At 53.7% G+C, this 57,671-nt stretch carries 51 protein-coding genes (2 of these 51 cut by a window edge); 44 read left to right on the forward strand and 7 right to left on the reverse strand.

Annotated elements, in window-relative coordinates; all coding sequences use genetic code 11:
* The 34 genes from BMZ40_RS02665 to BMZ40_RS02830 all read left to right on the forward strand — a co-directional run.
* Positions 1–606, forward strand: the 3' portion of a protein-coding gene (locus BMZ40_RS02665) for an XrtA/PEP-CTERM system-associated ATPase (protein WP_092372589.1). 582 nt of this gene lie to the left of the window's left edge; the window shows 606 of its 1,188 coding nt (coding positions 583–1,188); its start codon lies off the left edge, out of view; the stop codon is at positions 604–606.
* Between the two features lie 64 nt (positions 607–670).
* The gene (locus tag BMZ40_RS02670) at positions 671–1,894 is read left to right on the forward strand and encodes a TIGR03016 family PEP-CTERM system-associated outer membrane protein (RefSeq protein ID WP_092372590.1); all 1,224 of its coding nucleotides are present in this window, start codon (positions 671–673) and stop codon (positions 1,892–1,894) included.
* 76 nt (positions 1,895–1,970) lie between these two features.
* Entirely contained in the window at positions 1,971–2,867 is an 897-nt protein-coding gene (locus BMZ40_RS02675; protein WP_092372591.1) for an XrtA system polysaccharide deacetylase, read from the forward strand.
* Positions 2,864–3,892, forward strand: coding sequence for a FemAB family XrtA/PEP-CTERM system-associated protein (locus BMZ40_RS02680; protein WP_092372592.1), 1,029 nt, complete (start codon positions 2,864–2,866; stop codon positions 3,890–3,892). Before BMZ40_RS02675 ends, BMZ40_RS02680 begins: the two co-directional genes overlap by 4 nt.
* Positions 3,889–5,127, forward strand: a complete 1,239-nt coding sequence (locus BMZ40_RS02685) for a DegT/DnrJ/EryC1/StrS family aminotransferase (protein ID WP_092372593.1) — start codon at positions 3,889–3,891, stop codon at positions 5,125–5,127. Before BMZ40_RS02680 ends, BMZ40_RS02685 begins: the two co-directional genes overlap by 4 nt.
* Complete coding sequence (locus BMZ40_RS02690; protein WP_092372594.1) at positions 5,124–6,242, forward strand: glycosyltransferase family 2 protein; 1,119 nt, start codon at positions 5,124–5,126, stop codon at positions 6,240–6,242. Before BMZ40_RS02685 ends, BMZ40_RS02690 begins: the two co-directional genes overlap by 4 nt.
* Positions 6,243–6,294: 52 nt before the next feature.
* Positions 6,295–6,879, forward strand: a complete 585-nt coding sequence (locus tag BMZ40_RS02695) for an acyltransferase (protein WP_092372595.1) — start codon at positions 6,295–6,297, stop codon at positions 6,877–6,879.
* Positions 6,866–7,954 carry a lipid II:glycine glycyltransferase FemX gene (locus tag BMZ40_RS02700; protein WP_092372596.1) on the forward strand — a complete coding sequence of 363 codons (1,089 nt, stop codon included), beginning with the start codon at positions 6,866–6,868 and terminating at the stop codon, positions 7,952–7,954. The genes BMZ40_RS02695 and BMZ40_RS02700 overlap by 14 nt, the downstream gene beginning before the upstream one ends.
* 16 nt (positions 7,955–7,970) lie before the next feature.
* Positions 7,971–9,302, forward strand: a complete 1,332-nt coding sequence (locus BMZ40_RS02705; protein WP_092372597.1) for a glycosyltransferase family 4 protein — start codon at positions 7,971–7,973, stop codon at positions 9,300–9,302.
* Positions 9,303–9,384: 82 nt separating this feature from the next.
* Positions 9,385–10,632: an O-antigen ligase family protein gene (locus BMZ40_RS02710; protein ID WP_177192987.1), complete on the forward strand. Its 1,248-nt coding sequence runs from the start codon at positions 9,385–9,387 to the stop codon at positions 10,630–10,632.
* Positions 10,633–10,660: 28 nt separating this feature from the next.
* Positions 10,661–11,839 (forward strand): glycosyltransferase, encoded by a 1,179-nt coding sequence (locus BMZ40_RS02715; protein WP_092372862.1) that lies wholly within the window; start codon positions 10,661–10,663, stop codon positions 11,837–11,839.
* On the forward strand, positions 11,836–12,975 hold the full coding sequence (locus BMZ40_RS02720; RefSeq protein ID WP_092372599.1) for a glycosyltransferase family 4 protein: 1,140 nt from the start codon (positions 11,836–11,838) through the stop codon (positions 12,973–12,975). The genes BMZ40_RS02715 and BMZ40_RS02720 overlap by 4 nt, the downstream gene beginning before the upstream one ends.
* Before the next feature lie 17 nt (positions 12,976–12,992).
* On the forward strand, positions 12,993–13,829 hold the full coding sequence (locus tag BMZ40_RS02725) for an acyltransferase (RefSeq protein ID WP_092372600.1): 837 nt from the start codon (positions 12,993–12,995) through the stop codon (positions 13,827–13,829).
* A gap of 8 nt (positions 13,830–13,837) precedes the next feature.
* Positions 13,838–14,398, forward strand: coding sequence for an acyltransferase (locus BMZ40_RS02730; RefSeq protein ID WP_177192988.1), 561 nt, complete (start codon positions 13,838–13,840; stop codon positions 14,396–14,398).
* 37 nt (positions 14,399–14,435) lie between these two features.
* Positions 14,436–15,548, forward strand: coding sequence for a glycosyltransferase (locus BMZ40_RS19855; protein ID WP_092372602.1), 1,113 nt, complete (start codon positions 14,436–14,438; stop codon positions 15,546–15,548).
* On the forward strand, positions 15,541–16,872 hold the full coding sequence (locus BMZ40_RS02740) for a phenylacetate--CoA ligase family protein (protein WP_092372603.1): 1,332 nt from the start codon (positions 15,541–15,543) through the stop codon (positions 16,870–16,872). Before BMZ40_RS19855 ends, BMZ40_RS02740 begins: the two co-directional genes overlap by 8 nt.
* Entirely contained in the window at positions 16,872–18,047 is a 1,176-nt protein-coding gene (locus BMZ40_RS02745) for a polysaccharide deacetylase family protein (RefSeq protein WP_092372604.1), read from the forward strand. The genes BMZ40_RS02740 and BMZ40_RS02745 overlap by 1 nt, the downstream gene beginning before the upstream one ends.
* 125 nt (positions 18,048–18,172) lie before the next feature.
* Complete coding sequence (locus BMZ40_RS19065; protein ID WP_143075516.1) at positions 18,173–20,314, forward strand: hypothetical protein; 2,142 nt, start codon at positions 18,173–18,175, stop codon at positions 20,312–20,314.
* Positions 20,315–20,331: 17 nt separating this feature from the next.
* Positions 20,332–21,795: a lipopolysaccharide biosynthesis protein gene (locus tag BMZ40_RS02755; RefSeq protein ID WP_143075517.1), complete on the forward strand. Its 1,464-nt coding sequence runs from the start codon at positions 20,332–20,334 to the stop codon at positions 21,793–21,795.
* Positions 21,796–21,830: 35 nt separating this feature from the next.
* The gene (locus BMZ40_RS02760; RefSeq protein WP_092372607.1) at positions 21,831–23,351 is read left to right on the forward strand and encodes an asparagine synthetase B family protein; all 1,521 of its coding nucleotides are present in this window, start codon (positions 21,831–21,833) and stop codon (positions 23,349–23,351) included.
* A gap of 55 nt (positions 23,352–23,406) precedes the next feature.
* Positions 23,407–25,050 (forward strand): asparagine synthetase B family protein, encoded by a 1,644-nt coding sequence (locus BMZ40_RS02765; RefSeq protein WP_177192989.1) that lies wholly within the window; start codon positions 23,407–23,409, stop codon positions 25,048–25,050.
* Between the two features lie 3 nt (positions 25,051–25,053).
* Entirely contained in the window at positions 25,054–26,208 is a 1,155-nt protein-coding gene (gene wecB, locus BMZ40_RS02770) for a non-hydrolyzing UDP-N-acetylglucosamine 2-epimerase (RefSeq protein ID WP_245751013.1), read from the forward strand.
* 184 nt (positions 26,209–26,392) lie between these two features.
* The gene (locus BMZ40_RS02775) at positions 26,393–26,863 is read left to right on the forward strand and encodes a YdcF family protein (RefSeq protein WP_281243770.1); all 471 of its coding nucleotides are present in this window, start codon (positions 26,393–26,395) and stop codon (positions 26,861–26,863) included.
* A 132-nt stretch (positions 26,864–26,995) separates the two neighbouring features.
* Positions 26,996–27,829: an exosortase A gene (gene xrtA, locus BMZ40_RS02780; RefSeq protein WP_092372610.1), complete on the forward strand. Its 834-nt coding sequence runs from the start codon at positions 26,996–26,998 to the stop codon at positions 27,827–27,829.
* Entirely contained in the window at positions 27,826–28,458 is a 633-nt protein-coding gene (locus BMZ40_RS02785) for an exosortase C-terminal domain/associated protein EpsI (RefSeq protein ID WP_092372611.1), read from the forward strand. The genes xrtA and BMZ40_RS02785 overlap by 4 nt, the downstream gene beginning before the upstream one ends.
* Positions 28,459–28,477: 19 nt before the next feature.
* Complete coding sequence (locus BMZ40_RS02790; RefSeq protein WP_092372612.1) at positions 28,478–30,577, forward strand: hypothetical protein; 2,100 nt, start codon at positions 28,478–28,480, stop codon at positions 30,575–30,577.
* A gap of 14 nt (positions 30,578–30,591) precedes the next feature.
* On the forward strand, positions 30,592–32,646 hold the full coding sequence (prsK, locus tag BMZ40_RS02795) for an XrtA/PEP-CTERM system histidine kinase PrsK (protein WP_092372613.1): 2,055 nt from the start codon (positions 30,592–30,594) through the stop codon (positions 32,644–32,646).
* 127 nt (positions 32,647–32,773) lie between these two features.
* Complete coding sequence (gene prsR / locus BMZ40_RS02800) at positions 32,774–34,144, forward strand: PEP-CTERM-box response regulator transcription factor (RefSeq protein WP_092372614.1); 1,371 nt, start codon at positions 32,774–32,776, stop codon at positions 34,142–34,144.
* Positions 34,145–34,447: 303 nt separating this feature from the next.
* Positions 34,448–36,220, forward strand: a complete 1,773-nt coding sequence (locus tag BMZ40_RS02805) for a PAS domain-containing sensor histidine kinase (protein ID WP_092372615.1) — start codon at positions 34,448–34,450, stop codon at positions 36,218–36,220.
* Positions 36,217–37,938 carry a sigma-54 dependent transcriptional regulator gene (locus BMZ40_RS02810; RefSeq protein WP_092372616.1) on the forward strand — a complete coding sequence of 574 codons (1,722 nt, stop codon included), beginning with the start codon at positions 36,217–36,219 and terminating at the stop codon, positions 37,936–37,938. The genes BMZ40_RS02805 and BMZ40_RS02810 overlap by 4 nt, the downstream gene beginning before the upstream one ends.
* Positions 37,939–38,199: 261 nt before the next feature.
* Positions 38,200–38,610, forward strand: a complete 411-nt coding sequence (locus BMZ40_RS02815; RefSeq protein ID WP_092372617.1) for a response regulator — start codon at positions 38,200–38,202, stop codon at positions 38,608–38,610.
* A gap of 440 nt (positions 38,611–39,050) precedes the next feature.
* Positions 39,051–40,862, forward strand: a complete 1,812-nt coding sequence (locus BMZ40_RS02820) for an HD-GYP domain-containing protein (protein ID WP_092372618.1) — start codon at positions 39,051–39,053, stop codon at positions 40,860–40,862.
* A gap of 58 nt (positions 40,863–40,920) precedes the next feature.
* Complete coding sequence (locus tag BMZ40_RS02825; RefSeq protein ID WP_092372619.1) at positions 40,921–41,778, forward strand: glycerophosphodiester phosphodiesterase; 858 nt, start codon at positions 40,921–40,923, stop codon at positions 41,776–41,778.
* Complete coding sequence (locus tag BMZ40_RS02830; RefSeq protein WP_092372620.1) at positions 41,778–42,437, forward strand: HAD family hydrolase; 660 nt, start codon at positions 41,778–41,780, stop codon at positions 42,435–42,437. The genes BMZ40_RS02825 and BMZ40_RS02830 overlap by 1 nt, the downstream gene beginning before the upstream one ends.
* Before the next feature lie 62 nt (positions 42,438–42,499).
* On the opposite strand, the gene BMZ40_RS02835 is transcribed toward BMZ40_RS02830, so the two are convergent.
* Entirely contained in the window at positions 42,500–44,098 is a 1,599-nt protein-coding gene (locus BMZ40_RS02835; protein WP_245751014.1) for a glycerol-3-phosphate dehydrogenase/oxidase, read from the reverse strand.
* Between the two features lie 109 nt (positions 44,099–44,207).
* Here BMZ40_RS02835 and metX point away from each other — a divergent pair, with 109 nt between their 5' ends.
* The 4 genes from metX to BMZ40_RS02855 all read left to right on the forward strand — a co-directional run bounded on the left by metX (position 44,208) and on the right by BMZ40_RS02855 (position 47,863).
* The gene (gene metX / locus BMZ40_RS02840; RefSeq protein WP_092372621.1) at positions 44,208–45,341 is read left to right on the forward strand and encodes a homoserine O-acetyltransferase MetX; all 1,134 of its coding nucleotides are present in this window, start codon (positions 44,208–44,210) and stop codon (positions 45,339–45,341) included.
* Positions 45,331–45,960, forward strand: a complete 630-nt coding sequence (gene metW, locus BMZ40_RS02845; RefSeq protein WP_177192991.1) for a methionine biosynthesis protein MetW — start codon at positions 45,331–45,333, stop codon at positions 45,958–45,960. Before metX ends, metW begins: the two co-directional genes overlap by 11 nt.
* A 37-nt stretch (positions 45,961–45,997) precedes the next feature.
* The gene (locus BMZ40_RS02850; RefSeq protein WP_092372622.1) at positions 45,998–47,266 is read left to right on the forward strand and encodes an O-acetylhomoserine aminocarboxypropyltransferase/cysteine synthase family protein; all 1,269 of its coding nucleotides are present in this window, start codon (positions 45,998–46,000) and stop codon (positions 47,264–47,266) included.
* Between the two features lie 321 nt (positions 47,267–47,587).
* On the forward strand, positions 47,588–47,863 hold the full coding sequence (locus tag BMZ40_RS02855) for a DUF4242 domain-containing protein (RefSeq protein ID WP_092188588.1): 276 nt from the start codon (positions 47,588–47,590) through the stop codon (positions 47,861–47,863).
* Positions 47,864–47,933: 70 nt separating this feature from the next.
* Here BMZ40_RS02855 and rhuM read toward each other — a convergent pair whose 3' ends face one another.
* Both rhuM and BMZ40_RS19860 read right to left on the reverse strand, forming a co-directional pair.
* The gene (gene rhuM, locus BMZ40_RS02860; protein ID WP_245751023.1) at positions 47,934–48,263 is read right to left on the reverse strand and encodes a RhuM family protein; all 330 of its coding nucleotides are present in this window, start codon (positions 48,261–48,263) and stop codon (positions 47,934–47,936) included.
* Positions 48,241–48,429 carry a hypothetical protein gene (locus BMZ40_RS19860; RefSeq protein WP_245751026.1) on the reverse strand — a complete coding sequence of 63 codons (189 nt, stop codon included), beginning with the start codon at positions 48,427–48,429 and terminating at the stop codon, positions 48,241–48,243. Before BMZ40_RS19860 ends, rhuM begins: the two co-directional genes overlap by 23 nt.
* Before the next feature lie 109 nt (positions 48,430–48,538).
* Between BMZ40_RS19860 and BMZ40_RS02865 the strand changes: the two genes are divergently transcribed.
* Positions 48,539–49,642: a 6-phosphofructokinase gene (locus tag BMZ40_RS02865; RefSeq protein ID WP_092372623.1), complete on the forward strand. Its 1,104-nt coding sequence runs from the start codon at positions 48,539–48,541 to the stop codon at positions 49,640–49,642.
* A gap of 119 nt (positions 49,643–49,761) precedes the next feature.
* On the opposite strand, the gene BMZ40_RS02870 is transcribed toward BMZ40_RS02865, so the two are convergent.
* The gene (locus tag BMZ40_RS02870; protein ID WP_092372624.1) at positions 49,762–51,045 is read right to left on the reverse strand and encodes a 4Fe-4S dicluster domain-containing protein; all 1,284 of its coding nucleotides are present in this window, start codon (positions 51,043–51,045) and stop codon (positions 49,762–49,764) included.
* A gap of 218 nt (positions 51,046–51,263) precedes the next feature.
* On the opposite strand from BMZ40_RS02870, the gene BMZ40_RS02875 reads away from it, so the two are divergent.
* The gene (locus BMZ40_RS02875; RefSeq protein ID WP_281243768.1) at positions 51,264–52,076 is read left to right on the forward strand and encodes a TIGR02285 family protein; all 813 of its coding nucleotides are present in this window, start codon (positions 51,264–51,266) and stop codon (positions 52,074–52,076) included.
* Positions 52,077–52,098: 22 nt separating this feature from the next.
* Here the strand turns inward: BMZ40_RS02875 and BMZ40_RS02880 are convergent, their stop codons facing one another.
* The 3 genes from BMZ40_RS02880 to BMZ40_RS19445 all read right to left on the reverse strand — a co-directional run bounded on the left by BMZ40_RS02880 (position 52,099) and on the right by BMZ40_RS19445 (position 54,509).
* Positions 52,099–53,064 carry a zinc metalloprotease HtpX gene (locus BMZ40_RS02880; RefSeq protein WP_092372626.1) on the reverse strand — a complete coding sequence of 322 codons (966 nt, stop codon included), beginning with the start codon at positions 53,062–53,064 and terminating at the stop codon, positions 52,099–52,101.
* Positions 53,065–53,188: 124 nt separating this feature from the next.
* Positions 53,189–54,175 carry a zinc-dependent alcohol dehydrogenase family protein gene (locus BMZ40_RS02885; RefSeq protein WP_092372865.1) on the reverse strand — a complete coding sequence of 329 codons (987 nt, stop codon included), beginning with the start codon at positions 54,173–54,175 and terminating at the stop codon, positions 53,189–53,191.
* 160 nt (positions 54,176–54,335) lie between these two features.
* Complete coding sequence (locus tag BMZ40_RS19445) at positions 54,336–54,509, reverse strand: hypothetical protein (protein WP_177192993.1); 174 nt, start codon at positions 54,507–54,509, stop codon at positions 54,336–54,338.
* Between the two features lie 102 nt (positions 54,510–54,611).
* On the opposite strand from BMZ40_RS19445, the gene BMZ40_RS02890 reads away from it, so the two are divergent.
* The 4 genes from BMZ40_RS02890 to BMZ40_RS02905 all read left to right on the forward strand — a co-directional run.
* The gene (locus tag BMZ40_RS02890) at positions 54,612–55,502 is read left to right on the forward strand and encodes a LysR family transcriptional regulator (protein ID WP_092372627.1); all 891 of its coding nucleotides are present in this window, start codon (positions 54,612–54,614) and stop codon (positions 55,500–55,502) included.
* Positions 55,503–55,684: 182 nt separating this feature from the next.
* Entirely contained in the window at positions 55,685–56,095 is a 411-nt protein-coding gene (locus BMZ40_RS02895) for a hypothetical protein (RefSeq protein WP_092372628.1), read from the forward strand.
* A 64-nt stretch (positions 56,096–56,159) separates the two neighbouring features.
* Entirely contained in the window at positions 56,160–57,230 is a 1,071-nt protein-coding gene (locus BMZ40_RS19865; RefSeq protein ID WP_143075519.1) for a site-specific integrase, read from the forward strand.
* Between the two features lie 35 nt (positions 57,231–57,265).
* Positions 57,266–57,671, forward strand: partial view of a PEP-CTERM sorting domain-containing protein gene (locus BMZ40_RS02905; RefSeq protein WP_092372630.1) — the 5' portion only. The gene runs 317 nt beyond the window's last position; the window shows 406 of its 723 coding nt (coding positions 1–406); it begins with the start codon at positions 57,266–57,268; its stop codon lies beyond the right edge, outside the window.

Genomic DNA, 57,671 nt, shown 5'->3' on the forward strand with positions numbered 1-57,671 from the left:
GAGGTCCGCGAGTACATCCTCTTCCGTCTGGAGAAGGCCGGCAACAAGACCGCCCTGGTCTTTGACGATGACGCCGTGGAGGCCATCGCGACATACAGCCGCGGTATCCCCCGGCTTGTCAACATCCTGTGCGATTACATCATGATCGACGCCTTTTCCTCCCAGACCCGGAACATCGAGGGAGGCGTGATTCACGAACTGGCAGCGGATTTGTCCTTCGAGGCTCAGTACTGGAATCCCGAGCCGCCGAAAAAAACGGAGGCCGCTGCGGCGATCGCAGCGCCCGAAGAGAAACGGGACACCTATGACGTGGCCCGGAATACGACAGCGCAGTCCAGGATATTGAGCGTCATCGGGTCCATGAACAAACGCATCGAGGAACTGGAATTCATGCCCGTCTGGGACCATGCGGCCATGCTCGACATGCAGGAACGGGTGGACAGGCTGGAAAAGTCCCTGGAGACCAAGGTCCGGGAGCTGCGGTCGATGCAGCAGCAACTGCGCAGTGAGATCGTGCAGCAGCTCGATCCCCTGCCGGCCGAGGTCGACGTGAAGAAACGCAACGGGGCCATGAGAAGCATCTGGAATTACTTGTGGGGGAACTGATTGGAACCGGCCTGGGGGACGTAACCGGCCATTTTAATTCCGAACTTCAACGTGAGACCGCACCATGAAAAATTACCTGATGGCAGCCTTTCTTCTGATGATCGCCGTGTCTCCTGCCTGGGCAGACCCCGAGTGGAAGGCATCCTTAAGCGTGAGCGAAGAGTACAACGACAACGTAAAAGAGGAGCGCCACGGCGAAGACGATTTCGTGACCTCCGTCCGGCCCGGTTTGAGCTATAGACACGAGGGCGCGCGCACGCTGCTGGAGACGAGCTACAGGGGAACGTGGAACCATTACGCTTCCGGGACCCGGGATCAGGAATTCAACCACGACGCCATGCTCCATGGCCTGCTGGATGTCTGGGAAGGATTTTTCTTTCTGGACGTCCGCGACACATACCGATTGGTCAATCAGGACCGGACGCGCGGCGAAGCCGTGGAAGAGGACTCGACCATCGACCAGCTGCAGCAGAACATCTTCACTTTTTCTCCCTACATCACCCCGCGCTTCGGAGAGCGCGGTCAGGCCAAGGTCGGGTACGCCTACAGCAACATCTGGTACGACGAGGAAGATCGGGACTCCAAGAACATTCATCGCGGATTCGTGGACGCGGAATACGAACTGACCGCGCAGACGGCCTTGCTCAGTGGCTATTCGTACACCCAGGAACTCTGGGAAGAAGAGACGCTGGACCGCAATATCATCTATCTCGGCGGCCGTTATGCGTACGCCGAAAACGGCATCGTGTACCTGAAGGCAGGGCCCCAGCATACCCGGTACCGGGACCGCGATACCAGCTCCACAAGCCTGTTCTGGGATGCGGGTCTGGATCATGATTTCGGGTCCGTGCTCCTGCATATGAACACGGGAGTGTCCTTCGAGGACGATCCGGACACGGGCGAAACCTATGAGCGCAGGTTCGGCACCGTGCGGCTGACCAAGACTTGGTCCAGAACCACGGCCAGCGTGTTCTCCACCCTGGAAGAGTACGAAGACAGGAACGATGACGGCGAGGACGGAGAGGAGGTGCGCAGGACGGTGCTGGGAATGAGCCTGGCCCATGAGCTGAGCGAGCGACTGACCGCCTCCATGGGGCTGTCCCACGATTTTCAGAATCGGTCGGATGACGACACGCGGCGATGGTACGCAAACGTGGGCCTCAAATATGCCTTGAGCGAACGGGTGGGACTCGCCTGCTGGTATCGGTTCAAGGATTCCTCCTCGGATGACGTGGAGGAAGAATACCGGGTGAACCGGGTCGGAGTGCAGCTCACGATGACATTCTAGGTCGCCGTGCGGGAAGATGCCGGGACGACGATGGCAGCGGCGGCGCGACGGACCCTGTAACGTTGGACGGGGATGTATGAAAAACGCCTTGACCATAGATGTGGAAGACTATTTTCAAGTCACGGCCTTTGAAGGCGTTGTGAAGCGGCAGGATTGGGTGGTCTATCCCTCCCGGGTCGAGAACAACACCCGGCGGGTGCTGGATTTGCTCGATGAATTCTCCCTGTCGGGCACATTCTTCGTCCTTGGCTGGGTGGCGGAACATTTTCCGGGCGTGGTGCAGGCCATCGCAAACGGCGGTCACGAAGTGGCCTGCCACGGCTATGGCCACGAACTCATCTACAATCTGGAACCTCACGCCTTCCGCGCCGATGTGCGCAGGTGCAAGGCCCTGCTCGAAGACCTGACCGGCGTTCCTGTTCTGGGTTACCGAGCCCCAAGCTATTCCATCACCAATAACTCCATGTGGGCTCTGGACATCCTCATCGAGGAAGGCTTTGCCTATGATTCGAGCATCTTCCCCATTGTCCACGACAATTACGGCATTCCGGGCTCCCGGCGATTTCCCTACGATATCGTTCGTCCTGGCGGCAGCATCCGCGAATTTCCCCTGACCACCCTGTCGGTGAACTTCGCGGGTCGCAGGATCACCCTGCCCATCGCCGGAGGCGGCTATCTGCGCCTTCTCCCTGCGGGGGTCGTGCTGTGGGGGATGCGCAGCGTCAACACTGCGGAAAAGCAGCCCGTGGTTCTCTATTTCCATCCGTGGGAGATGGACCCAGATCAGCCGCGGATCAAGGCCCGGATGAGGTCCCGTTTCCGGCATTATCTCAACCTCGACACGACGGAAGAAAAGGTCCGCAGCCTCCTTGGCGAGCTGCGTTTCGACACCATGGCCAGGGTGCTGGGGCTGGACGGGGGAAACGGCGATGAGAGCACGAGCGCGACCCGCCCGGAGGTTCCCCTGCCATGAGCGTACGCACGGAAACCTTTCAGGGCGCGGCAGCGGACTGGGATCGCTTCGTTGAATCGATGCCCTGTGCGGCAGGGTATTACAACCATGCATGGCGGGCTATTCTGGAGCGCAGTTTCGGGCATGAAACCTATTTTCTGGCTGCCAGGACAAACGGCGCCATAAGCGGTGTTTTACCGCTGGTGCACATGCGCGGCGTTTTCGGTAATTTTCTGGTTTCCCTGCCCTTTGTAACCTATGGCGGACTGCTCTGCCGGGACCAGGCTTCAAGCCAGGCCCTGCTGGAAGCCGCCGGGGAATTGCGTTCCCGGCTCAAGGCGCGTCACGTGGAGCTCAGGCACACCCAGACCGTGAACCCGGATCTGCCCGCCAGAAGGCACAAGGTGGCCATGGTGCTTGCCCTGGCCCAAAGCGAAGAGGCGATGTGGACGGGTTTCAACGCCAAGGTCCGCAATCAGATCCGCAAGGCGCAAAAAGCCGGCCTGGAGACGGTCTGGGGCGAGGAAGAACTGCTGGACGATTTTTACACCGTGTTCGTGCGCAACATGAGGGATCTGGGCACTCCCGTGTATGCGCGCTCGTTTTTTGCCAACATCCTGGCCGGTCTGCCCGGCGTGACCCGGATCGTATTGATCAGAAGGCAGGGCGAGCCCATCGCCGCCGGGCTGCTCTATTGGCACGGGGAGACTCTGGAAATTCCCTGGGCCTCGTCCATCCGGGACTACAACTCTCTTTGCCCCAACAATCTCATGTACTGGGAGGCCATTCGCCATGGCCTGCGCCTGGGGCTGCGCCGGTTTGACCTCGGCCGGTCCTCCCTTTGCTCCGGGACGTTCAAATTCAAGGAACAATGGGGGGCGCGGCCCGAAATACTGCAATGGCACTACCTCTTGTCCTCGGGGGCGAAGCTGCCGAACCTGAGCAACAGCAACCCCAGGTTTTCCATGGCCATCAGCCTGTGGCGGCGTCTGCCCCTGGCCATGACCCGCACCCTCGGTCCGTTGATCGTACGGGACATCCCATGAACGGCCCCTACTTGCGTATGCTGCCGCCCAGCGCCTCGCCGCTGCGTCCCGCCGATATCGCGGCCGGGGTCAGGGCGTGGATGACCGGCCAGGGCGCGGAATCCCTGCGGCGTGAGGTGAAACGGCGGTTCGGAGCGCGGCATGTTTTTTTTACGACCTCCGGCCGGGCCGGACTCTCGGCCTCGCTGCGTGCCATGCGCACGCTTTGCCCGCAGCGGGACGAGGTGCTGCTGCCAGCATTCACTTCCTTTTCCGTGCCCTCGGCCGTGGTCAATGCGGGGCTCAAGGTCGGCCTTTACGATCTGCACCCCTGGACCCTGGCCCCGGATATGGTCAGCCTGGAAAAAGCCTTGAACCGCAAGACATTGTGCGTCGTGGCCTGCCATCTTTTCGGATATCCGCTGGATCTTCGCCCTCTGCGTGAATTGTGTCGTGCCCATGGCGCGGTTCTTCTGGATGACGCCGCGCAGGCCATGGGCGCTCGGGTTGGAGCGGAGTTGGCCGGAACCATGGGCGACGTGGGGCTTTTCAGCCTGAGCCGGGGCAAGAACATCACCGCCGTGGACGGGGGAATCATTCTGACCGACCGCGAGGACCTGGCGGACGCTTTTGGAGCGATGCCCGCGCTTTTCGCGGCGGTCGGCAGAATTCGGACCGCCCGGAACTTGGCGCTGGCGCTGGCGCTCATGGTCATGCTCCATCCCCGGGCCTACTGGCTGCCGGCCTCCCTGCCGTTTCTGGGGATCGGACGCTCGGTTTTCGATCCTGATTTCAGCCTTGAAGGTCTGGACGCGTTTCGGATCGGCATGGCTCGCAGTGTTTTTGACCGGCTGGACGCCCTGAACGAAGGGCGCCGCAGCACTGCCGCCTCCCTGAGAGAAACCTTGCGGGAAGCGCCCGGCGTGCGTGTCATTCAGGCTGCCGATGGAACCTATCCCGTGTATCTGCGCCTGCCCGTCCTGCCTGTTTCAGGTGCCTGGCCAGGGGATTTCGCGTCTCGAGCGAAAGCCCTGGGCGTGATCCGCTCCTATCCCCTGGCCTTGCACCACATCCCGAAGCTCGCGCGTTATATAACGTCCGCCGGGGAGTATCCGACGGCCGAGATGCTGGCCGAAAACCTCCTGACCCTGCCGACCCACGGCCACGTGCGCGACAACGACATAAAGGCCATCGTGCGGATTTTCGGGGAACTGCCTCTGGAGAAGTGCGCAGGCTTCAAGGAGGTCGCGGCATGAGCACGCTGTTCTGGCTTTCCTTCGCTGCTCTTGCGTATGCGTTTGCCGGATATCCTGTTCTGGTTCGAGTTGCCGCAGCCGTGTGGGGCAAGAGAATTTTGCGTGACGAGGGCGTTGTCCCACGCATCAGCGTGCTCTTGTCCGTGTACAACGAAGAGCCGGTCATTCGGCAGAAGATAGAAAATTTCCTGGCACTGGACTACCCGGAAGACCGTATTGAACTGATCGTGATTTCCGATGGGTGTACTGATCAGACAGAGGAGATTGTTCGCTCCTTCGCAATAACTCGGGTGCGTCTTTTCATTCAAGAAGAGCGTGGCGGGAAAACCTTGGCCTTGAATCGGGGTGCTGCAGAAGCCACAGGCGAAATTCTCGTTTTTACGGACGCGAATTCCATGTTTCGTCCTGCAAGTATCCGAAAACTGGTGGCTCCCTTTGCCGACGCCACAGTCGGCTTGGTCAGTGGCCGCAGCATTTACGTGGATTCCGAAGGAAACGAAACATTGGGCGGCGTTTATCGCCGCTATGAAGAATGGATCAAGGAAGGCGAGAGCAGGCTTTTTTCCATTGTTGGAGCGGATGGAGCGATCTATGCCCTGCGTCGGGATGTTTTTGAGCCGCTTAAACCTGAATTTATCAATGATCTGCTACATCCGATCCAAGTGGTCTCAAAAGGCTTGAAGGCTGTGAGCGAACCTTTGGCTCTCGTGGTCGAGGCCTGTGAAGATGATGGAGATGCGGAATTGAAACGTCAGACCCGGATCATGGCTCAATCATGGCATGTGTGTTTGCGTCATTTAGGTGGAATAATTCGAGACGGACAATATGGTTATGCATGGCAAATGGCTTCTCATAAAATTTTACGATGGATTACTCTGCCTATGCTCGGTGCTTTGGGTCTGAGTGCCTTTTTTAATCTTTTTAATTTCTTTCCCACGCTTTCTTTTGTCAGTCTCTTCTGGCTGGTTTCTTTTGCTTGGCTGGGATCAAAAGGGAAAGATGGTATTGCAAGAGTCGCTTGGGTGTTTTTTGTTTTGCACTGGGCTGCATTGATTGGTTTGTATAAATTAATTATAGGGGAAACTTTTGTAAAATGGGAACCAAGAACAAATTAAATATTTCATTATTTATTATAAATCAATTATGTAAATAATATATTTGCTAAAAATGAAATCAAATAAAAATAAGTTAAAAATTTGGTATTATCTAAAAGAATTTTACAGGATAATTCGATGGAGTTCTCGTGCAACTTCTTTTCTGCATGTTCTTGCAATGTGGGCCCCATTCAACTCTTGGCGTATTTTTTTTCATAAATTACGTGGTACAAAGATTGGAAGAAAAGTTTATATATGCCAGGGTGCATTTTTAGAAGAGTCGAGACCATGGTTAATAAATATTAAAGATGGAGCTCGGATTGGGGTCGGTGTAATTATAGTTAGTCATGATGGTGTATATGTGCCGTACTTAGAAGGTATGCCAAATAAATATTCAAGAGTGATTATTGATAAAAAGGCATCAATTTGTCCGGGGGCGATCATATTGCCTGGTGTCCACATTGGTGAAGAAGCGGTGGTCGCTCCTGGTGCAGTTGTGCATCGTGATGTTGCTCCCAGAATTATTGTGGCTGGAATACCAGCCAAGCAAATCCTGCTGCTAGATGAAGCGCTTTTGAAGCTTGCGCCGAAAAAGCAATATTGGATAGAAATGGAGGAGAAAACTCGATATCCTTGGAAGTGTGATGATGAGTCTTAAAGTTATAATTTGCGAAGAACGCGATCAACAAAACTGGGATGAATATGTAAGTGATCATACCTATGGTCATTTTATGCAATCGTGGGCGTGGGGTGTTTTTAAGGAGCAGCAAGGTTGGCGTCCGATGCGTTTTTTTGCTCTGCGAGATGGTGCTCCATGTGGTGCGATGCAGGTTCTTACCCGTGGTGTACTTGGAAAGGAATGTCTTTTGTACGCTCCGCGTGGGCCCGTTTTAGATATGAATGATTTAGAAGTTATGGACTCTTTGCTTTGTGCTGTTAAGAGCTACTATCCGAACGGAATAACTTTACGAATGGATCCATATGTCAGGGAGGGTGAAATTGGGACCGACGTCTTTCGTGGCCTTCGTAGATTGCCTGAAGAATGGTCATTTTGGAATTGTCCTAAGTACGTTTTTTGGCTTGATACATCCGGTGGGACTGCTCAAGTATTTGATGCTTTTGGTACTAAGCAAAGGAACCAAATCAACTATCCCGCAAAGCGGGGGGTTGTTTTCGTGAAAGGCGGTATTGATGATGTTGATGATTTTTATAGGTTGATGGTTTCTATGTCACTGCAAAAAGGTATTGCATGTCACGCGAAACCTTTTTTTCAAAAGCTTTTTACAGTATTTTGTAATAATAAAATGGCAGATATTTCTTTTGCTGAAATTGATGGTGAGCGCATTGCTTGCGGTATGAGCTTGCGATTCGGTAAAAAATCATGGTTAATGTATGCTGCGACGGATGAAAATGGTTATAATTTCCGAGCAAGTCGTGCAGTACAGTGGGATATGATTACGTCAGCTTTAGAAAATGGATGTAAGAGATATGATTTTCGAGGGACGGCGACAGGTCGCAATCCGAGCTTGAATGATCCGGGTTATGGTGTTTATGAATTTAAAAAGAAATTTTGTCCCGAATTTGTAGTCCTTGATGGATATTATGACTATGTTTTACGTCCGATTTTATATAAAATTTTTCGTTTTGCGGAAGTTTTTGCTCTGCCGCTTGCTTATAATACGTATAAAAAAGTTCATTCTTTTGTGGATAGATCGCATGTTGCTAAATTGTAATTAAATAGTCTACATTATGAATAAAAACGTTGTTTTCGTATCTTATCATTTTCCTCCGGATTCTTCCGTGGGGACCTTACGCACTCAGAAGTTCGTCAAATACCTTCCAGAGCATGGCTGGAAGCCTTTTGTCCTGACAGTGAAAGAATGCCATTATCCTTCCATCGACAATGATCGTTTGAAAGATATAGAGGCGGCTGTCGTTGAGCGGACTTCTTTCTGGCGAACTCCTTTGCAGTTACTTATCGACTTGCGCGATGGGCTTCGCGCCAACAAGAAAACACCATCAGCCTCAACTTCGTCCGGTGGCAAACCAGGAATGACCACGACTTTTAGGCACTCTGGCTTGAAGCGTTGGTTGTTCTATCTCAACTGGTTTCCAGATGACAAACTCTACTGGCTTTTTCCGGCTCTTAAAAAAGGACTGGCCCTGATCAGGGCGCACGACATCCAGCGCATTGTGGTATCGGCTCCTCCGCGCAGTTCAATCTTGCTGGCCTATCTGCTGTCCCGGCTGACCGGGGCGAAGCTGGTCATCGATTTCAGGGATCCGTGGCTTCTCAGGCATGGATACAATACGGATTTCTTCAAGCCGCAGAGGTTATTGGACGTTGAGTTTAAGCTTCAGACCCGCATTTTGCGGCATGCGGCTGCAGTGGTCACTACAAACGACTTTTTTCGGTCTGCTTTGCTAAGCGAGAATAACTTTCTATCTCCTGATAGCGTCCATGTGGTTCACAATGGGTATGATTTGGCTGATTTCCCCTCAATGCGAAGAGAGGAAAGCCGCGCTTTTTCCATCTCTTACTTGGGAACCTTCTACATGCAGCGCAATCCTGAAAATTTTCTGCGCGCCCTGGCGCTGTTCATGGATGAGAAGGGGTTATCGTCCGCGGATGTGGAAGTTCATTTCGTCGGCGACACGGAGAACGCCTCTGGATCGCCTGTCCGCGCGATGATCGAGAATAACGAACTTGGGGACGTGGTTTCGATATCTGCCAAGGTCGATTATGCACGGGCTCTCCAGATTATGTGTCAGTCCAGCGTGCTCTTGCTGCTTGCTCCGGACCAGCCCTATCAAATTCCGGCCAAGACATACGAGTACATGGCTGCTGGCCGTCCTGTTTTGGCCTTGACAGAAGCTGGTGCCACGGCGGCGCTGATCGCGTCTTCGGGATGTGGGATAGCCGTGGAGCCGGGCGATATCGAAGGCATCAGACACGCTCTTGCTCGATTGTATGAAGGCTATTTGAGTAGGACTGAGTATGTCTGTGACGTTAGCATTTTTGAACGACGCAACCAGACTTCACTGCTCGCCGGCATATTGGATGGGATCAATGCAGCATAATATAATAACACAGGCCGCTCCACGGATGTCACAGCTCAGTGCGTCCGCAGGCCTCTACACTCGACAATCTCCCGGAGTGCGAATGCCTGTCCTGGCTGCCGGCCTGTTAATCTTGGTGTTTGTTGGACGCGTGCAAGAACTGTTTCCTGTATTGGCCCCTTTGCGTTTAGGGCTCGTTGCCCTGGTCATGAACGCATTGATTCTGTTGGCCACCCTCGACCTTGCTGATCTTAGATTCAAGATGCGTATCCTGCCCCAGCCAAGGCTTTTGTTCGTGATCTTGGTGTTGGCCTTGTTGACTGTGCCCTTCAGCGTCTGGCCAGGAGGAAGTTGGAATTTTATTTCAAATAGCTATTTAAATAATATATTTGCCTTTTTCGTTCTCCTGCTTGTCATGAAAGATGAACGGGACATCAGGGGAATTGTCTTTGCGGGGCTGCTTTCCGTGTTTTTGCTCGGCACTTTGGGCATGTTGGGGCATGCCGGAGGGCGCTTGCAGATTTCGAGTACATATGATCCTAACGATATCGCATACTTAATGAATTGCTTCATACCTCTCGCCTTTTATCTTTCCCGGAGCGGCGGCAAGTTTCGCATGGTCTGTTGTTACTTGATGATGGCTTTGATGATCGTCGTGGTCATAAGTACGGCCTCCCGGGGCGGTTTTGTCAGCCTTGCTTCCATATTTGTGGTTATCCTGCTCAAAGAACGGCAGAAAAAGCTGAAGATCCTCCTCCTTTCCATTTTTGTCGTGTTTACGGCCCTGAGTTTCGCAGGCCCTGAATACTGGCAGAGAATGGGAACGATTGTCGACGAGAGCGACTACAACTACCAGGCCGGGGGGGGGCGCATCGAACTATGGAAGCGAGGGCTTGGCATGATAATCGACAATCCGCTGATTGGTGCGGGAATGGGACAATATCAAGTTGCCGAAGGGCTTCTTCATAAAGGTCAAGGCGGATGGAAATGGAGCACAGCACATAATTCTTATTTGCAGATTGGGGTGGAGTTGGGATTGCCGGGCTTAATAGTATACCTGATGATGCTCGCCAAAAGCATTGTTGTAGCGCGAAAGCTTCAGATTACACCTAGTCCTTTTGAAAGATCTCCGTTCTTGCTAGCCACAGTTTCCGGGCTGGAGGTCGGTTTTTATGCGTATTGCATCTCTTCTATCTTCCTATCTCAAGCTTATTCATCGGTCTTGTTCTATTTTCTGGCGCTGATCACGGCCTTGTGCGCGTTATCATTCAGGATGCAGGCACCTGTAAACCGAGAAATTGTGGCAGACAAGAGTCGTCCTAAATTGTCGTTGCGGAAACCTTATGCGTAAAGCTTCGAAAAAAAGACTAGGTGAGGACATGGCTGCAGTCTTGAGTGGCAGGGATTTTATCGTCTTTTCCGACGACTGGGGGCGCCATCCCTTCAGCTGTCAGCACATCATGCAGCATTTTCTGCCTCAAAACAGGATCCTCTGGGTCAACACCATAGGCATGCGGTTGCCGCGCTTGACAACGTACGACGTGAAGAGAGCCGTTGAAAAGATCGTGTCCTGGACTGTGCCGGCATCGGGCAGTGAGCAGAGCTTGCCGGAAGGCTTGCGGGTGATTGCACCCGTGATGATCCCTTTCAGCACAGTTTCTGTGGCGCGGGCCTTCAACCGGTGGAGCGTGACTCGCTCGGTCCAAGCCGCCATGCGGGAATGGGGAATGCGCGATCCGGTGTTGCTCACAACGCAGCCCCTTGCGTCCGAATTTGTCGGAAGCCTCGGCGAGAGCGCCGTGGTCTACTATTGTGTAGACGACTTCGCCAATTGGCCGGACATGAACATTCCGGAGTTTGTGCAGTCCTTGGAAGAAAAACTGCTTGATCAGGCGGAGTTGGTTGTCGCGGTTTCGGATCATTTGGTGCGAACACGTCCGGCGCGTAAAGGTCAAACGCGGCTTTTAACCCATGGTGTTGATCTGGAGCATTTTCGACGGGCAAGGACGGTTGCTGTTAGGGCGGCGGTCGATGGCCCCATGACCTCTCCGGTGATCGGTTTTTTTGGCCTGCTCGATAACCGCATGGATTGGGGTCTTGTTTCGAGCCTCGTCGAGCGGCGACCAGAGTGGACTTTCGTCTTTATCGGTAATGCTCAGGTGCCCCTCGTGGAATTGACTCGGTTTGGAAATTTCCGGCACGTCCCGGCGGTTTCCTATGAAGAGCTTCCGGGTCATGCCGCCGCCTTCGATGTGGCCATTCTCCCCTATGTCGTCGACGTGAGCACGGCGGGAATCAGCCCGCTCAAGCTGAAGGAATACTTGGCTCTGGATATTCCGGTCGTGACCACCCCGCTGCCGGGAGTGATGGAGTTCAGGGAAATTTTGTACATGGCTGCGGGAGCGGAGGAATTTGACGCAGCGATCATGGGTGCTTTGCAGACAGGCAGGAAACAGCATCAGTCAGATTGGATCGAACGCGAGGCGTGGGTGATGAAGGCCGAAATTCTATCCAGATGGATCGATTCTCTCCTGCTTCAGAAAAGGAGCGTTGCATGAAACCCAGGGTTTTTATCGCGATGGCTTCAACTATACTGGGGGGACCGGGTAAGGGCCTTGTGCAGTTTTTTAGGAACGACGGGTTGGAGTTTTGTCATCCCTTATGCATTACTTATGTGGTTGGCCACAATGGCAAGACTGAGTTTACCCATGCCATCGAAAACGCGGGAGTCAGGGTCGTTCCTCTACGCCAAAAGCTCACTTTTGATCCGTGTTTGATCAGTCAATCCTTGCAGATCGTGCGCAATGAGCGATGCAACTTGCTTCAGTCGCACGGATACAAAAGTCATGTGCTGTGTGCGGCGCTGCATTGGCGTACGGGTCTCCCCTGGATAGCTTTCGTACATGGTTGGACCTCTGAAAACATGAAGATGCGAATGTACCACTGCCTCGAAAAGACACTGGTGCCTTTTGCCACGAGGATAGTGGCAGTTTCTGATTCTATCAGTCGAAGGCTGGCTTTCGTGTCTGCGGATAAGATCCGGGTGATTCCCAACGCTGTCGATCCCGCTGAAATAAATATCGAAAATTCGGGGCGTAACGTGAGGGCCGCCCTCGACATCCCTCCGCAGGCCCTTGTGGCGGGGGTGGTCGGAAGGTTTAGTCCGGAAAAAGGGCAGACGTATTTTTTGCAGGCCCTGGCGTTGGCCCGTGCGCGTTTTCCACAGTTGGTTGGAATCCTGGTTGGTGACGGGCAGGACCGTCAAGCTCTCGAGGCAGAGGGGGCTGCCCTCGGGCTGGCCGGAGCCATTCATTTTACTGGGCACGTCAAGGATGTGGCGGAGTACTACCGTGCCATGGATCTGGTGGTAATGCCATCCTTGAGCGAGGGTATGCCTAACGTGGCCCTTGAGGCCATGCTTTTCGGAAAAGCACTGGTGGCAACGCGCGTGGGAGGGATTCCCGAAGTTGTCATGGACGGGGTCACAGGTCTTATTGTTGAGCCTAAGAATTCCGATCAACTGGCTTCGGCCATGTGCTCACTGCTGCAGAGCCGTGCTCTCCTCGACTCGCATGGCCAAGCCGGGAAACAGCGTGTTATGGATGAATTTAGCCCAGCCCTACGCACCCGGAGGATTCTCGACCTATATCAAGAGGTGTTAAATGTTCGCACTGCAACGGGCGTGCAAGCTTAAAGTTGGGAGATACAGAGATGGCATTGAGTTGGCACGAATTATCCGTAAAAATTCGGCGGCGTGAAACGCCATTTTACGAGCGGTTGTATACCGTTGCCAAAGTGGTTCGCGGGATATCCTTTCCCATGGACAAGACCCTGCATGGTTTTCTCTATCGAGAGTGGGTGCTGCGGACTACCTTGTGGCACGAGTTCTGGCGAGTCGTTTATTACGAACCAATGTTCAAGTCACAGTGCGTCTCTGTTGGGGCGAATTTTAAAATGCACTATGCCGGCAACGGAAGTTCGAAAATTTTGGGAGACCTGCAGATACATATCGGATCTAACGTGACGATGTTCGACAATGTCGCTTTCGTAGGTCTCAAGGTGCTGGACAAGCCAGAACTGCACATAGGGGACAATACTTATATTGGACCGCTAGTCAAATTTCGTGTGGGAAGGAAAGTTACGATAGGAAAGTATTGCATGATCGTTTCCCCCTTCATAGCAGACAATCCCGGACATCAGATCGATGACATGATGGCAAGGATGCAAAGCGCAGGAGGCTGTCCCACATCTGAAACCATCCGTCCGGTGATCGTCGGAGATTTTTGTTGGCTCACTTTGGAAACTGCGATTTATCCTGGTACAGTTGTCGGAGATGGGGTGGTGGCTAAGCTGGGAACGCATCTGAACAAGACGGTCCCGCCTTTCTGTCTGGTTAGCGGGAACCCGTGGAAAGTGGAAAGGAAGCTCCCCATCCCAGAAGAACTCAAGGAAATTGTCGGGCCGGAGCGATACGAGTCCTATTTCAAGGCACATCGGGAAGTGGACGCTGGGAAGTATCCGATGCATGGGAAAAGTGACAGATGTTAAGGCAAAATGTGAAGAAATATGTGGGTTATGTTTTTCTTGCGATCGCCTTCCCGTTCGCGGTGCCGTATCGCGTCACCAACAGCAGGGGCGTGTTCACCACGACCGGACAACTTCTCTCACTTTTGCCCGGAAAAGTTGGCGGCTATCTGAGATCGGCTTTTTATCGCCTCACTTTGAAAAAATGCGGGAGACGGTTGTATGTTGATTATGGATCATATTTTAGTCAGCCGAGTGCAGAAATAAATGATGATGTCTTTATTTCGACATACTGCATCATTGGGAATGCAAAAATTGGAAACAATGTCGCCGTCAGCCCCAACTCTCATATTTTGAGCGGGAGACGTCAGCACGCCTCGTTCCAGAAAGACGTGCCTATTTTATGGCAGTCAGGCGGCGTCTTCGAGCAGATCACCGTTGGTGAGAACAGTTGGATCGGGCAGGCTTCGGTGGTTATGGCGGACATCGGGAGACAGAACATTATCGGCGCGGGCAGCGTTGTCGTGAAGAAAACGGGAGACTACGAAGTCCACGCCGGCAACCCGGCCCGTCTGATAAGAAAGCTTTTCTAACCGTGCGACAGGCCTCGATCGCGAACAGGAAGGAATCATGAGTTCAGCCACAACGCATGTCATGCAGGTCATTTTCGCCCTCGAATTCGGAGGCGCTGAAAGCCTGGCCCTCAACGTCTCCTCGCTGCTGCGCGAGGATAAGCGTTTTTCCGTGAGTCTGTGCGGCATGTTCGGTTCCATGGGGCCGCTGTCCGATGTCGCTTCGCAGCGGGGCGTCAGCGCTTTTTCGTTGGATGCGCGCCGGTTGGGCAAAGTGCGGACGGTGGCGGAGCTTTACCGTCTTTTCCGCCTGGAAGGGGTTGCCGTGGCGCAGGTGCATGGTGCCTATCTCCTTCAGTACGTCATGCCCGCCGCATTGCTGGCCGGTGTTGCGGTAGTCTACACCGAACACGCCAAGCACTCCCTGAGCAAGCACGCGAGGCTGCGACGCATGGCCAATCTACATGGCCGTCTGTTCGGAAAGATGGTCTGCGTGTCGGAAAACTTGCGTGCCTTCATGATCGATGTCGTCGGCCTCAGGCCTGACCGGATCGAGGTGATACCCAACGGGATCGACCTGTCCCGGTTCGCGCATTCCGCTTATGAGCGCATCCGGCACAACGACGGCGTGGTCATCGGAACCGTGGCCAGGCTGACCGAAGCCAAAGATCACGGGAACCTGCTGCGCGCCTTCGCCACGGTTCACGAGGAAGTGCCGGACGTCCGCCTGAAGCTCGTGGGCGACGGTGAATTGAGGCAGGAGGTCGAGTCTCTGGTGTCCACTCTCGGGCTGGAGGATGCCGTCGAGATGACGGGCAAGCGCAGCAACATCCCGCAGTTGCTCGCAGGTATGGACATCTTTGTCTTGCCTTCGCGCCGGGAGGGTTTTCCTGTTTCCGTCATCGAGGCCATGGCTTGTGGCAGACCGGTGGTGGCCACGGACGTCGGCGGCGTCAGGGAGATTATTGACGACGGCGTGGACGGGATCGTCGTTCCGCCCGAAGACTCTGCCGCCTTGGCCGCCGCGATGCTTGCCCTTGTACGGGACCCGGAAGGTCGTTCTCGACTGGGGAAGTGTGCCGGGCGCAAAGCCTGCGAAAATTTCAGCGATCAGGCAATGGTCGACAACTACATTCGTCTTTTTGCATCAGTCGGAGGTGCGCGTGCGTAGCCTTGTGCAGAGATTTGCAGCGAGGGTTCGGGGCTCCAGACGGTATGCGTATCTGAAGGAGTACGAGGGCCTTCAGTGGCATTCGCGAGAGGAACTCGAGGCCGACCAGTTCGATAGACTGAGGGCGCTGCTGCAGCATGCCTACAAAACGGTCCCGTACTATCGTGAAATGTTCATGCACGCGGGTGCGCACCCCGACGAGATCAAGTCCCGCGCCGATTATGCGAAGCTGCCCTGCCTGACAAAAGACATCATCAAGCGCAACCGGAATGCGCTGATTTCTTCACGTTTCGATGTTAACGCGCTGCATGGCAACTCCACAGGTGGCTCGACCGGCGAACCACTGCAGTTCTTCCAGGAGATGGGCGTCTACGAGCAGATGTGCGCGAATCTGATGCTAGGTTTGAAGATGGCGGGATGGCGCGAAGGCGAGCGTGTGTTTTCCATCTGGGGGAATCCGAGAGACTTCTCCAAAAAGAGGTCTGTGTTTGGAAAAATCAGAGAGATTCTGTCAACTAGCGTCATTCTGAATGCATACAAATATAATGAAGATATTTTTAACTCGTGGATTGCAGCAATACGAAGATCAAGTAATGCGTTCATTTACGGATACCCATCAGTCATTTCAGATTTTGCGCATCATATAGTAAATAATAATGTGCGCTTGAAGAATGTGAAAGGAATTCTTACTTCTGCCGAGCAGTTGCTTGATGACCACAGAAATATTTTGGAAAAAGCGTTTCACTGCAAAGTCAATGATCAGTATGGGAGTAGGGAATGCCCTGGGATAGCCTCGGAGTGTGCGCATGGTGGTATGCATCTTTTGACGCATTCATCGTATGTCGAGTTCGTAGATGATCCTGAAGCTCAAGGAGAGACGAAGAAGGTCGTCGTCACGCCATTAAATAGTTATGCGATGCCATTTTTGCGTTATGAGATTGGAGATTATGCGCAGCCGCTGAATTCTGTCTGTGCATGCGGAAGAGGTTTCCCTCTCATGCGGATGGGCATAGGGCGTCTCTACGACCGGTTCGTCTGCGAGGGCGGGCAGGTATTACACGGGACACTGCTGGTCAGGCAGGTGGCCGGCATACGGGGCATCAGGAATTTTCAGTTCCACCAGCGGGATCTCGTGAATATCGATCTGAACGTCATCCGCACGACCGCGTTCGATGAGGACGACAGGGTAAAAATCGAGGCCATCAACACAAACCTCGCGGGCTTATCTGTTCCCAGGGTCGCGCTCCGGGTGAACTACGTCGATTCGTTCCCGCAGACCGTCGGCGGCAAGCACCGTATCTTTATTTCGGACGTGAGGTCGTGATGCAACACAACATTCCCGTCGTCATGTACCATTCCGTGGGAATACCGAAGAAGGACTGGATCTGGGACTTCTTGACTATACCGTATGGGCTTTTCGAGGACCATATACGCTGTCTTCGGAGCAAGGGTTTCGTCCCGATAGATTTCAGGGAGTATTACGCCCATGTCCGCTTCGGCGCTGAACTCCCGGAGCGTTGCGTCTTCCTGCACTTCGATGACGGCTATCTCGATAATTGGGTTTTTGCCTACCCCATTCTCAGGAAATACGGCTTCAAGGGGACGATCTTCGTTAACCCGGAGTTCGTCGACCCCGCCCCGGACCCGCGTCCGAATCTTGATGATGTCTGGGAGGGCCGGATGGGAATCGAAGAGCTGACACCCCACGGTTTTTTATCGTGGGCCGAGATGCGAGCCATGGAGCAGGAAGGTGTCATGGATATTCAGTCCCACGCCATGACGCACACCTGGTATTTCAGCGGGCCGGAGATCGTCGATTATCGCCATCCCGGGGATCCATATGTCTGGATGGACTGGAATGAAAAGCCGGAAGAGAAGTGGGCGTACCTGAGCGCTGACCCTGCATTGCGTCCGTCGCGAATGGGCAGCCCGGTCTATGCACACGGAAAGTCCCTGGAGATCCGGCGGTTCTATCCAGACGAACGGCTGTCCAGGCATCTGGAAGCGCATGTCGCTTCCAGCGGGCCCGCATTCTTCGATCAGCCCGATTGGAAGTCCAAGCTCCATGCCCTTGCCGGTGAATTCAGGTCTGGCAACCGACTGCACGAATCTACCGAATCCGAAGACGAATACCGTCGGCGATTGCACTGGGAATTGGGCGAATCGAAAAGAATACTGGAATCCTGCCTTTCCAAGGAGGTGAATCTGCTCTGCTGGCCAGGAGGGGGGTACGAGCCTGGCTCGGTGGATATTTCCAAGCAGTACTATCTGGCCACGACACTGTCTTCGGGGGAGCACAAACGGGGAGTTCCGTATATGGATAAAGGCCACGTCAGGATGAAGCGGATCGGATGTCCTCACGTGGTGCGCAAGGGGCGGGTTGAGTATACGAACGGGAGGTACCTCTGCCATTTCCTGCGTGAATACCAAGGGAGTCGATCAAATCGACTGGTGAGGAGGTGCTTGAAACTTTTCAAAATGGTCTGGGGTGTCGGATAGCCCGTGTTGCGTTTGTTAACGTGAAGAGAGCTCTGGAATATCCGAAACATACTGGTTTGCGTTGTGTGTCGATTTTATTTTGTGTTGAAATTTTGATAATTTAAAAATTTCCAATACGGTGAGTTATGAAAATTGATAATGTAATATTTTATTTTTTAATTATATTGCTATTTAATACAAATTCATATGCGTTACAAATAGCATCTTTGCCTTACGGTACGAGTTATATTTCTGATCAAGAATTGCAAAATTCTGTGCGAAAATGGAACATGAAAACATTTGATTTTTTGATTGGAGGAGGAACTGATTTAAATGATAATGATAATGATAAGATCAAAGTGTCAGGTTATCAAAAAATAATAGGGACGTATACGGATTCAATTCCTGATGTAAAATTATATAGTGAATCTAAAAATTGGAATTTTGAAGACATGTTGGTCCATATGAAAGTTGATTATCCATGTCGAAAGAAATGGAAAAATATGGATAAATATACAGTATTAATGTCTGAAAAAGATATTTCGTCAAATGTTTATGATATTAAGAAAGTAAATAAATTTGATACCACATTTTATATAGGACATGAAGATCCATTTGACCGAGTAAATATTGTGCTTTCTGAAGGAAGTTCTGGCTATGAAGGGCAGTGGGAATATTGGGATGGTTCCAGTTGGAAAATATTGAGCGTAAATGATGAAACTGAAAATTTGTCTACGAATGGGATTATTAGTTTTGTACCTCCGTCGAATTGGTCTCGGCTAAACATTCAAGAGGAAGGCATTTATAAAAAATGGTGGGTAAGATTTAATCTTGAATCATTTATAAAATCTCCAAAAGTCGTTCAAGTTAAAGGCGATGATTGGATGAATGGTGATCTCTGTCGTGGATGGGATGAATCTAACCAAAAAATACATAATTCTGGAACTCTAGTCGCATACAATCCTAATCCGACAAGTAATTCAACTGCTCGTTTCAGACACCAAGCCCGAGCTACAGGGTATTGGGGTGCAAATTATATATTTTACCATCCTGTCAATACTTCTCAAGATGGAACTCTAATGGCTGCGGATTATGTTGCTTCTAAAGCAATTGAATATTTAGAAAAAAATAAAAATAAAATTAACACTTTGATGTTTGATACAGCAAATGGAAAGCTGAGGACTGGAATAAACTTATCTGATCCAGAGTTATTTTCAGATGCAAATGGAGATTGGGAATTATTTTCAGAAAAAAGATATGAGTATATTGTCAATAAAATTAAAGAAAAATTTCCCAATCATTGGGTCGGTGCCAACCCATACCCTTGGAGAAGATCTTTTATTGAAAAAGGAGATTGGGCATTATACGAATTTCATTCTTATGCCAGGCAGCCATCTAGCCCACAAAATATAGTTATATCTAAGAATTCTAAAAGAAATTTGTTGTCATATGATGATTTTTTACCAGAGAACAATACTAAAAATATTAAAGGTGTTTTTTTATACAATGATACTATAGATTGGGCGAAACAAGGATTTTTTTTCGATAGAGGTAATAGAGGGCCTATCGCCTGTCTTGCGAAGCATTATATAGGAATGAATGACAATACAGTTTTTGGTTATTATTCGCATGGTGCTTTTCGTTATGACGTTTCAGATGAAGTGTTTTGTTATTTAAAAGAAACAAAATTAATCAACGAACTTGATTTATCGAGCAAAGGTGACTCGGTATTGATCCAGGGAGAAGATTTTTCTGAACTTAAGTCCTATCCATATTTTGGAATGCGTATTCGCATCGGAGACGATATCTTTAAAGTAAAAAAAAATGACAATCAAACACTTCAAACAAATGACCTTGTTCGTTTTCATCATAACGTCGGCGAAAAGATTAGAATTATCGGAGTATCTCATCAATCAGTAGATAAAAACTTTAGCATAGACGAAGTATATAAATGGAGTTGGTTTTTTCCTGCGATGAATGTAGATATAGGTCAACCCGATCCTTCTGGACATAATTCTGGTAATTATGATTTGAGCTGGAAAAAAAGTGAAATGATTGGTGGTGGACCAGAGATATGGAGACGTGATTATACAAAAGCGATTATTTTATTAAGGACAGCTGGTTACAATACAAGTTCAGAATATTTCAACAATTATTCAAGTCCTATATATTTAGATGGGGTGTATTATCCGCTTTATGCTGATGGTGCAATAGGTCAAGGTATATCAGAAATTTCTTTGAGAGCTGGAGAAGGTGCAATACTGATGAAGAAATCTTCAACGTATTGAATAAGTTTCAAAATAAAATGAGTAATAATAAAAGTATATTTAGAGGGACTTTTTTTACTGTCAGTACTCGCTGGTTTGATCGCTTTGTTGGGTTCCTGAGTACAATAATTTTGGCCAGGCTGTTATCTCCAGAAGACTACGGAGTAGTCGCTATTGTGACACTATCAGTAGGCATGGCGAGAGTTTTTTTGGACCTGGGGGTGCATGTTGCGTTAATTCAAAATAAAAATGTTACACAAGATCATTATAATACAGCATGGACTATAAAATTAATTCAGTCTTCATTAATTACTTTTCTTTTGCTTATTTTTAGCCCGTTTATTTCTGATTATTTTCAAGATGAAAGATCTAAATTGGTTTTAGTTATTTTGTCTTTTATCCCTTTTATAAATTCATTTCAGAATATTGGGCTTATAGCTTTGCAAAAAGAAATGAGATTCAATCAAGAATTTTATTTTCTCTCAATTAATAGGATATTTGGGTTTATTGTTACTATATTTTTTGCTTATATTTTTAAATCATATTGGGCTTTAGTTATAGGATCTATATCAACTGCAATTTCTGGAGTAATATTAAGTTATTTTTTTAGACCAATGCGCCCATCACTTTCTATTAACAAGTTTAGTGAAATATTTATGGTATCTAATTGGATGTTATTAAAAAATATTGGGCAATACTTTCAGACAAATTTGCATAAGATTATGGTGGGGCATTGGGCGCCTTCAGCAACTCTCGGTGCTTATTCTTTGGGCAGTGATATTGCTGCGATGCCCACCAACGAACTTCTTGCACCATTTAATCGCGTCTTGTTTCCTGCCTTTTCGAAACTGCAAGACGACCCTGTAGAATTAAAACGAGTGTTTCTACTGGCTCAAGGTCTTCAAACGCTGGTGGCCATGCCAGCTGCGGCAGGTTTGGCGCTTGTCGCAAACGATCTTGTGCCGTTGCTACTAGGAGCTAAGTGGATTGAAGCCATTCCGTATATCCAGGTTTTAGCCTGGGGAGGCATTTTTAGTGCTCTGATAAGTACTAGCGGATTCCTCATGATTTCACTCGGATATTTGAGGCTGAATGTGCTGTTTGTTTATGCCCAGGTTATTATTTTTGCCATACTTGTTTTTACCTTTTTTAATGGAAGTGACGCAATCATTATCGCTAAAACACGGTTATTTGTTTCTATGTTTGGGATTATACTTGCATTTAGTCTTGCTATGCATGTATTTCCTCATGTTCAAGTCAGTGATTTGTTGTTGAATACATTTCGACCAATATTTGGAATTGCTGTATTGTGGTTAACGTTGTCTATTTTAAATAATTATCTAAATTTTTTGCCATTTTATAATATTATTATAAAAATTGGATTAGGTGTTGTTGTTTATTCTTTAACAGTTTTGTTTTTATGGAAAATTAGTAATAAACCTGTTGGTGCAGAATCTTATCTGATAGATAAATTCAGTGTTTTGCGTAATTTTAAAATATAAAAATAAAGTTTTATTAATAATTTAGTCTTTTTTATATGAATGATAATAAAATTATACTCGGATCAAATTTTCCAGCAGAGGTTTTTGCGACCAAGACCGATGCCGGTATTAAAATTCAAGGACAGCGCAAGTGGTTTTGGGGTTATAAAATCAATTCGGGCATTCACGCTGACGGTGCATTTATTCAGTGGGATTTTGAAAATGGACGATTAGAGTTGGTTGCAGATCGATATGGCATCATGCCGTTTTACTATTATTTCGATGGTTCGGATTTAGGGTTTTCATCTTCAGTCCAAAATTTGGTTGAGCGATATTCGGCATCAGATATTGATTATCAGGCGTTGTCAGTTTTTTTGCGACTTGGAAATTATATTGGTGATTCAACTGCTTTTTGTAATATCAAAAGGGTTCGTCCTTTTTCTCGTTATGCTTTTGATAAGAATGGATTGAATATAGAAGAAAGCAAAATTAATGTTCAAATTTGCCAATTAGATAGAGATAGCGCGATCAAACATTATGCTACGATATTTCAAAATTCGATGGATCGATTCGCTCAGGTTGCCGAAAAAAATGTAGTTGTTCCATTGTCTGGTGGTAAAGATTCTCGTCATATTCTTCTTTCACTTCTTAAAGCAGGTTGTCGTCCAAACTTTTGTATCACAGTAGATGATATTTCTAGGAAGTACGAACAAGAAGTATTGGTAGCGCAAAATATTTGTGCTCTAAGTGGGCTAAAGCATGTTGAAATAATTCAAAATATGTCTTGTTATGATGCAGAAATAAAAAAAAACGAACTAACAGGTTATTCAACATTTGACCACGGTCTGTTTGTTACACTAAGGGATTATCTTGATACGCAGAATTTAGATTTTATATTTGATGGGCTTGCAGGGGATGTTCTATCTCAAAGTTCATTTTTAAATAATACAAATACAGATTATTTTATTTCAAAAAATTATGATGCACTCGCAAACGAAATATTGGGTTCGGAAGGATATTACCCTGATATGCTTTCTTCGTCGTTATACGCAAAAGTAAGCAGAGAAGTTGCGATGATTACATTGATTGACGAATTTAAAAAGTATTCCGAGTATCCTAATCCAGTCGGTCAGTTTTATTTTTGGAATAGAACACGGAGAAGCATATCTCTTAACCCCATTTTAGTTTTAGGTCATAAAAAGCATGTTTTTTTTCCTTACTTAGATGCGTCAGTGTATGATTTTTTGATTTCTTTGCCAGTTGAATATGTATTAGATAAGTCGTTTCATACTATGGCAATATCTTACGCGTTTCCAAATTTTAATCATATTCTCTATTCATCGATTAGCAGAGAGAAAAAAATTCCATTCATGTATGTTTTTCAAAATGTAATAAAAAATTTATTTTTAGTTTTTAAAAATCAAAAATTTGATCACGCAATAAAATACAATTTTATCCTGTTGCGCTCTTTGAAGGCACTATTGTTGAAGTCATATTATTCTGTTTATTTTTATATCATGAAGGTTAATATTTATGTTTTAAAATTGTTAGAAATTTCTAATAAAAATAAGATGTGATAATATGAACCATTTATTGATATCAATCGGAAATGTATCCGCGAGCAATTTGTATATGAAGCATGCGAATGCTTCGAAGTATCCAGAATTTAGCTTTAATTTTGGCGATCTTTCAGTCGTTTCGAGTTATCAAAAAGATATAGTTGGTGACGATAACTCACTTTTTTATTCTGGCGCGCCTCTCCCTAGGCCAGTCACCATCCCTTCATCATGGGATAATGCGGTAAAAGAATTTTCAGCATACGAAGGAATATTTAACATTTTCTATTTGGATAAGAGTTCGCGTAAATTTGTTGTTTGTACAGATTTTCTTGGTTTTCAACCCTTATATTGGATGACAGATGGTTTAAACATTTATTTTAGTAGTCATACTAAATTTTTTGATTGTGATTATGATCCAGTTGGTTGGGGCAGTTTTTTGTCATTAGGTTATACGATTGGAAACTCTACGCTTACTTCAAATGTAAAACGCGTTCCTCCAGCCAGTGTTATAGTCGTTGATCTCGACTCTAAAAATATATCAACTCGTCAGTATTGGAGTTTTTCTTGTGTCAGCGCTAAAAAATCTATTGATATCCTTTATGAATCTATGGTTGATAGTATTGATAAAGCAATATCTGTCGCAAATGCGGAGCATTTCCTGTTAATGAGTGGAGGATTCGATTCTCGACTCATTGCCTGTTTGCTGAAGAGAAAATCATGTCCGTTTCGAGGCGTAATCGTCAGCCATTATGACGAAAACTTTGACGCAGACGCAAGATTGGCAAAGGCTTTAGCCCGACAATTAAATATCCCATATGATTTTCATACTCCTCAAAAAGACTATTTCTCAAGTAAGGCATATCTTGATTATCTTTTTTCTTCTGACTCAGAGATAGCAAGCCTTTATTTATTCATATCCCAAGTTGCACAGTATGTTCCACAGGGAACGGTATGGGATGGAATTATTCCTGGCGGTAGTTTAAAAGGTAATAAAGGCGGCTTTCAAATATATTTTTCTTCAAGAATGAAAAAATATGAAGACCCAATATGGGATGCCGCTCGCCAAGTTTTCGCAAAAGGCGTTGCTGAACAAATGTGGCAATCTTTTCAAGACGCCTTGCATAATGAGGTCTCTAACTACTCTGATGATAGCGAAGGAGTAACCCTTTTCAATTTTCAAAACAGGATGCGAAATAGGATAGCTCCTAATCCATTCAAGATTTTTCAACAAAATGCCCAAATATTGACTCTTGGAGCGACTAGAGATTACATAAATTGTGCAATGGGATTTAATTATGAAGATAAAATGAAAAACAAATTATATTTTAAATTTTTATCAAAATATATTCCTGAAGCATTGCATCTTCCTTTCGCTCATGGTTCTAATTTAGTTCGTTATAATAAATTCAATTATTCATTCGACATATTGTGCGCAGCAAATAATGTATTTAATTGTTTGCGGAGGTATCCTCGTTTAATGAGTTTGCTTGGTTTGAATTTCAATAAATATTCTTTCACTAAGTCTTCTTTTTTAGATTTTGTTAACGCTGATTTCAATAATGATCGGATGTTGAATCATCAATTTGTCACAAAATTAATGCAAGGTGAGGTCATTTCCCCAATTGCACTGCATATTTTTTTTTATTGGAGGATTTGGCGAAAGATTCATCAAGGAAATTTTTTACGTTCATTTGACAATTTTTTGCTCAACGGGTGATGGATGATACCGATCAAAATTATTTCAGTGGTGGGTGCGCGGCCCAACTTCATGAAAATCGCCCCCTTTGTGAAGGCCATTGAGGGTCACAACGCACTTCACCCGGACAAGCCTGTCAGGCACATCCTCGTCCACACCGGCCAGCACTATGACATGCGCATGTCCGAGGGCTTCTTTCGCAGTTTGTCTATTCCGGATCCGGATATCAACCTGGAGATCGGATCCGGCACTCATGCCGAGCAGGTTGGCCAAACCATGATTGCCTTCGAGAAGGTACTTCTGCAGGAGCGCCCCGACTGGGTCGTGGTGGTAGGGGACGTCAACGCCACCCTCGCTTGCTCGGTTACGGCCAAGAAGTTGTGTATCAAGGTTTGCCACATCGAGGCGGGCTTGCGCAGTGGCGACATAACCATGCCCGAAGAGATCAACCGCCTGGTCACCGACCGCTTGAGCGATCTGCTCCTGACGCCAGACCGCCTCTCGAACGAAAATCTTCGTCGGGAGGGCGTGCTCGATGAGAAAATAGGTTTCGTGGGCAACATTATGATCGATACCCTGGAGGCCAACCGCGAAAAAGCCGCCAACCTTGATCCGTCGGCCATTCTTCGTGAAAACCTTCTAATGCCCGGGGCGGACTGTCCGGCTTTGAATGGCAGCTACGCCCTCCTGACCATGCATCGTCCTTCCAATGTGGATCAGAAGGAGATTCTGGAGCCTATTCTGAACTTTCTGACCGACGAGGTCGCTGTCCGAATGCCTGTCATCTGGCCCATCCACCCTCGCACTCGGAAGATGTTGCAGACCTTCGGCCTATGGTCAAAAGCGATGTCCTGCTCGAACCTGGTTCTGCTGCATCCCATAGGCTATCATGAGATGTTGCGTCTGAACATGCAGGCGACCGTCATGCTGACTGACAGCGGCGGCTTGCAGGAGGAGTGCTGTGTTCTGGGTACCCCATGCCTGACCCTGCGTTGGAATACTGAACGACCGGTGACTCTGAAAGAACACGGAGGCGCCAGCGTGCTGGTAGGAAACAATGTGGAACGGATTCGTAATGAATTTTTAATTACGCTGGAGCTTGATAGGAGCCCGCAGCGACCAGATTTGTGGGATGGCAAGGCAGCTGTGAGGTGCGTTGAGGAGTTGTTACGGAAGTGAGACAGCCAGGACTTCTGGAACTCACAGCAGGAGACAGATGCATACTTCAGACGATTTGAGGCCGAGGCGTCCGAGTAGCCTTTTTATGCTGACATCGGTTCTGGTCGTTGCGTTCGTGCTGATGCTGTCAGCAGTTCTTGAGTATGTGCTTGTTGTTTCTGAACCGTTGCCCAAAGCGGACGTCATGGTCGTCATGGCGGGAGGGCGTGATGTGAGACTACCATCCGTTGCGGCATTGTATAAGGAGGGTGTTGCGCAAAGGGTCCTGCTGACCAACGATGGCATATTTGCCGGCTGGTCCACGAAATACGACAGGAATCTCTATCTGGTCGAATGGGCAAGGGAAGATCTGCTTGAAATGGGAGTCCCTGAGGACGCGATAGTTTCACTGAGCTACACGGCCAGCGGCACCATTCACGACGCCTTGAATACGCTGGATTACGTTCGAGCCCATCCTGAGATCCGCAGCCTGCTTGTGGTCACCACGGACTACCATACTCGCAGAACTCTCTGGACCTTTGGGCTTGTCTTTGAAGGGGAGGGGACCCAGATCGGGATTTGTCCTGTTCCGGATCTCTCACAGTCATGGTGGCGTCGCGTACAGGTCACGTATCTCGAATTTCTGAAGTACGTGTACTACCGCTTGAGGTATTGATGCCGTGTCGCCAGCCAGGCGCAGTGCGCAAGATGCGCAGCCTGGCCGGACGAAGCCCGCACCGGGAGGCTTTGGACGAGGTCTGGGAGTAGCTGGGGTTTGAGAACGTGATCAATCAGACGAGGGGGCTGGATGGAACTCTTGAAGAATCAAAAAAATCTGATCATCTGGGGCGTTTTCCTGGCCGTTGCCGCTGGGGTCGTCTACTGGCCCATCGTCGTCCCCATGATCCGGCAGTGGGCTGCCGACGACAATTATTCGCATGGATTTCTCGTGCCTTTCATTGCCGGGTATCTGGCGTACATGCGGCGGGAAGATCTCCTGGCGGCAGAGGTGAGACCCGCCGAATCCGGCCTGCTCCTCATCCTCTTCGGGCTGGCCATGCTTCTTTTCGGCTGGCTGTCGACGGAATACTTCACCATGCGCGCCTCCCTGGTGGTCATCATCGCCGGTTCCGTGCTTTATATCCTGGGATGGAGGATATTTACGATTCTCCTTGCCCCTCTGATCTATCTGCTGCTCATGATCCCGATTCCCTACATCATCTATGACGCCGCCGCCTTTCCCCTGAAACTCTTTGTGACCAAGGTCTCGGTCCTGGCCCTCAAGGCCATGGGCATCGTTATCTGGCAGGAAGGCAACATCCTCATGTTCCCAAACATCACCCTTGAGGTGGCGGATGCCTGCAGCGGACTGCGCTCCATCATGTCCCTTCTGGCCCTGGGCACGGCCTACGCATTCGTGCTGCACTCCTCGGTCCGGGACCGGGTGGTGCTCATCGCCTCGACCCTGCCCATCGCGGTTTTCACCAACTGCCTGCGGGTCATCGCCACAGGGGTTCTGGCCCAATATTTCGGGGCGGCGGCAGCCGAGGGCTTTTTTCATGAATTCGCGGGATTTTTCGTCTTTTTCGCAGCTGTGGTCATGTTCGTGGCCCTGGGCGCGGCACTCAAGAGGTGGTCATGAATATTCGCTTCCGTTTTCTTTTCATCATGCTTCTTTTGGCCGGGGCCGGAACGTACATGGCGTTTCATCGCGATCTCGAAGTGCCCCCGGGGCGCCCCTTCGAGGAATTTCCGGCCAGCCATGCGGGCTGGCGCATGATCGGGCAGGCAAACTTAAGCGAAAACGTCGTGAAGGTGCTGATGCCGACGGATTATCTCTCCCGGCGCTATGCCAGGGAGGACGGATCGAGCGTCGATATGTACCTGAGTTTTTTCGACGGCGGACCCGATTCGGGCAGGATACACTCGCCCAAGCATTGCCTGCCTGGCGGCGGCTGGACGGAACTGTCCTCCAGGCACGCGACGTTGGATCTGGGTGGGGAAGCGGTGAATCTGGTCCGGGCCGTGTACGCCATGGGCAACAACCGGGAGGTCATCTACTACTGGTTCGCCATGCGCGGAAAGACCATGTCGGACGAGTTCTCCCTGAAGATTGCCGAGATTTCAGGCTCCATGTTCCACCGTCGCCGGGACCAGAGCTTCATGAGAATTTCCGTGCAAGGCGATGGCGCCCAGGAGGAGGCGGAGCGACGGATCGAAGGTTTTCTGCGGGATTTCTATCCGGTCATTCGCGATTTTTTGCCAAACTAGAAATTTGTGGGGGGGACTCATGAACATGGACATGCCGAGGCCTGCCGTGCCCGGAATCACATATCGCCTGTTTGCCGCGCTCCTTTATTTCCTGTGCGCGCTCACATTCCACAATGGCTTGGCAAGTGCCGAGGCCCCGGCGGGCGTATCGCCTTCGCAGGTCCTCGTCCTTTACAATGCGGATTGGCGCGAGCGGCACCCCCTGATCTCCGCGACGCAGGATTCCCTGGCGGTCGCCGAGCACTATGCGCGGATGCATACCGATCCGGTCACCGGGGAGAGGCCCTATCTGCTGGGGCTGACGGGTGGCCGGTCATCAAGAAACGCACTCTCCGGCGATCATCTTGAGGAGCGCAGCACGGACAACGGTTGCGGTGTTCTGTATCGGTCCCGCAATTCCAAACGTTTCGAAAGCGGCTGCGAGATGCGCGACAGTCGCATGGTGGAGGTGGTCTTGCCCAAGACCGAAGTCCCGTGGAACCTCGGCACCCTCGGACTTGAAATCGAGTCCGACGAGAGGTCGAGCCGCGCACGCTTCAAACTGGTCGAGAACGGCGCAAGCCTTCATCCCGACAAGGTGCGGGTCCGGCAAGACGGGGACTGGCGAATCAGGGCCCTGGGCGGGCTCCTCATGGAGGGGGCGTTTACGGCCACGGCCAGATGCGCGGACGCTCAGGGCGATGTTCACGAGTGGAGCGCCGAGTACAGGGATATCCGGCAGGCGTCATGGAGCGCCACGGGTCTTGATGGCATTCGCGACGACCAAAATTACCTGGATCTTGTGGAGGCTCCGATCAAGGCGTTTCTGGAGGACCCCTCCAATGCCCGGCCTGACGGAACCCTGCTCAAGGATCATGTCCTGTATTTTGTCGTGTGTCATGGACTGCCTCGAACCGTCTCGGCCCCGTACGGCATTGCCACCGGGGTCGGCTTGCATCTGCGCGACTATGGCTCCGAGATCGATCTGTGCCAGAGACTCCAGCTCATGTACTACGATTTCGAGAGCCTGCACCGCGACGAGGTCCAGCCGATGCGTTTTGCTCCGGCCTCGGACAAAAGCGCTTTCACGAACATCCTGCTTCGCACGCGAATGTCCATGCCGCTTCAGGGGGCGGATATCAATCCATTCGTGCACCCGGCGGCCTACCGCAAAGGCGGGAACAAGGCCGGGCTGGGTTCGCCACGGTTCACATCCGCGCAGCGAGCCCTGCGCCCGGATCGCCACCTCTTTTTCGCCATGCGCATCGACGGACAGACACCTCTTGAAGCCATGGAACTGGTGGACCGGGGCGTCTATGCATCCAGGCATGCAGGCCCGGAAATGGGCATGCTTTCGGATGTGCCTCTTTTAGAAACTCCGGAACGCGTTGGAAAGATCGATGCCCGGACTCCGGCCAAGCCGTTTTGGGAGCTGGGATACAGGCATTTGTTCCAGCACCCCAAAGGCTGGGTCCGGCTTGACCTTTTCAAGCTTGCCCCGGGGAGCGGATTCTTCAACTCAAGCCCTGTCTTCCTTCCCGGAGGGATTGCGACTTTTGTCCAGTCGAATCAGGGCTGGAACATGAAGGATTCGCGATTTTACGAATTCTTGAGGCAAGGGGTGACGATGACGGCCGGGTCGGCTCGCGTCGACCCGCGCAAGACGCCCCACATTCACAGCCACAGTTTTTGGGACGAAGCGGTTTTTTATCCGGCCCTGCGTGAAGGTCGCCCTGTGGGCGAGATTCTGCTCAGCAATCAGGTTCATATGGGCTGGATCACCAGTTTTGTGGGCGACCCTCTGTACCGCTTGCCGCCTGAACCGCAAAAGCCGGGCGGTCTGACCGGCCTGACCTGGGACAAAAACGTGCGCGTGGCGCAGGCGCGCGATGCTGAACGCGGCAAGGGATATCTGGTCATGGCGGATTTGGGGTCGAGCGCTCATGAACCCCGCCTGGCCCAGATGCGCCTTGGCCGCGTTGCAGCCGAGGAAAACGGGGCAAAGCATGTCTTCAAACGCTTTGCCTCCAGGCCCTGCGTGTTCGTTCCCAAGCGGGAAGTGCGCAAGGGGGAACAGTGGCGGCTGGAATTGATGGATCCTTTTGGCGATACGGCAACGCTTGTGGGCAATCTGGAGTAGCTGGAGTAGCTTTAATGACCCCTTCCTTCGTTTCCTTTCTGACAACCCTGTGCGCCGTCATCCTGGCCGTGGGATTTGCCGCGCGCATGCTGCTTGGCGTCATGCGCGCCGATCGGTCGCGGGCTTCGGGAGCCCTGGCCCTGGCGCTGTTGCTGTCTGCCGGACTGGAAGCGCTCGATCTCTTGACGCTCCTGTACCCCGAATCGGTGCAGGCCTGGCGTATGGCCGGACTGCTGGTGGAAGGAGCCCTGGGGCCGGCCTGGGTCTGGTTCACCGCCCTTTTTGCCCGCAACTACGAAGAAGGCAGGTTGCCCGGAACGCAGCGCGCGCTGATCCTCCTGTCCTGCCTCATGCTGCCCTGGGCCGGGTATCTGGCTGCGCAGGGTGCCTATTTTGCCCCGGATTTCGCGACCGAAGGCCTTCTTTTTCTCCTTCCCGGCAGTTTTTATTTCTATATCGGTTTTGCGGTGTGCTGCGTCGCGGCCCTGCTCAACATCGAGGCCACCCTGGCGGCGGCCGTGCATCACCGGCGCTGGAAGATCAAATTCATTCTTCTGGGGGCCGTGAGCATTCTGGCCGCCTTGATCCTCTATTACAGCCAGAGCCTCCTGCATCGTTCCATCGACATGAGCCTGGCGGGCCTGCGCTCCCTGGCCTTGCTTCTGGGCACGGCCATGATGTGGTTTTCGGACCTGCGGCGCGGCCCCGAAGTACGGATCAGTTTTTCGAGGCGGCTGGCATTCAAGTCCGTGGTCCTGGTCGCGGCCGGTCTGTATCTGGTCGGGCTCGGCCTGCTCGGGGAGGGTGCGCGCCTTTTCGGGGACGATCTGGGCCGCGCCGTGCTGCTGGTGGTCAGCTTTCTGGCCGGGCTCGGTCTTCTGGTCGTTTTTCTTTCGGACACGGTGCGCCGCAAGATCCGCCTTTTTCTGCAGATGCACTTTTATGGTGAAAAGTATGATTATCGCATCCAGTGGGTGCAGTTCACTCAGCACCTGGCCTCGGCCCGCACCCAAAACGAACTGCAGCAGGCGGCATTGTCGGCCTGCTGCGAAACCTTCGGTATCGTGGGGGCGGGGCTCTTTCTCTTCGATCATGACCGCAAGCTTTACCTGCCCGCCAGCCTGGTGGAGATGGACCCTCACGAAGGTGGTTTCGGGGAAGACTCGGCTCTTGTGACGGAGCTTGAATCCCGGCGTTCCGTGCTGCGCGCGGCGGATGTGGACGACTCTTCGCCCTGGCTCGCGCGGGCCGGCTTCGCCATTCCCATTTTCCGCGAAGACGTGCTGGACGGGTTTGTACTTCTGGGCCGGCCCATCAATCCACAGGAGGAGTACGACGAGGAAGATTTCGAACTGATGGACACCATGGCCCGGCATATCTCTTCGGCCCTTTTGAACATGCGTCTGCTGGACCAGTTGGCCAGGTCGAGGGAGATGGAGATCATGGGCAAGGTCTCGGCCTTTGTGCTTCATGATCTGAAGAATCATGTCTATACGCTCTCGCTCATGGCCGACAACGCGCAAAAACATATCGGCAATCCCGAATTTCAGAAGGACATGGTTGATTCTCTGGGAAGCACGGTTGGCAAGATGAAGATCCTCATCTCGCAACTTAAAGGTCTCCCCGACCGTCACACCCTGAGGCGCGAGCCCGTGGGCCTTTTGTCCCTGGCAAGGGAAGCCACCCGGCCTTTGCCGCAGGAACGCCTTGATTTCCAGGGTCCGGACGTGCGGGTGATGATTGACAGCGCGGAGATGGGCAAGGTGATCCTGAATCTTTGCCTCAACGCACTGGAGGCGTCCACGGCGGGTCAATCCGTATCCGTCACGGTAGGGGATGAGCCCGAACCGTTTGTAAGGGTGACGGACCATGGCGTGGGCATTGCCAAGGAGTTCATGGCGGGCGGGCTCTTCGAGCCTTTCAAGTCCACCAAGGCCAAGGGCATGGGTATCGGGCTGTATCAATGCAAACAGATCGTGGAGGCCCACGGCGGGCGCATCGAAGTGCGCAGTGCGCCGGATGAGGGCTCTGAATTTATTGTATGTATTGGTGACAGACAGGGTTTGTGAATAATTTTTGGACAGGAAGTATGGACTTGCGTTGCTGGTGTGTGTTAATTTTTTCGTAAACTTCTTTTTTTCTGCCGTAGCCTGAGATGTTTTGCGGCAGAAAATTTTCAGCGAGTGGGGTCAATAATTGGAACATTTGCTTATCGTTGATGATAACGAGGACGTCCTGACCCAGCTCAAGTGGGGCCTTACCTCGGAATCTTACAATCTCCACCTGGCCGCCAATGTCGACGAGGCGCTGGCGATCTTTCGTAAACTTCACCCCGGTGTCGTGACCCTGGACTTGGGCCTGCCGCCGCATGTCGAGTCTTCGGAAGAGGGGTTCAGGGGGCTGGTGGAGATGCTCAAGCTTGAGCCTTCAGCCAAGATCATTGTCGTCACCGGCAACGATGAGCGCGAGAATGCCTTGCAGGCAATCAAGCTCGGGGCCTTTGATTTTTTCCGCAAGCCCATTGATCTGGACGAGCTGCGAGTCATCATCCGCCGCGCATTCCATTTGCATGCCATTGAGCGGGAGAGCGTGGTTCAGCAGGATGAAGCTGCCAGCGAGCTCAAAGACAACTGCGGAATTGTGGGCGCATGCGCGGCCATGCGCGGGGTGCTCGGCCTTATCGACAAGGTTGCCACTTCGGACGTGCCGATCCTCATTTCCGGCGAGAGCGGGACGGGCAAGGAACTGGTGGCCAGGGCCATTCATTCCAAGAGCCTGCGCAGGCATGGCCCCATGATCTGCATAAACTGCGGCGCAATCCCCGAGAACCTGATCGAGTCCGAGCTTTTCGGGCACGAAAGGGGGGCCTTCACCGGCGCGGCCTCCATGGTCAGGGGCAAGGTCGAGTATGCCAGCGACGGGACCCTCTTTCTGGACGAGATAGGGGAGTTGCCCGTCAACCTGCAGGTCAAGCTGCTCAGATTCCTGCAGGAGATGGTCATTCAGCGAGTCGGGGGCAGGAAGGACATCCCCGTCAATGTGCGCATCATCGCGGCCACGAATATCGATATCGCCGCGGCCATCGCTCAGGGGCGTTTTCGGGAAGATCTGTATTACCGTATCGGCGTGGTCAATATCCATCTTCCTCCCCTGCGGGAGCGTGAAGATGACGTGCGCATTCTGGCCGAATATTTTCTGGATCGCATCGCTCGCGACCTGGGCAAGACCCTGGCCGGGTTCACGCCTGATGCCCTGTCCTGTCTCAACACCTACGGCTGGCCCGGCAACATCCGTGAGCTTGAAAACAAGCTGCGTCGCGCGGTGCTGCTCGCGGACTCGACCCTGCTCACGGCCGAGGAGCTGGGCTTCGGGGAGAGTGACTACGCCCTGGACGGTCTCGGCCTGACGGACAAAACTCTGAAGGAAGCCCGCGCCATGCTTGAGAAGAAGATGGTTCTGGCGGCCCTGGCCAAGCACGAGGGCAACATCGTCAAGGCTTCCGAAGCGCTCGGGATCAGCCGTCCAACCATGTACGACCTTTTGAAAAAGCACGAGATTAGCAATTAGAAGATGTTGCAATGCCTTGTAACAAAAAGGAATATTTTTGTGAAGTTGGGATGATTCATAGAATTTTTTTTTCTGGGACAAGTATTCAAAGGAGTGATACTGACTTTTTAAAAATGGCTCATCATATATCTCGGTGATGGTGTGCGTGATGGATCAGGTTGTAACTCATTTTTCGACAGCTCAGTTGGATTTTTTATTTTTTTGCTATAATCAGGATGTTGTGAAATAATATTCCCGGGATTGTCTTGGCGTGATCGTTGGTATGCCGACGTATGCTGATCAGTTACGATTTCTGATGGTTTCATGTTTGATGTAAAGAAGGAATATAATGAGAGTGTTGGCATGACAAAACGGTATGCGAAGCAAGATCACCTCTTTGAGTTGAACAGCAGGGAAACGGTGGGCAGGGATGAGTGTTTCTCCCACCTGATTCATGAAGCCGACAGTTCAGATGCTAGAGTGCTGAATGAACTCAAAGCGCAGCAGAGCGCGTTGTTGATGCAAAACGAAGAACTTCGAAGGGCTCTGGACAACCTTGAAAATAAATTGGCGGTCTATTCAGATTTTTATAATTTTTCGCCCCAAGGCTTTATCAGCCTGGACGAGCAGGGCCGCGTCCGGGAGGCAAACCCTTGGGCGATAAGTCAATTGGGCATGGAAAGAGACGCGCTGATCAATTCGTCTTTTGGGCAGCGTGTAGCCTCACAGGATATGGAAAAATTCAGGGTATATCTTGATCTCGTTTTCAAAACAGGAGAGCGACAGAGTTGCGATTTGATGCTAAGGCGGAAGAACATGCAGGATTTCCGGGTTAAAATAGACAGCGTCAAGCCTTCAAATAGTGGTCATATAGATTTTTACATGTCTCCTTTTACAGACATTGCCGACATAGCCAGTCAGAAAGTGTCAAGTGATGTTTCGTATTGTGGAGTTGATGAAAAATATCATCTAAATTCAGATTTTCCTGAAGATTTCGAGAATAAATTTCAAATATTATTGCAGCAGTTTCACGGTGTATTGAGTGGCATTAGTGGAACTGTAATTGTTGTTTCTCCAGACATGAAAGTTTTGTGGTCGAATATAATTAATGAGTTTGGAATAAATTCAAATATATCCGACAATGTTTTGAGATATTGCAATGATTTTATGGGTAATTGTTCGGTGATTTATGAAAAATCTGCTATTATCGATTGCTTTAATACCGGAGAAAAAAAGTCTTGCATTGTTACGCATGGTGAATCTGTATTGGATATACGTGCGTTTCCTGTTAAGGAAAACAATGATGTAATCAGTGTTCTTCTGCTGGTGTTTGATGTTACGGGTAAAATGGCGATTCAGGAGGATGCTCAGTATGCATGTCATCTTTTGTCGCTTGGGGAGCTGGCAGCAAGTGTCGCGCATGAAATAAACAACCCGGTAAATGGCATCATCAATTACGGGCAAATACTGGTCAACGAATGCGGCCCCGAGAGCATGGAGCGCGATCTGGGGGGGCGCATACTGAAAGAGGGAGAGCGTATCGGCCGTCTGGTCAAATCCCTCCTTTCCTATGCGCACGAAAGACGAAAGGAAAAAAGAGCGACGCAGGTTGCGGCCATTCTGGAGGAAACCTTGGCCCTGACCCAGGCCCAGATTCGCAAGGACGGCATTCAGCTTGTTCTCGACTTCCCTGAAAGCCTCCCTAAGGTCACGGCAAATCTGCAACAGGTTCAGCAGGGGTTCATAAACATCATCAGCAATGCGCGCTATGCATTGAACGAAAAGTATCCGGGGTGGCACAAGAACAAATGTCTCGCGATCTCCGGCGAATCCGTCATGGTCGAGGGTTGCCCTTTTGTACGGGTGGCGTTTCTGGATCAGGGCGGAGGGATATCGGCCGAAAAGTTCTCGTTTCTGACTAAACCTTTTTTTTCCACCAAGCCTTTTGGCAAGGGGACCGGGCTTGGGCTCAGCATTACGCAGAAGATCATCAATGATCACGGGGGGCATCTGCGGTTTGAGAGTGAAGAGGGGGAGTTTACCCGCGTTATAATCGATTTGCCGGTTCATCAAAAAGATGAAGGAATATGTAAGTGATCGGAAAAATTCTGATTCTCGATGACGAAGAGTCGATCAGATTCACGCTTTCACGATTTTTGCGTGCTGCGGGGCACGCTGTCGTGACCACCGCGAGTTGCAGCGAGGCCTTGTCCAAAATTTCCGGGGAAGGCTTTGATGTCGTGTTTGTGGACATATTTCTCGAAGACGGCACGGGAATCGACATCCTGCGCGAGATCAAGGCCAGGGGGCTGGGCTGTCCGGTGATCATGATCACCGGCGATCCGGGTATCGAGACCGTGACCGAAGCCATTCATCTGGGGGCCTTCGATTACATTCCAAAGCCCGTCAAGCAGGAGGCGCTCTTGAACGCCGCCCGCCTGGCCTTGTCTTACAAAGCCGCCAACGATGAGAAGGAGAGATACCGCTCAAACCTTGAAGCGATCTTCAGAAGCGTCAGGGAGGCTATCCTTTCTGTCAACAACGAGTCCGTGCTGATCGAATTCAACGAGGCGGCCAGCGAAATGTGCGGGTTTTCCCAGACCGACATCGGCAACCCAGTCAGCTTGCTGCCGCGAACGACCGACAACAGGTTCGAGACGATTCTGGCGGAAGCGCTGACGAGCGGCCAGCCCCGCGAAGAGGATCGCGTCGAGTGCAGTGCGGCGAATGGAGTCCGCAAAGTGGTCAGCGCGCGGATCTATCCGCTGCTCAACACCCAGGGGCAATCCACCGGAGTGGTGATGATGCTGCGTGACGACACGCATGTGTCCAATCTGGAAATGAAGCTGAGGGAGTACGGGCAGTTTCACCGCATCATCGGCAAGAGCGAGCCGATGCAGAAGGTCTACGCCCTGATAAAAACGCTGGCCGGAGTTCAGACCACGGTCCTTATCACCGGCGAAAGCGGCACGGGCAAGGAGCTTGTCGCCGAAGCCCTGCACATGGCCGGAGATCTCAGCGATAAGCCCCTGGTCAAGGTGAACTGCTCGGCCTTGCCCGAGAGCCTGCTTGAGAGTGAACTCTTCGGTCACGTCAAGGGGGCGTTCACGGGCGCGATCAAGGACAGCGAAGGGCGCTTTCAGAAAGCAAATGGCGGAACAATCTTTTTTGACGAAATTGGGGACCTCTCGCCGATGGTGCAGCTCAAACTTTTGCGCGTCCTGGAAGAGCGGGAGTTTGAACGGGTTGGAAGCTCCGCGACCGTGAAGGCCAATGTGCGAGTCATCGCGGCGACAAACAAGAACCTCCTGGAGCAGGTCAGCCAGGGAATTCTGCGGGAGGACCTCTATTACCGGCTTAAAGTGGTCGAGATCAAGCTGCCTCCTTTGCGCACCCGGACTGGGGATATCCCCCTCCTTGTCGATCATTTTTGTGAACGGTTCAACGCGAAGTTCAAAAAGAACATCAAATCCGTGTCATCCGATGTTTTTCAGGCTTTCCTCAGATATTCATGGCCAGGCAACGTGCGCGAGCTTGAGCATACCATGGAGCATGCCTTTGTCCTTTGTAACAAGAGCGTCATCACGTATGACGATTTGCCCACGGATTTCATGAAGCTGGCAGGAGTGCGACGCTCCCGCCCCGAGGCTCAGAGTGACGATGCGGGCGTGGTTCTTGCGGCCCTGAACAACACCGACTGGAACAAGGCGAAAGCTGCGCGGCTGCTTGGGATAGACCGGGTGACCCTGTACCGCAAAATCAAGAGATATGGTCTTGTCCGAGAAGCTTCGGATGCAAAACTGTTGCGTCAATGACACCATTTTTAGCTGCAACGATTTTGTTGCACGCAACACGCTTTTCTTGCCATTTTTCTCCCCGTATCCATTTTTTATCAAAAAGTTCAATTATTTTACAAAAATGAAAATATTCTGTCGGCATCGTTCTGTTGGTATGAATATTGTATTATCTTTGTTTGGTGGTTTCCAGGCAGTACGGGCGCGAATGCGGACCCGGGCTTTGTGTTACGACAATATTTTTTACAAGAATATCTTCATGAATTTTCGTTTGAAATAGCCATGAATGCAAACATACTTGTCATTGATGACGAAGAATCAATTCGATTCACATTCTATAAATTTCTTGCCGATAAAGGAAACCATGTCTGCACGTCAAAAAATTTATTGGAATCACTGTCTAAAATGAAAGATACAGTTTATGACCTTATAATTGTTGATATTATTTTAAGCGATGGATGTGGATTAGATGTTTTGAAAAAAATTAATCGAAACGAAGTTGAAACTCAGGTGATAATAATGACGGCTTATCCAACACTTGAAACAATTGATATGAGCTTCAAAATGCATGCTGCGGATTATATCATAAAGCCAATACGACAGGGTGAACTTATTTCTTCAGTGAGCAATATAATACAGAAAAAAATATCTTTGCGTAAAAAGAATATTAAAAACAATGAGATTTGTGCTTAATGACGACACTGCAAAAAGTCTCGAAAGAACCTGAGTGTCATTCTTGAGAAGTCGGAAGTCAATTCTTTTCAGTTAGTTAAAAGGCATGAACCCCCTTCTTCAAGGGGGGGACGAATTTTCGCAGTGACCTCGTTAATGACGACATTGCAATAAGTCGCGAAAGAATCTGAGTGTCATTTCCGCGAACGTGTGCCCAGCATGGGTCGGCGGGCCATGTCGGGTAATGGCGCAAAATCAATTTTTTTCAGGTGGTTAAGAAATCATGAATCCCCTTCTTCACGGGAGTTCATAAAATTTTACAGTGGTATCTTTATTTTTTTACACTTTTTGTTCGACACGAGCCCTGTCTTTTCTTGCCGGTAGCGAAAAACAGGGCGCTGCGCTCTCCAGTTTCATCCCGCTTCTTCCCCCTGCGCGCAAGAGATGCTACTAAGGGAATCATGAAGCTTCTTCTTGCCCTGATTCCTCTCTTCGCCGTCCTGGCATTCTTCCATCCGCAGCCGGATGCCTGCGCCTTCGAGGCTGGCAGGCCCGTGGTGTTGGTGATCCATTCCTACGCCGCCGACTATTCCTGGACCAGGGACATGCACGCCGGGATCGTCTCGGTCCTCGACGCCCCAGATGTGCGGGCGCGCTGGCGCGTGGAGTACATGGACGCCAAGCACCACGACTCGCCCGAGTACCATGCCCGGCTGCTGGAGCTTTTTCGGGAGAAGTACGGCCGGGACCGCTTCGACGGGGTCATCCTGACCGACGACCACGCCCTGGACTTCGTGGCCATGCACCGCGAAGAGCTGTTCCCCGGCACGCCCATGGCGGCCTGCGGCATCAACGACCTCAAGTCCGTCCCGCCGGGGGCCCGGGACATGAACATCATCATCGAGAGCCTGGCGCACCTCGAAACCCTGAACGCGGCCCTGCGGCAGAACCCGGGCACGCGCAAGGTCTACGTCATGATCGACGGCACCCTCACGGGCAAATCCATCCTGCGGGAATTCCTGGAGCAGACCCGCGAGCTGGCCGGACAGGTGGAGATCGAGGTCGTGCCGCCCATGACCCGGGACGGGCTCGTCCGATTCGCGGCAGAGCGCGTGCACGGGGAGCTTCTGTATCTGCTGGTCTATTTCCAGGACGCGGCGGGGCAGGTCTTCACGGCCGAGGAGATCCCGCGGGCCGTGGCCGCCGTCTCCCCCGTGCCGGTGTACGCGGCCTGGGATTTTCAGCTCGTTTCAGGCGTTGTCGGCGGCTGCGTGACCAGCGCCTTCGGGCACGGGCAGAAGGCCGCCCGTACCCTGTTGGACCGCCTGGCCGGAAAGAATCCGCCGGTCGCATACAGCGGGCTCGCGGGCGTGAATCGGCACACCTACGACCATGCCGCCCTGGAGCGCTTCGGCATCTCCCTGTCCCTGCTGCCCGTGGATGCGCTGGTGCTGAATCGCCCCCTGTCGTACTTTGAACAGCACCGCTCGGCCATTCTTTCGGCCTTGGCGGTCATCGCCATTCTGGGCGTGATCATCGCGCTGCTGGTCATGAACGTGCTCAAGCAGCGCAGGATCAACCACGGCAACCGCGAGATCATGAATCTCAACCGCGAGATGATCGAGACCCAGCGCGAACTGCTCTCCACCCTGGGCGAGGTCATCGAGACGCGTTCCCAGGAGACGGCCTACCACGTGCGCAGGGTGGCCGCCTATTCGGCTCTGCTGGGCGAGAAGTATGGCCTCCCCGAGGAGGACATCCTGCTGCTGGAAGCCGCCGCGCCCATGCACGACATCGGCAAGATCGGCATCCCCGACGCCATCCTCAACAAGCCCGGCAAGCTCGACGACGACGAGTTCGAGAGCATCAAACATCACACCGTCATCGGCCAGCGCATCCTGCACACCTCGGACCGCAGGCTCATGGCCGAAGCCCGCAACATCGCCCTGCAGCACCACGAGCGATGGGACGGCACGGGCTACCCCTGCGGCCTCAAGGGCGAGGAGATCAGCCTCCCGGCCCGCATCTGCGCCTTGGCCGACGTCTATGACGCCCTGTCTCTGGACCGCGTCTACAAGAAGGCCTGGCCCAGGGAAAAAGTGCTGGAGTTTATCCGGCGCGAGCGCGGTGGCATGTTTGACCCCAGGATCGTTGACCTCTTCTTCGAGAATCTGGACGAGATCGAAGCCATCAGGTACCGCCTTTCGGACGCGGCGGCCGGGCCGACGGAAATAGATATTTCGACGAAGGTGGAGTGTCCTGGGCAGAAGTAGGGTGGGCGCCTCGTCTACAATTCTTGCCCCGCCGTCTCTCCCCCAATGGAGCACACACATGACCAATCTTTCCCCCGCGCCCAGAATCTGGGCGCATCGGGGCGCGCGTAGCGCGGCTCCGGAGAACACCATGGCCGCAGCCCGGGCTGCCCTTGAGCAGGGCGCCTTCGGCTGGGAGCTGGACGTGCACATCACCCTCGATGGAGAAATCATCGTCACCCACGATCACGGCCTGCGCCGCGTGACGGACATAGCGCTGCGCCCGGACATGCCCGTGCGGACATCGCATGTGGTGGATCGTCTGACCCTGGCCCAGATCCGCGAGCTTGATGCCGGGAGCTGGTTCGCCCGGCGCGACCCCTTTGGAACCGTGGCGTCGGGCGAAGTCGGTCCGGAGCGGCTGGCGCCCTACACGGACGAGAAGATACCCACCCTGGCCGAGGCCCTGGACTGGACGCGTGAGAGCGGCCTGCACGTCAACGTCGAGATCAAGGACATGCTCGGCGGTGACGACGACGGCCTGGTGCGCGAGGTTGTGCGGCTGATCCGTGCATCGGGGATTGCGCGGCGGGTGCTGGTCTCGTCCTTTCGGCAAAAATCCCTGGAACTGTTTCGTGAGCTGTGTCCGGAAGTGCCCGTGGGACTGCTCCTGGACGAAAAGGCCATGGCCGCCTCCTCGCAGGATATAGTCGCGAGGCTCCAATGCCTGGGGGCCGTGGCGCTGCACCCGTCCATCAAGGGGCTTTTTCCGGGTCGCATCGCGGCCTTTCGAGAGGCCGGATTCGAGGTCAACGTCTATACCGTGAACCGTGAAGAAGACATGCTCCGGCTGGCCCGTGAGGGCGCGGCCGGGATAATCACCGATTTTCCGGCCCGGGCCCGGACCGTGCTGGAAGCATTCAAGCAGGAGGAATAATGAATTTGACCAAGCGGCCCAAAGCCGTCTTCTGGGATATCGACGGCACGCTCATAACCACCGAAGGGCTGCACTACGAAGTCATTCGCGACTGGTGCGCCGCCCGGGGGTACATCTTGACCGAGGCCGCCAACGACGAATTGCTCGGCAAGACCATGCCGGAGAAATGGGCCATTCTTGAGAGCCGTCTGCCCGCCGGACTGACCGAGGAGGATTTCAGGGCGGACTGTGCCCGCGCCTACATGGCGGGACTGCGGGCCGACATGATGCGTCCGGCTCCTGTGGCGGCGGTAAGGCGCCTGCATGAGCTGGGCGTCACGCAGGCGGCCGTTTCCAACGGCGAGGCCCCCGTCATCGAGGCCAATCTACGCGTTCTGGGACTGTGGGATTTGATGGCGTTCACGGTCTGCGGCAACGATGTGCCCAGCGGCAAGCCCGCGCCGGACCCCTATCTTGAGGCCGCCAGACGCGCCGGGTGCGCCCCGGGCGAATGCATGGCCGTGGAGGATTCCATGGTCGGCGTGACCTCTGCCGCCGGTGGCGGTTTGATCACCCTCGCCTGGCCCGAAGCGGTCTCGGGAGTTGAGGCTGACATGCCCGGAGCGACCCTTGTGGTGCTGGAGGATTCCGATTTTCCCTGGACCGTTTTTGAAAATTGACCAGCTGATTCTCGATTGAACGTGTCGGATCGCGGCGGGCCTCATGCCCGCCGCGACCGTTTTCAGCCTGCCAGATACGTCCTCGCCAGTTCCCTGAAGGAGCTGACCTGCTCCTCGATCCAGTTTTTGTCCTGGTCCAGTTCTTGGGCCATGATTTCGGCCACGTCGCGGGCGATGATCATGCTCACGGCCGCGTCCAGGATGAGCGCGCGTGTGCGGTGACGCAGCACGTCGGACAGGGTCCGGGCCCATTCGCGGCGCACGGCCCAGACCACCTCGGCGCGCAGGTAGGGCAGCTTGTAGTGCAGCGGCTTGCCCAGCTCCGGGTCGCGGCGGATCATCTCGCGGATCTCCTCGATGTCGCTGCCGTAGACCGAGAGGTGATCGCGCGGATCAAGTCCGTTCATCCAGCCGTGCAGGGGCAGGTTCTCGGTCTTGCAGGAGTGGGCGGGAAGACCCGCGAAGCGCGCGGCCTGATTCACCGTGTCCTCGCCCATCTTGCGATACGTGGTCCACTTGCCGCCAGCGATGGTCACCAGGCCGCCCTGGGAGATGGTCAGGTGATGATCGCGGGACAGGGACGAGGTCCGGTCCGCCCCCTCGGCCCGGATCAGCGGCCGGATGCCCGCAAAGACGCTCAGGATGTCGCTGCGTTTTGGGTCACGGGTCAGGTAGCGTCCGGCGTGTTCGAGCAGGAAGGTGATTTCCTCCTCCATGGGCCTGGGTTCGTGGTTCGGGCCGTCCAGGGCCACGTCCGTCGTTCCGACCAGCACGCGTCCGTGCCAGGGTACGAGGAAGATGACCCGGCCGTCGTCCGTGTGCGGGACCATGATGGCCGTGTCCCCGGGGGAGAAGGATTTGTCGAGCACCAGATGGATGCCCTGGGACGGGGCGATCAGTTTTGGAGCATTCACGTCGTCCATGCGCAGGATGTCGTCGACGAACACGCCTGTCGCGTTGATGACGACCTTGGCCCGCAGCCGCCGGGTTTTGCCTGTCAGGGAGTCCCGGGCTTCCACGCCGCCGATCTGGCCTTCATCGTCCTTGAGGAGCGCGGTCACGGCCATGTGGTTGACCGGCAGTCCGCCGAGATCCTGCATGGTCTTGGCCAGGGTGATGGCCAGGCGGGAATCGTCGAACTGGCCGTCATAGTAGATGACCCCGCCGCGCAGGTCCGTGGGTTCGAGGTTGGGGATCATGTTCAGGGTTTTCGAGCGTGACAGGATGCGCGAACGGCCGAAACCGAGCTTGCCGGCCAGCATGTCGTAAAGTTTCAGGCCCACGCCGTAGAAGGGGCGCTCCCACCACTTGTAGTCCGGCACGACAAAGGCCTGATTGTAGACCAGATGGGGGGCGTTTCGCAGCAGCACGCCGCGTTCGTGCAGGGCGTCCATGACCAGGGCCACGTTGCCCTGCTGCAGGTAGCGCACGCCGCCGTGCACCAGCTTGGTGGAGCGGCTGGACGTGCCTTGCGAGAAATCGTGCGCTTCAAGGAGCAGCGCCCTGTACCCCCTGCTGGCTGCGTCCACGCCGCAGCCCAGGCCCGTGGCGCCACCGCCGATGATGATCATGTCCCAGGTGGTGTCGGTATCGAGTCGGTCAAGAATATCGGATCTGAGCATGGCTGCCTCCAGGATGTTGTCGCGTGTGCGGATTTTCATATCACGTCGCTGCCTGGAGGGCCAGAACGTTGGGAGGGTTGCATGGGCCTTGACCTTCGCGCCGGGGCTTCATAGATGCCAGACTCTTGCCTCAATCACGGAGATTTCAATGACCCAGCCATCTGTCGGCACTGTACTGTCCAAGTCGTTCACCTTCGCCCACCCCCCGACGCCCATGGTTCTGGACAGCGGGGTGGAGTTCGGGCCCGTGTCCCTGGCCTACGAAACGTACGGGACCCTGAATGCGGAGCGGTCCAACGCCGTGCTCATCTGTCACGCCCTGACCGGCGACGCCCACGTGGCCGGTTATCACGCCAGCGATGACAAGCCCGGCTGGTGGGAGCACTACGTGGGCCCTGGCAAACCCATCGACACGGACCGCTATTTCGTGGTCTGCTCCAACGTCATCGGCAGTTGCATGGGTTCCTGCGGGCCGTCCTCCATCAATCCGGCCACGGGGCGCTACTGGGGTCTCGATTTTCCGCTGGTGACCATCCCCGACATGGTCCGCGCCCAGCGCGAGCTGCTCCGGCATCTCGGCATCGACCACCTTCTGGCCGTGACCGGGGGCTCCCTCGGGGGCATGCAAACCCTGCAGTGGGCGGCGGCCTATCCGGAGATGATGGACGGCATCCTGGCCCTGGCCACCACCAGCCGCCATTCTCCCCAGGCCATCGCCTTCAACGAGGTGGCCCGGCAGTCCATTATGAGCGACCCTAACTGGAAGAACGGCGACTACTACGACGGCGTGCGTCCGGATCTGGGTCTGGCCGTGGCGCGCATGATCGGGCACATTACCTATCTGTCGGACGAGTCCATGCACGTGAAGTTCGGCCGCGAGCTGCGCAAAGGCGCCTTCGCCTTCAACTTCGAGGGTGATTTTCAGGTCGAGAGCTACCTGCATCACCAGGGCAAAAAATTTGTGGAACGCTTCGATGCCAACGCCTTTCTCTACGTGACCAAGGCCGCGGACTATTTCGATCTGGACCTTGCAAACCCCGACAGTCCGGCACGGCGCGCCCTGGCCGCGACACAGGCGCGTTTTCAGCTGGTGTCCTTCACCTCCGACTGGCTGTATCCGACCTACCAGAGCAGGCAGGTCGTCGATGTGCTCAAGGCCTTGGGCAGGGACGTGAGTTTTTGCGAGATAACCGCCCCCTGGGGGCACGACGCGTTCCTGTTGCCGGACGAGCGACTGGAAAGCGTTGTCAGGGGTTTTCTGGGAGGGTTGCATGGCTGCTGAACAATGCCGGGATCTGCCGGAACTGCGCTTCGACCTGCGCATAGTGGCCTCCTGGATCGAGCCGGGCAGCCGGGTGCTCGATCTTGGCTGCGCCGACGGAAAACTGCTGCGCGTGCTGCGGGACACCAAGGATGTCGTCGGGCTGGGCATCGAGCACGACGAGGACGAGGTGGTGTCCTGCATCGCGCAGGGCCTGTCCGTCATCCACGGAGATATCAACAGGGAGCTGGCCGGGTTTCCCGACAACGCCTTCGACTATGTCGTGGTCTCCCAGACCCTGCAGCAGGCCTATGAACCGACGGCCCTCCTGCAGCAGCTGCTGCGGGTCGGGCGCCGGGGCATCGTCAGTTTTCCCAATTTCTGCTGTCTGCCGATCCGGTTGCAGATGGCCTTTTCGGGGCACGTTCCGGTCACGCCCGAGCTGCCCTATCAGTGGTACAACACGCCGAACATCCGGGTGCTCAGCCTTGAGGATTTCAGGGCCTATTCGCGGGCCGTGCCCTTTTCCATTACGCGCTCCCTGGCCGTGAATCCGTCCGGGGATGGAGGCATGCGTGAGGTCCGTTTCTGGCCCAACTTGCTGGCCTCGTATGGAATTTTCATGATAACCGCCGCATAAACAGCTTTTTCCGGCTCGGGTCCGGACAGGAGGAACCATGCAACGATTTGAAACCAAGGCCCTGCACGGCGGCTACACCCCCGACGCCACGGGTTCGCGCGCCGTCCCGGTGCATCGCACTTCGGCCTATCTGTTCAAGGATGCCGAGCATGCGGCCGACCTGTTCGCCCTGCGTCAGGCGGGCAACATCTACACCCGTCTCGGAGGGCCGACCCAGGAGATCCTGGAGACCCGCCTGGCCCAGCTCGAAGGCGGCAAGGCCGCCCTGGCCCTGGCTTCGGGCACGGCGGCCATCCATTACACGGTCATCAACATCTGCCGCCAGGGCGACGAGCTGGTCTCGTCCTCGACCCTCTACGGCGGCACGCATACCATGTTCGCCGCCATCCTGCCCGACGCCGGGATCACCACCCGGTTCGTCGACATCCACAACCCGGATGCCGTGCGCGCGGCCATAAACGAACGCACCCGGCTCATCTTCACCGAGGTCATCGGTAATCCGGCCCTGGACGTGGCCAACATCGAGGCCCTGGCCGCCATTGCCCACGAGCACGGGCTGCCGCTGGTGGTGGACGCGACCTTCACCACTCCCTACCTGTTCCGGCCCCTGGAATACGGGGCGGACATAGTTGTGCATTCACTGACCAAATGGATCGGCGGGCACGGCACGGCCATCGGAGGCGCGGTCGTCGACGGGGGCAGCTTCGACTGGACCGACCCGAAGTTCGCCCTCTACAACGAGCCCGACTCTTCCTACCATGGCATGCGCTACGCCCATGATCTCGGCGAGATGAATCATCTGGCCTTCATTCTGCGCATGCGCCTGGTGCCGCTCAGAAATCTTGGAGCGTGCCTCTCGCCCGACAACTGCTGGATCTTCCTGCAGGGCCTCGAAACCCTGGCCCTGCGCATGGAGCGGCACAGCGAGAATGCGTTGCAGGTGGCCGAATTCCTGGCCGGGCACCCGAAGGTTTCCTGGGTGCGCTATCCCGGCCTGCCGGGCGACCCTTCCTACGACCTGGCCCGGACCATGTTCCCGCGCGGGTTCGGCGGCATGGTCGTGTTCGGGGTCAAGGGAGGGCTTGATGCAGGGCGGGATTTCATCGGCCGCCTGGGCATGGTTTCGCATCTGGCCAATGTTGGCGACGCCAAGAGCCTGGCCATCCATCCGGCCAGCACCACCCACTCCCAGTTGTCGGAAGAGGAGCAGTTCGCGGGGGGCATCACCCCGGATCTGGTCCGCTTTTCCGTCGGGATCGAGCACATCGACGACATCCTGGCCGACCTGGACCAGGCGCTGGAGTGAGCGGAAGGCGCCATTGAGCCCGACGGGGTGAGGTCAACCGGCAGAGAATCCCGGGCAGGGCAAAGGTGTATGCTTCCGGTGTGCTTGTGTTTCTTTTTGACGCATTGGCGGGGTTTGACCTGTTCGATTTGGAAACAGGCGGGTCCGCATGCATGCACTCCGATGCTCCGCACGGAGCCCGAAATGTGCCGGAAAGTCACGCGATGGGCCATGTTTGGAAAAGGGCGCGATTTTGGCCGCATTCTTGTATGGTCGACTAAGGACTTTTGCACGAATCTGTTCCATCCACCGAACATGGACTTTCAACCCAGAGGAGACTGTATGCCGAAGTACATCATCGAGCGCGAGATCCCCGGCGCGGGCAGCATGTCCGCCGAAACCCTGCAAGGCATTTCCAAGCATTCCTGCGGAGTGCTGCAGGAGATGGGGCCGTCCATCCAGTGGGTGGAGAGCTTCGTGACGCCGGACAAGATCTACTGCGTGTACATCGCCCCCAGCGAGGAGGCCGTGCGCGAGCACGCCACCAAGGGCGGCTTCCCGGCCAACAGCGTGAGCGAAGTCAAGACCATCATCGATCCGACCACGTCCGAGGGGTAGGGCTTCGGGACGGCGTTTCGAATTGCGAAAAAGAGAGGGCCTGCCGGTGTGATGCATCGGCAGGCCATTTTTATTTCGCCAAGGGAAGCGCGAACCGAGTTCGCGCCGTTGCCTCAGATCGCGCGCTCACAAGGGTCCGCGACATGAGGTCGAGGGCGGCCTGTGCCTCTTCCTGCCCGCGTTCGCCGAGCCGCTGGCGGTTCAGGGAATACCCTTTGAGCAGATGGTCCTTGAGCACGGACGAGGCCCATTGCCGGAAGCGCACGCCGCGTCTGGAGTTGACCCTGTAGCCGACGGAGATGATGACATCGAGATTGTACATTTTGCGCGACCGCTGAACTTTGCGTGAACCTTCCTGTTGAACTTGTAAAAAATCCTTACACGTTGCCGGTTCTTCCAACTCCCCATCGCGAAAGATGTTTTTGAGATGGATGGTAATGTTTTGTGGACGGACCTGAAAAAGTTCCGCCATCTGGGCCTGGGTCAGCCACACGGTCTCCCCCGTCCAGCGTGACCTGCACCGCCATGGTCGCTTCAGAGGCTTCGTAAAGGATGATTTCTGTCATGGGACAACCTCCACCCCGCCATCTCCATTTCCCCCTGGCGGGGATGGACGCGCGGCGCGGCCACATGTAGAACTATTTCATGGAATCACAGAACATTTCAGGGGGAAACATGGCTTTGAAACGTGTGGGAATTTTGACCGGCGGGGGCGATTGCTCCGGGCTCAACGCCGTGATCCGGGCCGTGACCCGGACGGCCGTCATCCAGTACGGGGCCGAGGTGGTAGGGCTGGAAGACGGCTTCGACGGTCTGGTCTTCAATCGGACCATGGCACTGACCACCGGAAGCACCAAGGACATCCTGACCCTGGGTGGGACGATCCTCGGGACCACCAACAAGGGTAACCCGTTCGCCTACCGCGAGTTTGACGACAAGGGGGAGATCGTGGTCCGCGATCTCTCGGCCCAGGCCATGGAGACCTTCCGCTCCCTGGAGCTGGACTGTCTCTTCGTGGTCGGCGGCGAGGGCACCCTGGAGCTGGGGTACAAGTTCCAGCAGATGGGCATGCCCGTGGTCGGCATCCCCAAGACCATCGACAACGACCTCTTCGGCACGGATTACACCTTCGGCTTCCAGACCGCCGTGCAGGTGGCCTGCGACGCCATGGACCGACTGCACACCACGGGCCGCAGCCACGACCGGGTCATGATCCTTGAAGTCATGGGCCGCAACGCCGGATGGATCGCCCTGGAGGCGGGCCTGGCCGGGGGCGCGCATATCATCCTCATTCCGGAGATTCCCTACAACCTGGACAATGTCGTGACCAAGATCCGGCATCGCATTCGCGGCAAGAGCCCGTTCAGCATCATCATGGTGGCCGAGGGCGCCAGGGAGGAGGGTGGCGAACGCATCACCCAGGGCACGGCCGGGACCAGGCTGCAGGGCGTGGAGCAGCTGGGCGGCATCGGATTCCATCTGGCCAACCAGATTCGCGAACGCATTCCGCTGGAAGTACGCACCACGGTGCTGGGCCATATCCAGCGCGGCGGCTCGCCCACGGCCTTCGACCGGGTGCTGGGCACGCGGCTGGGCGCGGCGGCGGTGGACGCGGCCGCGCGCGGTGATTTCGGGACCATGGTGGCCCTCAAAACCCCGGACATCGTGCTGGTGCCCCTCTCGGAACTGGCCGGACTGTGCCGCACCGTGCCCGTGGACCATCAGCTCCTCCGCGCGGCCGAGGCCACGGGCGTAAACCTGGGGCGCGGGGCCATGTAGGTCTCACACTGGATTTTTGTCGAAGCCGGTCAGTAACAAAGCCCGCAGGAACGATCGTTCCGGCGGGCTTTTTCAATTCCGGCATGATCCTGCATGGGTCTGAGCCTTTTTGCACGCGATCAGACCGGGAATTTGCGCACCAGGTATTCCATGAATCGCGACTTGACCTGATCGGTAGCCATTATCTGCTTTACAGGCGGCAGCTTCAGGATGACGCCCAGCACGGCGGCCAGGGCGCGGTGGTTCCAGAGCACGCGGTTGTCGAAGAAGAGGTGTTGGAGCTTGCCGCGCTCAAGCGCCATGACCACGGTGCGGTGCACGGAATTGAGCGGAGTGATGACCCGCTTTTCCCGGGATTTGAGCAGCAGGGCCTTTTCCGGACAGGCGCGTACGCAAACGCCGCAACCCAGACAGATATTCTCGTCCACGCGGGCTTTTTTGCGCTTCGGCTGCCCGGGATCGTTGGCCGAGACAATGCCCATTGCTTCGACCGGGCAGGCGGCCGCGCACTTGCCGCAGCCGTTGCAGGCGACTTCGTCCACCACGGGCAGAAAGTTGGTGGTGTGTACGGGGTGGAGGCTGCCGAACTTGCGGGCCGCGATCATGGCCTCGCAGCAGCAGCCGCAGCAGTTGCAGATGAAGTTGACCCGCTCGCGCACGTTCTCCCCGAATTGCACCAGCCCGTGCTCCTGGGCCTGGTCCAGGAGGTCCAGGCACTCGGCCGTGTCCACGGGCCGGGCGTGGCCGTGGCGGGCCAGGGCGGCGGCCGAGGTGTTGAAGGTCATGCAGATGTCCTTGGGAGCGTCGCAGTCCCGGCCGACGTGTTCCATCTTGTGGCGGCAGTAGCAGGTGCTGATGGCCCGGTGGCTTGCCGTGCGGATGACCTCGCTGGCCCGTTCGTAGTCGAGCACGTGCACGGCGTTCTCGCGCGAGAGCATGGGTTCCTGCACGAAGACGCGGCCAAGCTGGGTCTCGCCGTCGACGAAGAGGGCCTTGATGAAGTCCTCCTCCACGTTCAGATACTGGTAGAAGAGCTCGCCCAGGGTCTTCTGGTCGATATCGCCGCGCGTGCGCATCATGGAAAATTCGAAGAATCCGGCCATGGGCGGCGGCAGGACATAGGTCGTCCGGCCGTCCTCGCCTTCGATGTCGACCAGCATGGCCCGTCCAGCCAGGTCATCCAGAATGTTCCGGGTCCGGGGCAGGTCCATTTTCCAGATTTCGGCGGCTTTTTCCGCTGTGAAGGGCTTGATGGGCAGCACGGCGATGAGTTCGGCTTCACGCTCCGAGAAAAGTATCTTCAGGATCCTGTACAGGGACTCGGAAGGCGGAGCCCCCTGGGGGCAGCGGTTCAGCCGGTCGGTCAGCTCGGAATAGCCTGAGCGGTGCGAATGGTGCGACATTTCTCCTCCTTCTCTTTTTTGGGAGGATCATAGGCCTGTCCTGGACGTGAATAAAGGAAAAATGTGGAGATCGTGGCCTTGAATTGTCCAAAGGCGCATGGAGAGCGCATGCCGGAGAATTTTTGTCAGGCTCCCATCTCTTGTGATTTTGCCGCTTTTGTCATACAATTTCTTTTATGTTCTCGAATTCATTTAAAATTATCGTTTTTATCCTGTGTATGTGCATGTCATTACAGGTCGAAGCGCAACCTCGCGATGAAGTAGTCTGGATGCACGCCGATTTTCCGCCCTTGCGCATCATTGACGGCCCGTACGCGGGGCAGGGTATTTCGGATATGATCCACGCCCTGATGAGCCGAGAACTGCCCGATTTCAGGCACTCCGTAATCACCGCCAATCTGAGCCGAACCCTGAACTGGATGGAGAGTGGGCGAAACGTTCTGGCCGTGGGACTTATCCCGAATCCGCAGCGCGATCGGGTCATGCAATATTCCGTTCCCTGCGTGCTGGTGCCGCCGGTCTGTCTTGTGGTCAGGGCCGGGGAACAGGAAAGCCTGGGCCTTGGAGGACACGTCAGCCTGCGCGATTTCATCGCCCGCAAGCGTCTGGGGGTGGCGACGGCCAGGTCTTACGGGCCGGAGCTTGATTCCGTGCTGCTTTCGTCGCCCGATCTGTCCCGTGTAGTCGTCAACAAGGGATCGACTCTCTTTGAAAGCCTGCTTGAGATGCTTCTTCTCGGGCGGGTGGACGGGGTGCTCGCCTATCCGTTCGAGGCGGTGTACGGCGCACGGATGAAGGGCAAGGAAGACATGATATCCATAGCACCGCTGCGGGAGAGCATGGTTCTCGTACAAGGGCGCATAGCTGCTCCCCGCACAGCTTGGGGTACGGCCATGATCGGCCGCGTCAATGAGGTCCTGCTCAGGCATCGGGAATCCCTCGAATACAGACAGGCCTTCGAACGCTGGTTGCCGCCCGGGATCATCGAGGATTATCGGATCATGTATGATGATTTTCTGATGTCGCGCTGAGCGTGAGCTGCTTGGGGGGCTTTTAGTACCAGTATCCCCACCAGCCGCCTCGGGGGCGTTGGCGGACTCGGATATGCGGAAATTCGGGTGGCTCGAAGACATAGCCGTCGGACCAGGGTGCGGTGCGGCCGCGCTGAAGGTCCAGGAGGCGCTGGACGCGTTCCCGCGTGGTAGGGTGGGTGCGCAGCCATGACGGCTCGGGCAGTCCTTGCCCTGGGAAGAATATGCGGCGCAGAAAGCCGTTTTCGATTCTTTCCAGCTTGACCAGGGCAGAGGCCATGCCTTGCGGGTCGTCAGTCAGCTGGGCCGCAGTCAGGTCCGCATCGAATTCGCGGGTGCGGGAGAGTCCGAGCTGGGCGAGCAGGTTCACTTGCGGGGCCAGCGCCAGCAGGATGAGCGGCCACCAGTGCACTTCCCCGCCAGCCAGGGCCTGGGGCAGGGACAGAAAGATGAGAACGAGGCCCACGAAGCTCATGGCCGAGGTGAGGCGCGAAATGACGTCGGCCAGGCTCATGACGAACAGGTCGCCGTGGGCGATATGCGCGGTCTCGTGGGCCAGGACGGCCACGAGCTCGCGCGGCGAGAGAGTGCGCAGCAGGCCGTCGGTCACGGCGACGGCCGAGGCGTCCCGGCGGCCCACGGCGAATGCGTTGACCATGGGGCTCGGCACCCACCACAGGCTTGGCGCTGCCGGTAGCCCGGCTCGGGCGGCCAGAGTGGCCAGGGCCTGGTGGTATTCGGACGCCTGGGCCGGGGGCACGGGTCTGGCGCCGTACATTTTGAGCACCCAGCGGGCCGAGAGTTGCGGCGAGAAGAGGAGCAGGAAGGCGCCCCAGACAAGGAGGAACCACAGCCCGTCGGGGCCCCAGAGCATCCAGCCGACGAAACCTGCGTAGCCGGTCATGAGGCCGAGCAGAAGCAGGGTCTGCAGGCGGTTCAGGCCGCGATGAGATGAGAAACGGTCAGGGTCGATGGCGGTGCGGTGCATGTCCGGCTCCGGTGACTTTGGTTGCATGGCGAAAAAAGTCGACCGCCCTCAAATAAGCACGATCCTCCGTCGGGCAACACGCGGCGGCCCTGGATGCGCCGGGGTCGGTACGCATTGGTCTGGATCATGCGACCTGGATCACGACCTTGCCCACGGCCCGTCCGCTGTCCAGGAAATCATGGGCCTTTGCGATGTCCTCCAGGGAAAAACTCCTGTCCAGATGCGGCCTGAGCTTGCCGCCGTGGGCAAGGGCGGCGGCCTGAGCCATGATCTCGCCGTGGCGTTCGCGGCCCTGGCCGGTGAGGAGTGGCAGGAGCATGAAGACCACCGACAGAGTCAGGGCCTTGGCGTGCAGGGGGGACAGGTCGTGGGTGGAGCGGGTGTTGGTGGAGACGACCACCCCGCCCGGTCCGGCCGCCAGGAACGACGCGTCCAGGTTGGCTCCGCCCACGGTGTCGAAGACGACGTCGAAGCCGCGCCTGCCGGTAAGTCTTGCGACATACTCCTCGGGCTTCTCCTCACGGTAGTTGATGATCTCGTCCGCGCCCAGGGACCGGGCCAGCTCGCCCTTAGTCGCCGAGGACACGGTCGCGGCCACGCGCGCTCCGCAGGATTTGGCCAGCTGCACGGCCACATGTCCCACTCCGCCCGTGCCTGCATGGATCAGCACGAACTGTCCGGCCTTGATCCGGGCCCGGTCGAAGAGCGCGTCCCAGGCCGTGATGGTCACCAGCGGCAGCGCCGCCGCCTGCGCCATGGTCAGGTTCGCCGGTTTGAGGGCCATCAGCCTCGCGTCGGCCAGCATGTATTCAGCCAGGGCGCCGGGCATGTCCGCAAGGCCTCCCGCGCAGCCGAAGACCTCATCGCCGGGCTTGAGGCCGCTCACGCCTTCGCCCACGGCCTCGACCGTCCCGGCCACGTCCATGCCCAGAATGGCGGGCAGCGCCGGGGCGAAGACCGGTTTCATCTTCCGGATCTTGATATCGATGGGATTCACGCTGGTCGCGGCCACGCGCACCAGCACATGACCGGGTTTGACTGCAGGAACGTCGGTATCCGCCAGTCGGAAATCGGGCGTATCCCCGTATGTTTGCAAGAGTTGCGCTTTCATGTTTTCCTCCATGGAACGTGTTGAGGATACACTACCTCCAAGAGCGGGTTTGATGAAATGAAATTTTTGTTTTCACGGGAAACCGCATTTTTGATGCGTCGTGAAATTGTGCTTCAGGCGGACCAAACCGGAATTGTTTGATTCCGGTGGACGCTCGCGGTCAGTGTAGCCGGGCCAGCAGAAATCCGAGCCCCAGGGCCAGGGCGATCCAGATAAATGTCTTGCATGCCGAAGTCGCGCTGCCCGCGAAGCATTGCGCTTCGGGTCGGGTCAGGATGCTGTCTTCGGGGATCAGGAAATAGCGCAGCATGCCTGCCAGTCGAGTCATGTCCATGAAGTCCTCCCTGGTTGATGCGTGCTGAGGTACCACCGGACATTGTTTTCAATCCAATGTGATTATGTGATGATGCCGTTCTGATTTCGTTATGGAGAAAACATGGATTTGCACCATCTGCGGACTTTTGTGGCCGTGGCTGAAGAGAATCATCTGACCCGCGCGGCCGAGCGCCTTTTTGTCAGTCAGCCGGCGGTCAGCAGCCACATCAAGGCGCTGGAGGGGGAGCTTGGCGTTGTTCTCTTTCATCGCACGCCCAAAGGCATGATCCTGTCCCGTGAAGGCGAGAAACTTCTGGGCCGCGTCCGGCGCATCCTCGATGATGCCGAGTCGCTGCTCGGCGCGGCCAGGAACATGAGCGGCGATTTGAACGGCCAGATTACCCTCGGTATCAACACGGACTCGGTCTTCATTCGGCTGGTCGAGATTTCGGCGCTGATGCGTAGGGATTATCCGGGCATCACCATGTCCCTGGTCAATTCCAATTCTTGGGAGATCGTGCGCGATGTGCGTCGGGGTGTGCTGGATGCGGGATTCGCGTATGGCGAGATTTCGGAAGAGGGCCTGCAGGCGACGGTCTTGGCCCGGATTCCCTTTCGCGTCGTGGGTCCGGCCGCATGGGCCGCGCGGCTGGAGAGCGCCGGATGGCCGGAGATTGCGGCCATGCCCTGGGTCTGGATGGCCCATAATTGTCCTTTTCTGGACATCCTGGACCGAAAATTCTCCGAGCTCGGGCAGCACCCGCAGAAACGCATCGAGGCCGATCACGAGAGCATTCTGCGCGCCCTGGTCCTTGCCGGAGAAGGCGTGACCCTCATGCGCGAGGACGAGGCGCTTGACGGCCGGGAGCGCGGGCAGTTCGCCGTCTGGCCAGGAGAACGGCTGGGCCTGCCATTGTCCTTTGTGTGCCGGGAAGCCAGGAAGGTCGAGCCTGTTTTGGGGGCCGTGCGGGATGTGGTGGCGTCGGTTTGGGAATGCGCCAGTTGTCCCTAAGGCCTGTCCAAGGGGGAATCCCTAACCCTCCGCCAAACACACGAACAAGGAAGCTGGCATAACTACCTGACTTCCTTGTTTTTTTTCTTGTCTCCAAGAATCAAAATCTGAAGTCAAATCTGCCCTTCTAAGAGCCATTTTCCAAACTTGGTACACTTTCATGGTACACAAGGAGTTGGGCGATGGCTTATCGTACTTATCTGGTCCGAGTTCAGACGACCTTTCATTTCCGCTACACGATTCCAAGATACACGCTTGGCAATGATGTCCCTTTGGTAATAAAGATGACGCTCAAGGAACATGACCGGAAAAGGGCAACAAGGCTTTCGATGTACTTGGTCGTCCAACTTGATAATTTTATTACTCTGAGCGGTGGGTATGATATGGATCAGCAAGAGCGAAAGAGGGTTTTGTTCAGGTATCTGGAAGAGCAAATCAATGAATGGAAGTTGCTTCATGCCGTAGGGCCTAGGTTGAGTCCTGCTCAAGTCGAAGAAAAGATTCAGCAAGCAAAAACAAGCTATAACGAATGTTTAAATGACTTGCGAACGGCGAACTTGATTCCAAGTCTAGATAAAGTGCGAGATATATAACAAGTATGACGTACTAAGTGTTCCAGCTAAAGATGATGCGTATGAGCTAAGAAAGTTAGAATCAGTGCTTTATAAATTTATTGAGAAAAATCTAAGTGGAAACTGGCGCAGTGCTGACAGACTTGTTGATAATGAGCGTCCTGTTGAACGTATCGCTCCGCAAATAATTCAAGCTGTTTCAGTTGAAGATGAGCAGCCTTTAATATCAAGTTTGGTTAATAAGTTTTTAGAAGAGAAGTCTGCTCGGTTGGCTCCGAAGACACTCTTGGGATATAAAACAGATTTGGCAATATTTCAAAATAATATTGATGACGTTCCGATCAACAAGTTCAGAGTTACGGACTTGAATGATTTTAGGGATAAATTAAAGGTATTACCAAAACATAATAATAAAACAGGTGTTCCTATATCAGCAACAAGAGCTAATAATATTATTGGTTCGCTATCTGCATTTATGGGATGGTGTAAAGATCTTGGGTATATTGAAACAAATATTGCGCTTAATAAAAAGATTCCAGTTCCAAAGAATGAAGGTGTTCGTGACAGGTTCTCAGATGAGCAGTTGCTGATGATATTCAGTCATGACAGGTTTAAAAATCCAGACAAGAAAAAGATGTATCACTACTGGGTTCCAATACTGGCATATTATCATGGAATGAGGCTGAATGAAATTTGTCTGTTGAGAAGGCAGGACATCTATCAGCATGGCGATGTCTGGGCCATATCAATAAATGAAGACAGTCGGGATCTCAAGACGGAATCATCTAAGCGCAATATCCCGATTCATGACGATGTTATCCAGTTAGGGTTTCTGGACTATGCGAACTCCTGTAATCATGAATTTATATTCAAGACTAATCGAAAAGGTGATAATTACGCAGATACAATAGGGAAATCATTCGGAAGATTCAAGACGTCGTTAGGATTTCCAAAAAACATTGTATTTCATTCATTTCGTCATGTGTTTGCAGATTTATGTAAACAGCAAAGGATAGAGCTTTCCCTGATAAAAGAGTTTATTGGACATAGTAAATCAGATGTTTTTCTAGATACGTATGCTATGCGGTATTCTCCAGACGTGTTGAAGCGAGATTTGCTTGATAAAATTGAGTTTACTGTATCGTTGTGTTGGTAGGTATTGTTTTATAATATAAAAATTATGGAGGTATTGTGAGGCAAATACTTTTTGTTATATGTGCTGTTTATTTTTCTATGCTGCCATTTTCCAAAAGTGCACATGCTTACATATATGAGCTTTCGTTTCTTGCGTCTGTGTATGGGTATGATTATACCCCTGTAGAGATGTATGACGGTACATATATTTCGTTTACAGATATCGACCCATTTGTTTTCACGTTTAATGATAAGGTGGTTGAATCTGGGACTTATTCGTCTTCAATGAGTTATGGAGCATATTATAATTATAATATAAATCATTACGGTTTTAAATCGTCAGTAACTGATTTTCTGTATATGCCAGAGGGGTTAGATGTTGGGGCTGTGTCTGATGGATATGCCGTGCTTAGGAATTATTATCCTACATGGTATCCTAGCGGTAGGTCACAAATGGAATTTA

It is taken from the genome of Desulfomicrobium apsheronum, assembly GCF_900114115.1.
GTDB lineage: Bacteria > Desulfobacterota > Desulfovibrionia > Desulfovibrionales > Desulfomicrobiaceae > Desulfomicrobium > Desulfomicrobium apsheronum.

Bases quoted from the DNA above. Each gene is read 5' to 3' on its own strand.
- BMZ40_RS02765 (WP_177192989.1), top strand. From the start codon at position 23,407: ATGAAGCATGCGAATGCTTCGAAGTATCCAGAATTTAGCTTTAATTTT.
- BMZ40_RS02820 (WP_092372618.1), top strand. From the start codon at position 39,051: ATGAAGCTTCTTCTTGCCCTGATTCCTCTCTTCGCCGTCCTGGCATTC.
- BMZ40_RS02685 (WP_092372593.1), top strand. From the start codon at position 3,889: ATGAACGGCCCCTACTTGCGTATGCTGCCGCCCAGCGCCTCGCCGCTG.
- BMZ40_RS02745 (WP_092372604.1), top strand. From the start codon at position 16,872: ATGCAACACAACATTCCCGTCGTCATGTACCATTCCGTGGGAATACCG.
- BMZ40_RS19445 (WP_177192993.1), bottom strand. From the start codon at position 54,509: ATGGACATGACTCGACTGGCAGGCATGCTGCGCTATTTCCTGATCCCC.
- metX (WP_092372621.1), top strand. From the start codon at position 44,208: ATGACCCAGCCATCTGTCGGCACTGTACTGTCCAAGTCGTTCACCTTC.
- BMZ40_RS02870 (WP_092372624.1), bottom strand. From the start codon at position 51,045: ATGTCGCACCATTCGCACCGCTCAGGCTATTCCGAGCTGACCGACCGG.
- BMZ40_RS02670 (WP_092372590.1), top strand. From the start codon at position 671: ATGAAAAATTACCTGATGGCAGCCTTTCTTCTGATGATCGCCGTGTCT.
- BMZ40_RS19855 (WP_092372602.1), top strand. From the start codon at position 14,436: ATGAGTTCAGCCACAACGCATGTCATGCAGGTCATTTTCGCCCTCGAA.
- BMZ40_RS02865 (WP_092372623.1), top strand. From the start codon at position 48,539: ATGGCTTTGAAACGTGTGGGAATTTTGACCGGCGGGGGCGATTGCTCC.
- BMZ40_RS02805 (WP_092372615.1), top strand. From the start codon at position 34,448: ATGTTTGATGTAAAGAAGGAATATAATGAGAGTGTTGGCATGACAAAA.
- BMZ40_RS02720 (WP_092372599.1), top strand. From the start codon at position 11,836: ATGAAACCCAGGGTTTTTATCGCGATGGCTTCAACTATACTGGGGGGA.
- BMZ40_RS02760 (WP_092372607.1), top strand. From the start codon at position 21,831: ATGAATGATAATAAAATTATACTCGGATCAAATTTTCCAGCAGAGGTT.
- BMZ40_RS02710 (WP_177192987.1), top strand. From the start codon at position 9,385: ATGCCTGTCCTGGCTGCCGGCCTGTTAATCTTGGTGTTTGTTGGACGC.
- BMZ40_RS02705 (WP_092372597.1), top strand. From the start codon at position 7,971: ATGAATAAAAACGTTGTTTTCGTATCTTATCATTTTCCTCCGGATTCT.
- BMZ40_RS02885 (WP_092372865.1), bottom strand. From the start codon at position 54,175: ATGAAAGCGCAACTCTTGCAAACATACGGGGATACGCCCGATTTCCGA.
- BMZ40_RS02680 (WP_092372592.1), top strand. From the start codon at position 2,864: ATGAGCGTACGCACGGAAACCTTTCAGGGCGCGGCAGCGGACTGGGAT.
- BMZ40_RS02815 (WP_092372617.1), top strand. From the start codon at position 38,200: ATGAATGCAAACATACTTGTCATTGATGACGAAGAATCAATTCGATTC.
- BMZ40_RS02875 (WP_281243768.1), top strand. From the start codon at position 51,264: ATGTGCATGTCATTACAGGTCGAAGCGCAACCTCGCGATGAAGTAGTC.
- wecB (WP_245751013.1), top strand. From the start codon at position 25,054: ATGATACCGATCAAAATTATTTCAGTGGTGGGTGCGCGGCCCAACTTC.
- BMZ40_RS02725 (WP_092372600.1), top strand. From the start codon at position 12,993: ATGGCATTGAGTTGGCACGAATTATCCGTAAAAATTCGGCGGCGTGAA.
- BMZ40_RS02715 (WP_092372862.1), top strand. From the start codon at position 10,661: ATGGCTGCAGTCTTGAGTGGCAGGGATTTTATCGTCTTTTCCGACGAC.
- BMZ40_RS02675 (WP_092372591.1), top strand. From the start codon at position 1,971: ATGAAAAACGCCTTGACCATAGATGTGGAAGACTATTTTCAAGTCACG.
- BMZ40_RS02830 (WP_092372620.1), top strand. From the start codon at position 41,778: ATGAATTTGACCAAGCGGCCCAAAGCCGTCTTCTGGGATATCGACGGC.
- BMZ40_RS19065 (WP_143075516.1), top strand. From the start codon at position 18,173: ATGAAAATTGATAATGTAATATTTTATTTTTTAATTATATTGCTATTT.
- BMZ40_RS02835 (WP_245751014.1), bottom strand. From the start codon at position 44,098: ATGAAAATCCGCACACGCGACAACATCCTGGAGGCAGCCATGCTCAGA.
- BMZ40_RS02695 (WP_092372595.1), top strand. From the start codon at position 6,295: ATGAAATCAAATAAAAATAAGTTAAAAATTTGGTATTATCTAAAAGAA.
- BMZ40_RS02755 (WP_143075517.1), top strand. From the start codon at position 20,332: ATGAGTAATAATAAAAGTATATTTAGAGGGACTTTTTTTACTGTCAGT.
- BMZ40_RS02785 (WP_092372611.1), top strand. From the start codon at position 27,826: ATGAATATTCGCTTCCGTTTTCTTTTCATCATGCTTCTTTTGGCCGGG.
- BMZ40_RS02890 (WP_092372627.1), top strand. From the start codon at position 54,612: ATGGATTTGCACCATCTGCGGACTTTTGTGGCCGTGGCTGAAGAGAAT.
- prsK (WP_092372613.1), top strand. From the start codon at position 30,592: ATGACCCCTTCCTTCGTTTCCTTTCTGACAACCCTGTGCGCCGTCATC.
- BMZ40_RS02775 (WP_281243770.1), top strand. From the start codon at position 26,393: ATGGTCGTCATGGCGGGAGGGCGTGATGTGAGACTACCATCCGTTGCG.
- BMZ40_RS02895 (WP_092372628.1), top strand. From the start codon at position 55,685: ATGGCTTATCGTACTTATCTGGTCCGAGTTCAGACGACCTTTCATTTC.
- xrtA (WP_092372610.1), top strand. From the start codon at position 26,996: ATGGAACTCTTGAAGAATCAAAAAAATCTGATCATCTGGGGCGTTTTC.
- BMZ40_RS02880 (WP_092372626.1), bottom strand. From the start codon at position 53,064: ATGCACCGCACCGCCATCGACCCTGACCGTTTCTCATCTCATCGCGGC.
- BMZ40_RS02850 (WP_092372622.1), top strand. From the start codon at position 45,998: ATGCAACGATTTGAAACCAAGGCCCTGCACGGCGGCTACACCCCCGAC.
- BMZ40_RS02855 (WP_092188588.1), top strand. From the start codon at position 47,588: ATGCCGAAGTACATCATCGAGCGCGAGATCCCCGGCGCGGGCAGCATG.
- BMZ40_RS02690 (WP_092372594.1), top strand. From the start codon at position 5,124: ATGAGCACGCTGTTCTGGCTTTCCTTCGCTGCTCTTGCGTATGCGTTT.
- BMZ40_RS02825 (WP_092372619.1), top strand. From the start codon at position 40,921: ATGACCAATCTTTCCCCCGCGCCCAGAATCTGGGCGCATCGGGGCGCG.
- BMZ40_RS02790 (WP_092372612.1), top strand. From the start codon at position 28,478: ATGAACATGGACATGCCGAGGCCTGCCGTGCCCGGAATCACATATCGC.
- metW (WP_177192991.1), top strand. From the start codon at position 45,331: ATGGCTGCTGAACAATGCCGGGATCTGCCGGAACTGCGCTTCGACCTG.
- BMZ40_RS02700 (WP_092372596.1), top strand. From the start codon at position 6,866: ATGATGAGTCTTAAAGTTATAATTTGCGAAGAACGCGATCAACAAAAC.
- BMZ40_RS19860 (WP_245751026.1), bottom strand. From the start codon at position 48,429: ATGACAGAAATCATCCTTTACGAAGCCTCTGAAGCGACCATGGCGGTG.